Source organism: Bradyrhizobium sp. RD5-C2 (genome assembly GCF_019972155.1).
Lineage (GTDB): Bacteria > Pseudomonadota > Alphaproteobacteria > Rhizobiales > Xanthobacteraceae > Bradyrhizobium.
In genome coordinates this window covers 370,712-419,842 of the sequence record NZ_BOVL01000007.1, presented here as the reverse complement: position 1 = coordinate 419,842, position 49,131 = coordinate 370,712, and the positions used below count along the sequence as shown (strand labels likewise).

Here is a 49,131-nt window from a genome sequence, read left to right as displayed (position 1 = left end):
GTCAGGACATGCGCAGCCCGCGCGAAGTCATCGGTATCATGCAGCAGCCGCCCGAGATCAAGCTTCAGATCGACGCTGTCGGGGGCCAGCGCCAGGCCGGCCTCGACCGTGCTGATCGCCTCGTCGTATTGACCGGCCTTGGCAAGCTGCCCGGCGAGTTCCTGAAATGAAGGGAGATATGGCGGGCGGCGTGCAACCGTGCGCCGAAGCTGTGCGATCCCGTCCGTGCCGCGCCCTGCGCCGCACAGCAATGCGCCGAGCAAGGTCTCGACCTCTCCGTCCTCGCCGCGGCGTGCAATCCTTTCGAGCGATGCGATCGCCTCGTCTCCGCGGTTCTGCCCCCTCAACGCATGTGCGAGCAGAAGCGCTGCGTTCCTGTCCGTGCGGTTGGATTTCAGGATGTTGGCCGCAATCTGCTCCGCCTGAGCGAAACTGCTGCGTTCGGAGCGCCATTGCGCCCTGTTGCAGCGCCTGAGCGAGGAAATCGTTTTGCCTGCCACTCACGGGACAGTTTCCGGATGATACGAGAGAGAATGTCGTTGGGCCTTAGCCCGCGCCTCTCCGCGCGTCCATCAACAGTCTCGTGAAAAACACGGCGCGTTTCATTTTGTTTCCAGCCGATCAATGCCGGCTCTTCTCATGCGAGAGACGCGGCATTTCCGATTCGTCTCTGACAACAATCTTGGGCAATAAAACGTAACGTGCCGTTCGCCGGGAAGTGTTCCAGTATGGCCGAGCCCGATGCGGGCACCGAATAGCCCTTGCAGGCAAGAACCTTCTGATGTCTCGAACCTCGATCGTCATTTCCTACGTTGCGTTGCTCATCCTGTCGGTGTCGGCGACCGGCATGGCCAACGCGAGAGGAGGCTTCAACGCGAATTGCCGCGTCCCAAGGATCAGCCTCTGCCCGGACTGTACCGTCGCCGTCAAAATTATCGTGCTGCAAGATCACGTTTGCCGGATCAACTATGGTTCGATGGGGCCGATGCGCCCGCAGAAGATTCTCGTCAGCCCCAAGCGCGGAAAATATTGGGCCGACAATGAGACCAGCACCGCCTACAGCCCGAACAAGGGCTTTCTCGGCGGCGACTATTTTGAGACGCGATTTTCCTACGAGCTGATGAACGGCACACCGGCTTCAGCACTCCTGAAGGCGAACGTCGAAGTGGTGCCACATCTGTAGATGGCCTCATGTTGGCCCGATCTCCGAGTTCGACGACTCAAGCCCGCCTGCGATGATCGCCCGATCGCTTGGCCGGAGGTGAACGGACCACCCCACCCCTGGCGGCCGACTTCGTCTCTTCCCGTATCATGTCGACGAAAGCACGAAGCCCCGCCGTCATGTGCCGGTGTCTCGGATAGTAGAGGCGCAAGCCGGGAAAGGGCGGCGTCCAGTCGTCGAGCACGGCTCGCAGGGTGCCGGCGGCGAGATGCCCGGTCACCCAAAAATCGCTGACGAACGCCAGTCCCAGGCCGTCGAGTGCGGCTTCGACCATCAGGCTGTCACTGTCGAGGGTCAGCCTGCCCCGAACATCCACCACCATCTGCTCGCCGCCGCGCTTTTCGAACTCCCAGTGATAGAGCTTGCCGCTCGGCATTCGCCTGCGAATGCATTCATGGGCGAGCAGATCAAGCGGAGACCGCGGCACGGAAGCGCGGGCGAAATAATCCGGCGCGCCAACGACGATGAAGCGCGTGTCCGGGCCGCAGGGGATCGCGACCATGTCCTGCGGCACGGCTTCGGCCAACCGGATGCCGGCATCGAAACCTTCCGCGACAATATCTATGGGACGTCCCTCCAAGGTCAGTTCAACGTTCATGTCGGGATAGCGCCGTAGAAACTTTGCAACGACCGGACGGAGGATCTGGTGCGCGGCGCGCTCCTTCAGATTGATGCGCAGTGTTCCCGCGGGCGTGTCGCGAAACTCGTTCACATCCTCCATCGCGCCGGCAATCTCGCGCAACGCGGGGCTGACCCTGGCGAGGAAGCGCTCTCCGGCTTCCGACAGCGCGACGCTGCGCGTCGTCCGGTTGATGAGGCGCACACCAAGCCGCTTTTCCAGGGCGGCGATCGCATGGCTCAACGCCGAGGGCGAAATGCCGAGTTCAGTCGCGGCCGCGCGAAAGCTGCGATGCGTTGAAATCGCGACGACGGCGTTCAGCTCGAAAAGGCCAGCGTGCTGCATTGTTCGATTATCTGCATCAGGTCATGCCACTCTATGCTGATTATTGCACTAATCAAGTCGCCTATATCGAGCCTGCAATCTCGATCTGAAGGACATCTCCATGGCAAAGACTTTCCTCATCACGGGTGTTTCGTCCGGCTTCGGCCGCGCGTTGGCCGAGGCAGCATTGGCCGACGGCCATACCGTCGCCGGCACCGTGCGCAACGAGAACGACAAGCGGAAATTCGAAGCGCTCGGCGCAGGTGCGCGCCCAGTGGTTCTTGACGTCACCAACACCGAGGCCATCGCGCCCGCGGTCGCCGATGTCGAGCGCAGGATCGGCGCGATCGACGTTCTCGTGAACAATGCCGGCTATGGCCACGAGGGCATCTTGGAGGAATCATCGATCGACGATCTACGACGCCAGTTCGAGGTCAACGTCTTCGGCGCGGTCGCGATGATCCAGGCGGTGCTACCCTTCATGCGCAAGCGGCGCGCCGGGCACATCCTCAACATCACGTCGATGGGCGGGATCATCACGATGCCCGGCCTCAGCTACTACCATGGCAGCAAGTTCGCGCTGGAGGGGATATCGGAAACCCTCGGCAAGGAAGTCAAGGACCTCGGCATCAAGGTCACCGCCGTCGAGCCGGGCGGCTTTCGCACCGACTGGGCCGGACGATCGATGGTACGAGCCGAAAGGTCGATCGCAGACTATGACGCCGTCATCGACCCGATCCGCAAACGCCGCATGGAACTGAGCGGCTGGCAGGTCGGCGATCCCCAAAAGGCCGCGCAGGCGATGTTGAAACTCGCACTGTCGGCCGATCCGCCGGCGCATCTGCTGCTCGGCAGCGACGCCGTGCGGCTGGTCGAGGACAAAATGAAACTGCTGCAGGCCGAATTCGATGCATGGAAGAGCGTTTCGCTTTCCACCGACGTTGCCTGAGTCTCGTCGGTACCGCCAGCGGTACCGGTGCGGCCACGCGTGCTGCTCAAAGCGGCTACGGCAGCCCCTTCACCAGCAGTGACAGCACGGTCGCGCCGGCGATGCGATCCCTGGATATTTCCTGATAGGCCGGCGAGCCGAGAAAGCGGGTCGCCTCCGCCTCATCGGGAAATTCCATGATCACGACCTTGTCGCGGGTCCACTTGCCGTCGAGAACCTTCGGCCTCTCATCGGCCGCCAGCAAGCGGCCGTTGAAGGCCTTGAAGACGTCGGCAAAACGGGACTGATAGCGGCGGTAGTATTCCTCCTGCGTGAACTTCACCAGTGCGATCACATAGACGGTCATTCGCGGTCCTCAGCTTGAAATGGCGTGGCTTGGCGCAGTCGATACCGTCCGGAAGGCGGCGGCGCGCTGATGCGATGAAATCGGCCAGACGCACGGGCTGCTCGATCGTGATCCTGCTGCGCGGCTTGGAGATCAGCGACAGCTCGCGGGCTGGCGCATGCAGATCCCGCGGCCCCGCCAGCGAACTTTGCAGTCCATCAAACGGCGTCCAGCTGAGCTCGCGGCACAAGCTCCGCGACCCTTACCGGAGGCTTGGCATCCAGTTCGGCAATCCGGCGGTCAATCTCACCGATCACGTGCTTCGAGAACGGCCCGAAGTGCAGGTACAGCGCCATCAGCATCACAATGTAGCGCAGTGCGCCTGGGTTGGACTTGGCGACCTCGACGAAGGTCTTCCAGAACGGCTCGCGAACCTCCGGCAGGGTCCGCATGATCCTGTGTACGCCCTCGATGCCGCCAAGTTTCGTGCGCACGTCGCCATCGGGCAGATCACGGCGCCGATCGGACCGGTCGAGCATGACGGAAAGCCGCGACAGCCGCCCCGCATATGCCGCCGGGCTGAACACGTGCCCGAGCACAGACTTGTAGTCCACAAGGATGTCACGAAGCGGACGCTTGGTTTCGAAATTGCAGCCGAGCGTGCATTGGTCGCCCGCCTGTTCGACCTTCATGAGATCATGGCCTTCGTGCAGGCGGCCTTCCTGGGCCAGCCGCCGCGTCAGCTGTGTGCCAGGCAGCGCATAGAGCAGTCCAACCATGCAGACTGGAATGCTCGCCTCCTCGATGAAGTCGATCATCGCCTGCGCCATCGAGACCTTCTCGGTATCGAACCCGACGATGAAACCCGCGGTGACGAACATGCCATAGTCGTAAATCTTGTGAACGCTCTCGGCGATGTTGCGCCTGGTGTTCTGCTTTTTCTTCATCTGCACGAGGGTCTCCGGATCCGGGCTCTCGATGCCGACGAAAATTCCAAAGAAGTTCGCGTCCTTCATTGCCTGCAACAGCTCGCTGTCATCAGCGATATTGATCGAGGCTTCGGTCGAGAACTCGAACGGATAGTCTCTCTCTTCCAGCCAGGCTTTGAGCCGCGGCAGTAAGATGCGGAGGTTTTTCTTGTTGCCGATGAAATTGTCGTCGACGAAATCGACATGCCCACGATAACCATGATCGTAGAGCGCTTGCAGCTCAGCGAGAATCTGATCAGGGGTCTTGGTGCGCGGCACGCGCCCGTACAGCTCGATAATATCGCAGAACTCGCAGGTGAACGGGCAGCCACGCGAATATTGCACGCCAATAAAGAGATAATGATCGAACTTGATCAGATCGTAGCGGGGCATCGGGCTTAGCGTGACGTCGATCTTGAATTTCTCGGCGGTGAACACGCCCTTGCGCTCACCGCGTTCCCAGGCGGCGATGAATTCCTCGATGATGTGCTCGGCCTCGCCGATCACCTGGAAGTCCGCATCCGCGTAAAGGTGCGGGCTGGAGGAGACGTCAGGCCCACCGACACATACCGGCTTGCCGTGCCGGTGGGCGAGATCGATCAGGTGGAGAAAATCAGGCTGCTGGTTGAGCATACCGCCGATCATGACGAGATCGGCCCAGTCAAGGTCCGCTTCGGTCGAAGGCTCGGTGTTACGGTTGACGAGCCGAACCTCCCAATGCTTCGGCAGCATGGCGGCGACGGTGATCAGTCCGAGTGGCGCCGCCGGATACTTCGCGCCGACGAGTTCGCAAGCTTCCGTATAATTCCAGAACGAGTCTGGAACGAACTTCGGATAGATCATTAGAACGCGGCAGGGACTCGTCATGTTGCTCCGGTCCGTACCACGCAGCTTCGAGGCTAAGGGTACATTCGCTCGTCGATACAGGCATTAAGTGCTCAAATGGTGGCCGATTGCCAGATGATCTTTCGCCCCGCCGTGAGCCCCGTCCTGTTCCCCGGGTCCGGTTGGGGTCAGTCAATCCGATCAATATGTCATCCGCCGGCCCTGCCCGCCCAGAGATAGCGCACGTCCGGCTCCCTCTCCTCGTTGCGGCTGCCGTCGGTTTCCTCGACCGCGGCAAAGCCGCGCGCCTCGTAGAAGCGGCGCGCCCGCGCGTTGCGCTGGAAGGTCCAGAGTTGCAGCCGGTCCGCACCCTGCTCTGCGATCTCGAGCAGCGTGCCGCCGATGCCGCGGCCCTGCGCGGCCGGCAACACGTAGAGCTGCTCGATCCAGTCGTCGTGGAACGCGATCACGCCGCTCATCGCCCCGCCGTCGAATGCGCCCCACACCGTGCAGGTGGCAAACATCCGCTCGCGATAGAACCAGCGGTCTTCGTCGGGCGTATGCAGGCCCGCGAGCCAGGGCAGCGCATTGTCGAACGCCGCGCGGTGCACACGCGCGGCGGCGTCCATGTCGGCAAGCGTGAGCCGCTTAATACTCAATCCCGAACTCGTCATAGAGGCGGCGGAACACGGCCGGCAGCACCTCGGTCAGATCCTCGGCGATCAGGCCGGGCCCCGCCTCGCTGGCGCTCTCGCCGTGCAACCACACGCCGATGCTGGCGGCCTCGAATGCCGCGACGCCCTGCGCCAGGAAGCCCGCGATGATGCCTGCCAGCACGTCGCCGGCGCCGGCGGTGGCAAGCCAGGGCGGCGCGTTGCCGGCGATGGTGGCGCGGCCGTCCGGAGATGCGATCACCGTATCTGCGCCCTTCAGCAGCACCACGGCGCCGGAGCGCTCGGCCGCCGCGCGGACGCGTTCGAGCTTGGAGCGGCCGGGATGCTTGTTGGAGATATCGCTGAACAGGCGCGGGAACTCGCCCTCATGCGGAGTGAGCACCACCTGCTGTCCATCGAAGGACTTGATCGCCTCGAACAGCCGGTCCGGCGAACCGGCAAAACTGGTTAGCGCGTCAGCGTCGAGCACCAGGTGCCGCCGCGCCGACAGCGCGGTGTGAACGAAGTCGCGGGTGCGCGAGCTGACCCCGGCACCGGGCCCGATCACGCAGGCATTGAGGCGCTTGTCATCGAGCAGTTCGGCGAACTGGATCGGGTTATCGACCGCGCGCACCATCACCGCGGTCAGCGCCGCAGCGTTGACGGCAAGAGCATCGCGCGGCGAGGCCAGCGTCACGAGGCCGGCGCCGGCGCGCAGCGCCGCGCGCGCGGCGAGCCGCGCCGCTCCGGTCGAAGCGATGTCGCCGGAGACCACGACGGCGTGGCCCCTTGCGTATTTGTGGCCATCGATCCGGGGCACCGGAAACGACCAGCGCCAGGCCTGCGGCACGTTCTCCGCGGTCAGCGGCTTGATCTCGTTGAGCACCTGCGGATCGATGCCGATGTCGGCGACGCGCACCCGGCCGCAATACATCCGGCCCGGCAGCAACAGATGCGCCGGCTTCTTGCGGAAGAAGGTGACGGTCTCGGTCGCCTGCACGGCCGCGCCCATGACAGCGCCCGATGTGCCGTTGATACCGCTCGGCAGGTCGACCGCCAGCACCTGCGTACCGTTGGCGTTGATGGCCGCGATCATCTCCAGCGGGTCGCCCTTGACCGGGCGATTGAGCCCAGCGCCGAACAGCGCGTCGATGATCAGCGCCGGCTTGCCGATCGCCTGCGGGTTGAACGGCAGCACGGGATATTTCCAGCCCTTCGCTGCCAGCGCCGCGTCGCCCTGCAGGCTGTCGCGCTCGCAAAGCAGGATCACCGACACCTCGCGACCGCGCGCGGCGAGCTCGGCGGCGGCGACAAAGCCGTCGCCGCCATTGTTGCCGCGGCCGGCGACCACGACGATCGGCCCCTCCTCGACCAGGTCCATCGCGGCTTCGGCGACGGCCTGGCCGGCGCTCATCATCAGCGCAAAGCCCGGCGTGCCGGCTGCGATGGTCAGCCGATCGGCGCGCTCCATCTCGGTGGTGGTCAGAACGTCCATGCCGAATCCTCAATCGCTTCGCCTTTTCGAGAGGCAATTCCTGTGACGTTCGCGGGGTTTCTACTGGCCGACTGCATACGGATTGATCTATTTGCCTATTTGTTAGGCTTGGATATCATAGCCCATGTGGTTCGATATCAGCCGACTGCCTGTTAAAAGGCTGATAACATTCCGAAATCGGGGGCGTTAACAACTTGGCATAGACCCTGCTTTTGAGGAAGCCGCGCACAATGCCGCCCGATGCGACCATTGCGCGTGTTTCCGGCCACCCGCCGGAAGGCTTAAGACCAACCAGACTGCGCCCCACGCGCATCGAAATCGACCCTGCAATCTGCAATGCCCGGGAGGCGCTCAGTGAAGAAGATTGAAGCCATCATCAAGCCCTTCAAGCTCGACGAGGTGAAGGAAGCGCTCCAGGAAGTCGGACTGCAAGGCATCACCGTGACCGAGGCCAAGGGATTTGGCCGCCAGAAGGGCCATGCCGAGCTCTATCGCGGTGCGGAATACATCGTCGACTTCCTGCCCAAGGTGAAGATCGAGATCGTGATCGGTGACGACCTGGTCGAGAAGGCGATCGACGCGATCCGCCGCGCAGCCCAGACCGGGCGGATCGGCGACGGCAAGATCTTCGTCTCCAACATCGAGGAAGCCATCCGCATCCGGACCGGCGAATCCGGGCTGGACGCTATTTAAGGGCGGTGCTATCCGGATTTTCTGACGGCAAAAGAGAAAAAAGGCTGCTTCGGCAGCCTCATTTCGTTTCAGCAGTCACACGAACTCGCCAAAAGCGGGAATAACGTCGCTCTCCGCTGGAAACCACCCGCACATCCATAAGGGGTATTCATGAAGACCGCCAAAGACGTCCTGAAATCGATCAAGGACAACGACGTCAAATACGTCGACCTGCGCTTCACCGATCCGCGCGGCAAGTGGCAGCACGTCACCTTCGACGTCAGCATGATCGACGATGACATCTTCGCCGAGGGAACGATGTTCGACGGATCGTCGATCGCCGGCTGGAAGGCGATCAACGAATCCGACATGTGCCTGATGCCCGACCCGGTCACCGCGACGATCGACCCGTTCTTCGCCGAGACCACCATGGTCATCACCTGCGACGTGCTCGAGCCGACCACCGGCGAGCCCTACAACCGCGACCCCCGCGGCATCGCCAAGAAGGCCGAGGCCATGGTGAAATCGATGGGCGTGGGCGACACCGTGTTCGTCGGTCCCGAGGCCGAGTTCTTCGTGTTCGACGACGTGCGCTATTCGGCCGACCCCTACAACACCGGCTTCCGCCTCGATTCCTCCGAGCTGCCGATCAACTCGGCGACCGAGTATGAAGGCGGCAACCTCGGCCACCGCATCCGCACCAAGGCCGGCTACTTCCCCGTCCCGCCGCAGGACTCGGTGCAGGACATGCGCTCCGAGATGCTCGGCGCGATGGCCAAGATGGGCGTCAAGGTCGAGAAGCACCACCACGAGGTGGCGTCGGCCCAGCACGAGCTCGGCATGAAGTTCGACACGCTGACGCTGATGGCCGACCATATGCAGATCTACAAGTACTGCATCCACCAGGTCGCGCACATCTACGGCAAGACCGCCACCTTCATGCCGAAGCCGGTCTATGGCGACAACGGCTCGGGCATGCACGTCCATCAGTCGATCTGGAAGGACGGCAAGCCGACCTTCGCCGGCAACAAGTATGCCGATCTGTCGGAGACCTGCCTGCACTACATCGGCGGCATCATCAAGCACGCCAAGGCGATCAACGCCTTCACCAACCCGTCGACCAACTCCTACAAGCGTCTGGTCCCGGGCTATGAGGCGCCGGTGCTGCTCGCCTACTCCGCGCGCAACCGTTCGGCGTCCTGCCGCATCCCCTATACGGCGAACCCGAAGGCCAAGCGCGTCGAGGTGCGTTTCCCCGATCCGATGGCCAATCCCTATCTCGGCTTCGCCGCAATGCTGATGGCCGGCCTCGACGGCATCAAGAACAAGATCGATCCGGGTCCGGCGATGGACAAGGACCTTTACGATCTGCCGAAGGAAGAGCTGAAGCAGATCCCGACCGTGTGCGGCTCGCTGCGCGAGGCGCTCGAGAGCCTCGACAAGGATCGCGCGTTCCTCAAGAACGGCAGCGTGTTCGACGACGACTTCATCGACGCCTATATCGAGCTGAAGATGACCGAGGTCGCCCGTTTCGAAATGACCCCGCATCCGGTCGAGTTCGAGATGTACTACTCGCTGTAAGCTTTACGGCACCTCACGAATGCGAAAGGCGCTTCCACCGGAAGCGCCTTTTGTTTTGGCGCTGTAACCATTGCGCGCGATCCTACCGCCGAAAGAAATTTCGATGGATTCTGATAGTATTCCTACAGAGTCATGATCCACGGTATCAGTCCATGACCGAAGCCATCGTCCGATCTGCGGCAGAACATGAACTGCCCGAGCTGTTGAAGCTTTACCGACACCTTCACCCGCACGATCCCGAGCTGGAGACAGCCGCTGCCGAACGTGTCTGGTCGACATTGCTTGCATCCAGCTTCATGACCGTGATCGTGGCGCAAGCAGCAGGGCTGCTTGTCTCCTCGTGCACGCTCGCGATCGTGCCCAACCTGTCGCGAGGCGGCAGATCGTATGGCGTGATCGAGAATGTGGTCACTCACGCCGACTACCGTCGGCTGGGGCTTGGCCGACGGGTTCTTGCGCACGCGCTCGATGTTGCCTGGCAGGCCGACTGCTACAAGGTCTCATTGGCGACGGGTTCGAAGCGGGAGACCACCCTCCGCTTCTATGAGGAAGCGGGATTTGAGCGTGGCGGCAAGACCTACTTCGAGGTGCGCCGGCCGTAGCTACCGTCTCGAACAGATCGTGCCGCGTGCAAAAGGCGCCTCCACCGGAAGCGCCTTTTGCTTTTGGTACCGTATCTCTCCGTCATTGCGAGGAGCGAAGCGACGAAGCAATCCACACATCCGCGCACACGGAGAGATGGATTGCTTCGCTTCGCTCGCAATGACGATGTGGCGAAGACGCCTTTTCTTCGCTTAAGCTTTCGCCTTCGCGACCCGCCGTCCGCCGGCGTCAAGCGCCCCGAAATTGCCCGCGATCATGTCGGGCGTCGGGATCATGCCGCCGAGCGACCAACTCGCGGGCTCGCCCTCCTCGATCTTGACCCAGACGTTGCGGCGGAAATCGGGGTTACCCTGCCCCTCGACCTCGACCATGAGATCGGTGACGCGCTGCAGCAGCGCCTGCTTCTGCGCGACATCGAAGATGCCGCGGACGGTGGAAATGGTGACGTAAGGCATGGTCTCTCTCCATTGCTGAGGTTGTGACAACGCAACGAAGATGGACCGGCACACCGCGATCAGGCAGTGGCCGATCGGACAGAGATCGGGCAATATCTGCCACGGCCTGGCTGCGCCAATCGGGTAGGATGACGGCAAATTCCGGAGGTCCCATGAAGCTTGCAATCCTCGCGCTGGAAGGCTGCATGCAATCGGCAGTCGCCGGCATCGCCGACATCCTCACGCTCGGCAATCACGTGATGCAGTTGCGCGGCGGCAAGGCGCGCTTCACGTGGCAGACGCTCTCGCTCGACGGCAAGGCAGTGCGCGCCGGCGGCGGCAAGTTGCTTGCCGTCGACGGCGCCGTCAGCAAGCGGACGGCATTCGACGCGATCATCGTGCCGGGCAGCCTCGTGGACCATCTCACTGCCGAGCGCCTGCAACCGCAATATGACCGCGCCGGCGCCTGGCTGCGCCAGCAACATGCAAGCGGTCGCCTGATCGGCGCCTTCTGCAGCGGCGTGCTGCTGCTTGCCAATGCCGGCCTGCTCGACGGCCGCCGCGCCACCATCACCTGGTGGCTGCAAAGTGAACTCCGCCGTCGCCATCCCAAGATCGATCTTGCGAGCGATGCCGTGCTCACCCAGGCTGATCGCCTGGTCTGTGCCGCCGGGCCGATGTCGTGGGTCGATCTGTTGCTGCGGCTGATCGAGCTCGTCGAGGGCACGGAGGTCGCAAAGGTCTGCGCCGACTATGCGGTGATCGACACCGCGCAGCGCACGCAAGCGATCTTCATGCCGCTCGGCTACATGCTCGCCCAGGACCCGCTGCTGATGAAGGCGGACATGCTGGTGCGCCGCACCGGCAAGGCGCCGATCACGGTGCGCAGCCTTGCGCAGGCGCTGGGCCTGAGCGAGCGGACGCTGAACCGCCGCTTCCGCGAACTGACCCACGAGCCGCCGCAGGCCTTCATCATGCGCCGCCGCGTCGAGCACGCGCGCACGCTGCTGGAGACGACGGCGCAACCGATCAAGGCCATCGCCCGCGCCACCGGCTACGAGGACGAGAGGAGCTTTCGCAAGGCCTTCCGCAAGCTGACGCTGCTGTCGCCGCAGGCTTATCGCGCACAGCGGACGATGCGTGCGGCCTGAGATTACTGTTCAGTTCAAGCTTTGCAGCGCGGCTGCGGTTGCCCGTCTCTGCCCATTCTCCGTGGTCAGGACAGCAGCGGCAGCGCGCCCTTCAGGACATCCTCACCCCATTCCTGCACGAAGTGTCCGGCTGCGGTGAGCGTGACCGGCTCGGGGCAATTGCGGACGGTTTGCCGCATCTCCGCCATCACGGCCGGCCCGAGCACCGGGTCGGTCATGCCGATCACCATCGCGGTCTTGCCGCCGTATTCGCTTCGCCACCATTCGCGCGCCTTGCGCGAGATGGCCGCGCCGCCGGCATCGGGCTGGTCCGGCACGAGATTCGGGAAGCGGCGCACACCGGATTTGTAGCTGGCATCAGGGAAAGGCGCGTCATAGGCCGCAGCCTCCGCCGATGAGAGCTGCGGGCAGGCGCGCGCCATCAGCTTGCCGACGGCCATGTCGGGATTTGCGTTGCTCCACGCGCGCCAATCCATGAAGCCCTTCGTCAGCGGGCGGTCCCCGGTCGCGAGCATGGTGTTCATGACCAGCAGCGCTTCGAAGCGATCGGCCATGTCCATCGGGATGGTAAGGCCAAGCAAACCGCCCCAGTCCTGGCAAACCAGCGTCATGCGACCGAGATCGAGCGCACGGATCAAGGCGATCAGGCTCTCGCGATGGAAGTCGAAGGTGTAGACGGCCTCCTCGACAGGCTTGTCGGAGCGACCGAACCCGAACATATCGGGCGCGATCACCCGATAGCCGGAGGCGACGAGGCCCGGAATCATCTTGCGGTAAAGGTAGCTCCAGGTCGGCTGGCCATGAAGGCACAGCGCAACACGGGCATTGCCCCGTCCCTCGTCGAGATAGTGCATGCGCAAACCGGCATAGCCGGGAAGATCGTCACGATAGTTGGGCGCGAACGCATAGCCGGGCAGGCCATCAAAGCATACATCCGCGGTCCGCAAAGCTCCGATCGCCATTGTCCAATGCTCCTCGTCGTTGACCTCGCTCGCAGGATGGGAGGCGAGGACCGGCTGTCACACCCGAAACAGCTTCGCGTAGCGCGCCTTGATCTCCTCGCTCTGCGCCTGCACCTGGGCCGGATCGGCCTTGAGCATCTTCAGCTTGTCGAGCGGCACGTGGCCGGCCTTTTCCTTCACCTTGGCGTGAAAGGAGCGGTGCGCAAATTCGTCGGCCAGCATCTGCTGGGTTTCGGCACTGAAGAAATAGCTTTGGAACAGCCGTGCCGCGTTCGGGTTCGGCGCGCTCTTGAAGATGCCGCTGGGCACGATGATCAGCGGCGCGCCCTCAGTCGGGTAGACCACCTCGACCGGCTTGCCCTGATCCTTGGCCAGCACGAGGTTGTAGTCGTTGCCGTCGGCCATGACCGCGCGCTCGCCGAGCAGGATCTTCTTCGGCGGATCGGCCGCCGACTGCACCTGCATCACCCGTTGCTGCGAAAGCTTCTCCAGATACGGCCAGCCGAGATCGCGCGCCAGCACGAAGGTCGCGGTCATGATCGCGCCGGAGTAGCCCGGGTGCCCCTTGACGATCTTGCCGCGCCATTTCGGGTCGAGCAGATCGGCGTAGCTCTTCGGCGCCTCCTCGCGCTTCACCTGCTCGGTGTTGTAGCCGATCACCTCGAACCAGGCGCAGGATGTCGCCGACGTGCCGTCGGGATCGATCTGATCGGCCGGAAAATGCCTGGCGACGTCTTCCGGCAGATAGGCCGCGAGCCAGTCGTTCTTCTTCCAATCGAGGTAATGCGCGGGATCGGTCGAGTTGGCGACGTCGACGGCGTGGATGCCGCTACCCTGCTCCTGGGCGATGCGCTGGAAGATGCGCTCGGCGCCGGAGCGCTCGACGCGGACGCTGATGCCGGGATATTTCTGCTCGAAGTCGCGCGCGAGACGCTCCGCCGTGTTCAATTCGAGCGCACTGTAGAACGAGATCTTGCCTTCCTTCTTGGCGGCTGCGATCAGTTCCGGCGTCACGGCCTCAGCCGGCGGCGCCGCCGCCCGCAACGGTTCGGCGAACACCATGCCCGCAGCCGTCGCCGCCGTCACCTTGAGCCAGTCGCGTCTCGACCATTTGCGGTCCTGCATTTCGCGCTCCCTGAATCGGGCCGTTGACCGGCCGCGCCGTTGTTGTGCAGCTACAATAGATCACGATCGATCGAAAGCGTGCAGCTGTTTTCACCGCCAGCTTTGACGGAACACCCGCATCCAATTGTCGAATGCGATCTTGCGCAACGTGGCCTCATCGAAGCCGTGCGCGCGCAGGCCCTGGATCAGGTTCGGGAGGTGGCTTGCGTCCTTCAACGGAGCGGGCATCAGCGCGCCGTCGAAATCGGACCCCAGCGCAACGTGGTCGTCACCCATCCGTTCGATCAGGTAGCTGAGGTGGTCGGCGACGGTCTCGATCGGGATGTCCGGATCGCGGTGCCCGTCCGGGCGGACCTCGGACACACTGAAATTGAAGCCGACGACGCCGCCCGTTGCTCTGACCGCGTCGAACTGCCGGTCGGTCAGGTTGCGGGTCGCGGGGCAGACCGCATGCGCACAGGCGTGGGTCGCCACGATGGGAGCGGTGCTGATCGCCACCAGATCCCAGAAGCCGCGCTCGTTGAGGTGAGCCGCGTCCAGCATGATGCCCAGCTCGTTGCAGGCCTTCACCAGCGCCTTCCCCGCGTCAGTCAGACCGGGGCCGGTATCCGGGGAGCGCGGATAGGCGAACGGCACGCCATGGCCGAAGATGTTGGGCCGGCTCCAGACCAGGCCGAGCGAACGCAGGCCACGGGAATAAAGCTGGGCCAGCCCGTCCAGATCGGCGTCGATCGCTTCGGCGCCCTCGAGGTGCAGCACGATTGAAAACGCTGCGTCCCTGCGTGCCGCCTCGATTTCATCCACGGTCGTCGCGCAGCGGATTTTTCCGCCGGCGCGGGCAACCATGGCCTCGAGTGCTCTCAGCTGGGCATCGATGGTACGGCGCGCATAGGCAGCATCGAGCGGCTCCGCGAGGCGCACCTCGTACCCGTCGGCGGTTCGGGTGAAATCGCCTTGGCGCGGATGTTCTGCCCTGGCGTACATCGCAAACAGGCCACCGACCATGCCGCCTTCCCGGGCACGCGGCAGATCGAGATGACCATCCTCGGAGCGCACGAGAAAATCTCGCCCGCCTTCCCGGTATTCAGCCAGGTGCTGAGCCGCGTCATTGTGGCCGTCGAAGATCGCGATCTTGCTGTGATCCTGCACCGCACTGTTCTCCTGCGCCTAGCCTGCGTCGAGCAGCGTAGCGCGCAGGATGGCTTGAGCCAACGGGTCCGCCCAACGAGCGGCCCGATGATCAACTCCGCGATATCCATCGCGTATCGGGGCTTGTGCAAGTGATCAGTCCGCGCTGCGGACTAATTCTTCTCGGGCGGGTTCTCGCGCAGGAAGCGTTCGAGATCGGGCTGCACGGAGTAAGGCTGCGGAACCGGATCGCCCTGAAAATCGACCTGAAGATCGAGGCAACGCCGCAGCATCCGCGCCAGCTCGCTGCGCCGGTAGGGCTTGGTCAGCAGCGGAATGCCGTGGCCGCCGCGGCCCTGTTGCGCCGGCAGCGCGCCGTCGCTGTAGCCCGAGGTGAACAGCACCCGCAGCGCCGGTCGCCCGGCCATCAGCGTCTCCGCCAATTGCCGGCCGTTCATGCTGCCGGGCATCACGATGTCGGTGAACAAAAGATCGAACGCGGTGCCGCGGCTGACGATCTCGAGCGCGGCATCTGCGTTAGCCGCAACCAGCACGCTGTAGCCGAGGCTTTCGAGCTGGCCCGTGACGTAGTCACGGATCGTGGGGTCGTCCTCGACGCACAGAATGGTCTCGTTGCCGCCCCTGACCGGCAGCTCTTCCTCCTCGACCGCGCGCTGCGCGGTGCCGTCCGCCTTGGGCAGATAGATCCTGAAGATGGTGCCGCGCCCCTGCTCGCTCTTGACCTCGATCCCGCCGCCGCTCTGCTTGACGAAACCGAACACCATGCTGAGCCCGAGCCCGGTGCCCTGCCCGACCTCCTTGGTGGAGAAGAACGGATCGAAGATCTTCTCCAGATGCGACGGCGAAATTCCGGTACCGGTATCGCTCACCTCGATCACCAGATGATCGCCGGCGCGCTCGACGCCGTGCGCCACGGCATCGGGAATCCCGAGCTGCATGTTGCGGGTCGCAAAGGTCAGCGTACCGCCCTCAGGCATCGCATCGCGCGCATTGATGGCGAGATTGACCAGCGCCGCGCCGAGCTGGCTGCGGTCGACGAAGGCGAACCAGGCGTCGCGGCCGAGCTCTGTCCTGATCTCGGTCTGCGAGCCCAGCGTCTGCGATAGCAGCCGGACCACTTCGCCGATCAGGTCGTTGACATTGGTCTCGGCGGGCTGCAACGGCTGCTTGCGCGCGAATGCCAGCAGGCTCGAGGTGAGTTGCGCGCCGCGATCGGCGGCGTCGCTGATCAGCTTGGCGATCGCGGCGAGCTGCGGGTTATCCCTGACGCCGTCGGCGAGGATCTCGATCGTGCCGGTGATCACGGTCAGCATGTTGTTGAAGTCGTGCGCAATGCCGCCGGTCAACCGCCCGAGCGATTCCGTCTTCTGCGCCTGGATCAACTGCTCTTCGGCGCGCCGCCGCTGGGTGACGTCCCTGACAAAGGAATTGATGATCCAGCCATCGCCACGGCGCAGCGCATTGAGCGACACCTCGACATAGAACCGGTGGCCGTCGCGGTGCACGGATGCGGTTTCATAGCGCATGCCCATGCCGCCGGTCGCGGTCTCCTGCAGGAAGCGGGTGATGCGCTGCCGGTGTGCAACCCGCAGCTCTTCCGGAAACACCAGTTCGACCACGCGCCGGCCGACCGCCTCGGAGCGCGTCCAGCCGGTCAGCGCCTCGGACTGCGGGCTCCAGTCGAGCACGATGCCGTCCTGGTCGGTCTGGACGAAGGCGTCGAGCGCGGTCCTGACGATGGCCTGCGCCATCTGCTCGCTCTCCACCAGCGCCCGATGCGCCTGACGCTCTGCGGTGACATCGCGCAGCACGATGACCGCGCCGCGCAAATTGCCGGCATCGTCGCGCAGCGGCCTGGCGTTGGCGACAAGACAGACAGCGGGTTCCGGCCGCAGCGGTTTGACGATCAGTTCGCAATCGTCGATATCCTCGCCGCGCAGCGCACGCGCCATCGGCGTCTCTGCGATCGGCATCACGGTCGTGCCATCGGCATAATAGTTCTGGAAGGTGCGAACGCCGGTCAGGGTGTCAAAACCGGGTTCGACACGGTACAGCCGCCGCGCCGCGGCGTTGACGATCACGATCATCGCATGCTCGTCGGCGACGACCACCGGATCGCGGATGCTCTCGACGGTCTTCTCCAGCAGATGCTGCCGGCTGCCCAATTGCGCGGACAGTTCGGCAAGCGTCGCAGCGAGCTGAGCGGCCTCGTCGTCGCCACTCGGGCGTATCGAGAACTGCTCGCCGCGCGACAGCGCCTCCGCCGCCCGCACCAACTGGGCGGGCGTTCTGGACTGCGACCTCGCAATCATCTCAGCCGTCATCAACACCACCGAAACCACACCACCGGCGAGCAGAATGCCCGGCCAGGTGATGCCATGGATGAAACCCAGCGCCAGCAGGAGTGTGACGACGGGAAGCATCATCCCGGCCGCCAGTCGGCCCGACAAATTCATCCCGACCAACTCATCGCGAGCAGCTGCACCGGAAAATGGAAAAGCAAAATAATATCGGAAAGGATCGTCGGCGCCGGGGCAATATCGGGTGGCTTGCGCCTTCTTGCTTAGCCGAGTCCGGCCCTGCAATCCGCCACTTTCGTATCCGTATAAGTACGGAGAAGACCCGCGCCGGCACCCGCCGATGCCGGTTGAACCACCTCCAGCGCCGGGGAGTCCAAGCCGGCGGTTGCGATTCGGGGCATCTTCGCGCGGCCGCAGGCGTGCACGAGCCGCCGGCGCTCCGCAAAGTCGCTCGCCGTCTCCCGGGAGGCATCGGTGCAGATCAACGTCATCTACGACCCGAGCGTCGCATCCGCGCCGTCAGGCTTCAAGACCGCGATCGCCTATGTCGTCAACCTGCTCGACACCGCCTTCACCAACAACGTCAGCCTCAACATCCATGTCGGCTGGGGCGAGGTCGGCGGCTCGGCAATCTCGTCCGGTTTTCTTGGTGAAAGCGAGGAGGCAAAGGCGCCGGCCTATGACTACACCACGATCAGGGATGCCTTGATCGCGCACGGCACCTCCAGCGCCCAACTCGCGGCCTTCGCGACCTTGCCCGCATCGGATCCGACCGGCGGTGGAACGTTCGATATCGGGCGCGCGGAAGCCAAGGCGCTCGGTCTGATCGGCGCCAACGATCCGGCCAATGACGGCTGGGTCGGCTTCGACGCCACGGCAAACTGGTCGTACGGACCGACCGCGACGCCGGGAAGCAATCAATACTATCTGGTCGGCTCGATCGAGCACGAGATCACCGAGGTGATGGGCCGCGACTCGCTGCTCGGCGTCAATGGCGAGCACTATTCCAATGGTTGGGGCGTCCCCGACCTGTTCCGCTTCTCGGCGCCCGGCGTCCGCGAGCTTGCGCCCGGCGCCGTCCACTCCACCGGCTATTTCTCGATCGACAATGGCGCGACCAGCCTCGCAAGCTGGAACAACCATGTCGCCAAGGGCGATCTCGGCGACTGGGATTCCGGCTTCGGCTCCGGCGGGGGTCCGGGCCCGTTCGGCGACGACGCCTTCAACAATGAAAGCAATTCCAGCGTCATCAACGGCTTTACCCAGACCGATTTCATCCAGATGCAGACGCTCGGGTGGAATCCGTCGGTGCCGGACAATTTCGTATTCAACGGCGAGATCTACTTCGTCGCGGCGAGCCATACCGCCAGCAACCTCGTCGTGCAGGCCAGCGGCACGCTCGACGTCGCGGGTACCGCAACCGCCGTTGCGCTTGATGGCGGCACTACCGAGATTGACAGCAGCGGTGCGATCCACGGCATCATCGTCGATGCCGGCAGCACGCTCACCGTCGATTCCGGAGGCACCGCCGACGGCATAACCATCGCAGGCGGGCTGGTCGATGTCGCGAGCGCCGCCTTGACCGGCGGCACGCCGATCGTGTTCCAGGGCACCGGCGGCACACTCGAGATCGACGGACACACGCCGCCGGCCAACATCATCAGCGGCTTTGCAATCGGCGACACCATCGATTTCTATGGCGTCAGCATCGGAAGCAATGCCACGGTCACGCTGCTGCCCGGCAATTTGCTCGAGCTCACCGAGCACAACAAGACCTTCGACTTCCAGCTCGATCCGAACGACAATTTCGCCGGCCAGACCTTTGGTGTCGGCGGCGACGGCTTTGGCGGCACCGCGCTCTTCCTGCTGCCGTCGGTGCTGTCGGTTGCGACCAGCAGTGCCGGCATCTCGAATGGCAATGGCGACCTCAACGTCGGCCACGCCGTCACCTTCACGCTCAACATGAGCGACGCCGTCACCGTGGACACCACCCACGGCGCGCCGACCTTGCTGCTCAACGACGGTGGTGTCGCGACGTTTACGGGCGGCAGCGGCAGCGATGCCCTGACCTTCAGCTTCACGGTCGCTGACGGCGACAACACAGCCGACCTCGCGGTATCAGCTTTCCTGCTGCATGGCGCGTCGCTGACGGACGGCTACGGCCATCATGCGAGCCTCGTCGGTGCGGTGACCAATCCCGGCGGCATCCTGCAGATCGACACCACCGCGCCGGCGTCCTCCGGGTTCCGCGCGGCGCCGACGACCGGCATCGAGACCGCCGGCGCGTCCGTCACCTTGACGCTGGCTTTCAACGAAGCCGTCACGGTGTCCGGCGGCACGCCGACGCTCGCGCTCAACAACGGCGCGAACGCGATCTTTGATGCGGCAGCGACCGCCGCGCTGCACGATCCAACCAAGCTCGCCTTCGACTATCTCGTCTCGGGGACCGACGATCCCACCGCGACGCTTGGGGTGACGCGCCTTAACGCGAACGGCGCTGCGATCTCCGATCTCGCCGGCAACGCCGCGGACCTCTCACATCTGAATGCGAGCTTCAACGGCCTTTCCGTCAACGACGCGCCGGCCTTCTCGGCCGACGGCTTGAGCCGTCCCGAGCTGCATTTCGGCACCGCAGGCAGCATCGTCCTCGACGCCGATGCGTCCAGCTTCGCGGCGACCTACGGCCTCGAATATCTCTATCTCGGCCTGCCCGCCGGCACGCCCTACCCGCCGGTGCCCGACACAAGCAGCGGGTTTCATCTGGTCTAGGCTCGCTTGAAACGTTTGCGGCTGACGATACCGCTACCCAAGCTGTGCGGTGAGCGGGCCAGCTACGCCGCCCGCCGCCGCTCGCGCAGGGCGTCGCCGAAGGCCTCGAACAGCGCGCGGTTGATCGGGTTGCGCTGCGGATCGTATTCGGCGTGCCATTGCACGCCGAGCGCAAAGCCGGGCGCATCGGCGATGCGGATCGCCTCGATGGTGCCGTCCTCGGCGATGCCCTCGATCACGACGCGCTTGCCGGGCTGGAGGATGCCCTGGCCGTGCAGCGAATTGACCCGAATGGTCTCGCAGCCGAGGATCCTTGCAAAGGCGCCACCCGGCGTCAGCGCGACGTCGTGACGGTCGGCGAACACCACGGTGGGATCGGGATGAATCTCGCCGTTCTCCAGCCGAGGCATCCGGTGGTTCATGCGGCCCGGGATCTCGCGGATCTCCGGATGCAGCGAGCCGCCGAAGGCGACGTTCATCTCCTGCAGGCCGCGGCAGATGCCGAAGATCGGCACGCCGCGCGCGACGCAGGCCTCCGACAGCGCCAGCGCGACGTCGTCGCGGTGGATATCGTAGGGCTCGTGAGCAGCGCAGGGTTCGGTGTTGAAGCGGGTCGGATGAACGTTGGCGCGGGCCCCCGTCAGCACCACGCCGTCGACCACGTCGAGCAAGGCGGCGACCTCGGTGATTTCGGGGCTGCCAGCGAACATCAAGGGCACGGCGCCCGACACCTCGGCAACCGCGCGAAGGTTGCGCTCTCCGACCATCTGGACTGTGAAACGATTTTCGATGCGATGGGCGTTTCCGATCACGCCGACCACGGGCCGTCTCATTATTGAAGTCTCGCGCAATGATTCTTCTAAGTTTGCGACTTTGCGGAGACGATCATGCCTTCGAGTTCCCGCCGGATCAACTGTCTATATCTGCACAGGGGGGCTTGCGATCCTGCACAGATTCGCAGCCCTCGGGGGCCCAAACCCGGCCTGGCGCCCAACGGTCGCGGCAGGACCACGGCACGTCAGCGGCAAACCGGCACGGTCCGCCCAGCTTGATCCCGGCGGGATTTTCGCCAAAGACTGCTCCAGACACCGTCGCGAAGGGGGAATCACCCGTGACTGACCCGGCTGACAATCGCCTGCAGGCCCGCAACGACATGGCGTGGGCGATCGCCGTCGGCGGCATCGGCATCGTGCTGTTCGCCGCCCTGCTGACGTTCGCCTGGCAGTTCGCCGCGACCCTGTTCCTGCTGTTCGCGGGTATGCTGCTCGGGGTCGCCCTCAATGCCATGGCTACCCTGCTCGGCCGGCTGACCGGGCTGCCTCACGCGTTGCGGCTTGCGATCGTCTGCCTGGCGATGGCTGGGCTATTGTCCGGCATCGTGTTCCTCGGCGGCACCACGATCGCGCAGCAGGCCACGGTGCTGAGCAACACGATCAAATCGCAGCTCGGCAACGTCAAGGAGTTCCTCGAGCAGCGCGGCGTCGATACCAGCTATCTCGACTTCACCAATGCCGCTGGTGAGGCGAAAGGCGAAGGCTCCGCCGTGACGACGACGACATCAACGCCCACAACGTCGTCGCAGTCGCACGGCATCCCCGGCGCCGGCGCGCTGGCCTCCAGTGGCGGCGCCATCATCAGTCAGACGCTGAAGGTGCTGCTCGGCACTGTCAGCGTCGTCGGCAACTTCTTCATCGTGCTGTTCCTGGGCCTCGCCTTCGCGGCCCAGCCGAGCATTTACCGCGCCGGATTGCTGTTCATCGCGCCGGCCAAATACCGCGCCCAGGCGACCGTCATCGTCGACCGCATCGGCGAGACGCTGGAACGCTGGCTGATCGCGCAGATCATCACCATGACCGCGGTGTTCCTCGTCACCTGGATCGGGCTCGCCATCATCGGCATTCCGAGCTCGTTCATCCTTGGCATCCAGGCCGGCCTGCTCGCCTTCATCCCGACGGTCGGCGCGATCTTGGGCGGGCTGATCGTGGTGCTGGCGAGCCTGGCGAGCGGATGGATCGCGGCGCTGTCGGCCTTCATCCTGTTCCTCGGCGTGCACGCGCTGGAAAGCTACGTGCTGACGCCGATCATCCAGCGCCAGGCGCTCGATATCCCGCCGGCAACACTGTTCGCGTTCCAGATCCTGCTCGGCGTCGTGTTCGGCATCTGGGGGCTGGCGCTGGCGCTGCCGCTGATGGCGATTGCCAAGGTGATGATCGACCACTTCAAGGCGGAGGATCAAGCGCCGGCGCAGGCAGCGTAAATCCCTCCTTAGGTGGTCAAGACGGTCTCGGTGTGCTCGACCTCGGGCGCGGCGGCAAAATAGGGACCGACCAGCGCGCGCCAGGCGGTGAAATCCTCGGAGCCGCGGAAATCGACGGTGTGGTTCTCCAGCGTCTCCCATTTGGCCACGAGGCGATAGCGCGACGGCTTCTCGATCGAACGGTGCAGTTCGAACCCCTTGCCGCCCTTGGCACGCAGGAACAGCGGGCGCGCCTTGGCCACCGCCGCCTCGAAATCCTTCTCGCTACCGGGCTTGACGTCGATCTGTGCGATTTCCGTGATCATCGAGCTCTGGCCTCCCTTGTTGGTTTCCCTTGAGGCCCGTCTCTAGCCCAGCCCGCCCAAAAGCAAAAGGCGCCCGCGTTGGGCGCCCGATCCGGCAATCACGCGGCGGTTCAGTTGAACAGCAGCACCGTGCCGACGACCATCAGCATCGCGCCGAGAAGCATCACGATCGGCCAGCGGCTCCTCGGTGGCTGGTATCGTCCCTGCGCGCGGCGTTCGGCGATCAGCGCGGTCTCGTATTCACCGGAGTCCGAGAACAGGCAAGCGAAGCCCCTGCGCGCCGAAGCCGCGTCGGCTTCGAGCGACATCAGGGCTGAATGGGGGTTGCGTGTTCGGATCGATTCCATGCCCGAAAGCATGGGATCGAATGGCTAACCAGTCGTTACCGCGCACTCACGCGCGGGCGGGCGTGGGCTTTTGCCGCGCCGATGCCGGCAGGCCCGCGGTCTTGCGCCGCCAATTCTCCAGCGACAGCGGCAATTCCTCCGCCGCCTCGACACGGTTGCGGCCGCTGCGCTTGGCCTGGTAGAGCGCCGTGTCGGCCGAGGCCAGCAGCACCTCGAGCTCGGTCCCGGCAGGTCCACCGGCCACGCCGATGCTGACCGTGGTATCGACCGAACCTTCCTCGCAGCTGATGTTGCTGTTCTCGAAGGCTTCGCGCACGCGCTCGGCGACCAGGACGCCCTCCTCCAGCGAGCACGGCAGCAGTGCCGCGAACTCCTCGCCGCCGATCCGGCCCGACAGATCGCTGATCCTGAGGCTGTTGACCACCACGGCGGAGAACAGTTTCAGGATCTCGTCGCCCGCGGGATGGCCGAACCGGTCGTTGATCGACTTGAAGTGATCAAGGTCGAAGATCATCACGGTGACCGGCCGGCCGGCCGTGGCCTCCCGCTCGATCACCCGCGCGCAGGCTTCGGTAAATCCGCGGCGGTTGAGCATGCCGCTCAAGGGATCGACCGACGCAGCGGTCTTGTGCACGGCCACCGCGCGGTCAGACACCATCATGAAGATCACGAACACCGTGCCGATCGCGTACAGCACGAGCTCGATCGAGAATAGCGTGACCCAGAAGCTGCTGATGAAGTTCTGGCCGTTCAGCCGCAGCAGGTCGCCGACCAGGATCGGCAGCATCAGGACGCAGCCATGTGCGACCGGGATCGCGATCGCAATCCAGCGACGTTGCATCGCGCGGCGGCGCTCGCTCCATAGTTCGGAGGCGGTCAGCGCGGCGTAGATCGCGACGATCCCGGCGCCGATGGTCAGGCGCATCGCCGGATCCTGCATGGTCGTCACGGTGCCGATCCAAGCGAGCGGACCGAGCACAAGGCCCAGCAGGTTGGCCTTGCGGCCGTGGAAGATACGCGCAGCATTCCAGACCATGCCGCAGGCGGCGAAGCCGATCGCATTGAGGCCCAGCAGGACCATCGGATCGAGCGTCGAGCTGCCGACCGTCCACAGCGCGACGGAGGCCGCACCGAGCAGATAGGCGGTGCCCCACCATTTCAGCGCGGGAATGTTCTCCTGCCTGCCGAACAACCAGAGCATGGCGCCGAGCATGCCCGCGACCATGGTGGCGAACAGATAAAGCGTCGATGGATCGAACGACATAGTGTCACCCCAGCCCGGTGATGCAACGTTCGCAGGCGCAAATAATACGGTGATGCAGCGCCAGTGCGAGCCCGCAAGCTAGAAGGCCCGAGTTCCAATTTCGTTTGCACGCACACGCAAGTTTTCATGAAAAACTGCGCTAATTCGCGTCGAAGCACGCGCTGTTGGGTGCAGCAAAAAGGGCGCCTCGCGGCGCCCTCTGCAACTCGATGCACACGGCAATTGCCGCGAATTTGAGAACTCGAATTAGCGCTTCGAGAACTGGAAGGACTTGCGGGCCTTGGCCTTGCCGTACTTCTTGCGCTCGACCGTGCGGCTATCGCGGGTCAGGAAGCCGCCCTTCTTGAGGACGCCGCGCAGCTCGGGCTCGAAGTTGGTCAGCGCCTTCGAGATACCGTGGCGGACAGCACCGGCCTGGCCGGACAGACCGCCACCGGCGACGGTGCAGATCACGTCGTACTGGCCGTTACGGGCGGCAGCGACCAGCGGCTGCTGGATCATCATGCGCAGCACCGGGCGGGCGAAGTAGACTTCGATGTCGCGGGTGTTGACCGAGATCTTGCCGGCGCCCGGCTTGATCCAGACGCGGGCGACCGCGTCCTTGCGCTTGCCGGTGGCGTAGGCGCGGTTGAACTTGTCGATCTTCTTGACGTACTTCGGCGCGTCGGGAGCCGCCGGCTTGACCTGCGAGAGCTGGTCGAGGGACTGCAAAGTATCGGACATTATGCGGCCCTCGTGTTCTTGCGATTCAGGGAGGCGATATCAACCTTCTCGGGGCTCTGGGCCTCATGCGGATGCTCGGCACCCGGATAGACGCGCAGATTGCCCATCTGCATACGGCCGAGCGGACCGCGCGGGATCATGCGCTCGATCGCCTTCTCGACGACGCGCTCGGGGAAGCGACCCTCGAGGATCTGCTTCGCGGTGCGCTCCTTGATGCCACCGATGAAGCCGGTGTGCTTGTAGTAGACCTTCTGGTCGCGCTTGCGACCAGTCAGCACCACATGCGCGGCGTTAACGATGATGACGTTGTCGCCGCAATCGACATGCGGGGTGTAGGTGGGCAGGTGTTTGCCGCGCAGGCGCATCGCGACGAGCGTGGCGAGACGACCGACGACCAGACCCTTGGCGTCGATCACAACCCACTTCTTCGTCACTTCGGCGGGCTTGGCCGAGAACGTGCTCATGTGTGAAATCCGTGAAAAGGAAATCGGCGCCGAATGCGCCGAACTGCGTGGGTTTCTAGAGAAGCCGCGGGCGCGCGTCAACGTCGATACGCGCAATTTATATCAGCAAAAACAATCGCTTGCAAATATGGTGTAATAATACCGCAGAAAAGACTATTGATTTGGAATGGAATAGGTCGCCGTGACATGGGCAATCGGATCCGGAGAGGTGCCGGACAGCAGGTTCACCTCGCCGACCGCAAGCCGTTTGCCGAGCTTCAGCAGCTTGGCCACCGCAAGCACATCCTGCCCCGGCTGGCCCTTGCGCAGGAAGTTGATGTTGAGGTTGGTGGTGACGGCAAGGCCGATCGGCCCGATCGCGGACAGCAGCACCACATACATCGCGAAATCCGCCAGCCCCATCAGGGTCGGTCCGGACACCGTGCCGCCCGGACGCAGCATGCGCTCGCTGAAGCGCTGGCGCAGCAGGGCCGTCTCGCCGTCGGCGCTTTCGATCCGGATGTCGTCGTGGGTGAACGCCTGCGGAAATTCCTTGCGCAGGAACTCCTCCAGATCAGCCACGCTCATTTTCGCAATCGCCATGCGGTCCCTGCCCTCGCTTCAGCCTGCCTGTTACATTAAGTTGTCATAGAGACCAAAGTGGAATTTTTGCCATGTCCGCCCAAGCCGCCCGCGCCGAAGCGCCGCAACACCAGCCAATCCTGCTGCGCGAGACCGTGGGCAGTATCGCGCGACTGACGCTCAACCGCGTCGCGGCGCGCAACAGCCTTTCCGAGGGCCTGATCGGCGAGTTGCACGCTGCGCTGAACGATATCGGCGCTGACAAGAGCATCCGTGCGGTCGTGCTCGCCGCCAACGGCCCGGCCTTCTGCGCGGGCCACGACCTCAAGGAGCTCACCGCGCGCCGCACCGACGCCGACCGCGGCCGCGCCTATTTCGCAGAGATCATGAACGCCTGCAGCGCGATGATGCAGGCGATCGTGCATCTGCCGAAGCCGGTCGTGGCATCCGTCCAGGGCATCGCGACCGCGGCGGGCTGCCAGCTCGTCGCGAGCTGCGACCTCGCGGTTGCCTCCGAGGCCGCGGCGTTTGCGACGCCAGGCGTCGACATCGGGCTGTTCTGCTCGACGCCGATGGTGGCGCTGTCGCGCAACGTGCCGCGCAAGCAGGCGATGGAGATGTTGCTGACCGGTGAACCAGTCTCCGCGGCAACGGCGCAGAGCATTGGCCTCGTCAACCGCGTAGTGCCGGCAGGCACCGAACGCGACGCCGCGATCGCGCTGGCCGAGAAGGTCGCGCTGAAATCGGCCTACACCGTCAAGCTCGGCAAAGAGGCGTTCTATCGCCAGGCCGAGATGAGCCTCACTGAGGCCTATCGCTTCGCGGCCGAGGTGATGACTGAGAACATGATGGCGCGCGATGCCGAGGAAGGCATCGGCGCCTTCATCGAGAAGCGCGACCCGAAGTGGCAGGATAAATGACGGCGCAATTTTGCTTCGTCATTCCGGGGCGATGCGCAGCATCGAACCCGGAATTTCGAGATTCCGGGTTCTCGCTTCGCGAGCCCCGGAATGACAAACCCGGAAGACAGATGAACCACGACGCCTACGACGACAACTACATCCGCAGCATCCTGAACAACGTGAAATCGATCGCGATGGTCGGTGCCTCGCCGGTCAATGTGCGGCCGAGCTATTTCGCGTTCAAGTATCTGGCGCAGCGCGGCTACGACATGATCCCGGTCAACCCCGGCCATGTCGGCAAGGCGCTGATGGGCAAGCCGTTCGTCGCATCGCTCGCGGATATCGATCGCCCGATCGACATGATCGACATCTTCCGCAATTCGAGCCACATCATGCCCGTCGTCGAGGAGGCGCTGAAATTGTCGCCGCTGCCGAAGGTGATCTGGATGCAGCTCGGCGCACGCGACGATGCCGCCGCCGAGAAGGCGGAGGCCGCAGGCCTCAAGGTTGTGATGAACCGCTGCCCGAAGATCGAGTACGGCCGGCTGTCGTCGGAGATCTCCTGGATGGGCGTCAACTCGCGCACGCTGAGTTCCAAGCGCGCGCCGATCCCGACTCAGGGCATGCGGCTGTCGCTCAACCGCACGAGTTTTGGCGGCGGCCAGACTGCGGCATCCGACCGCGCGGCAAAAAACAAGACCGAGACGACCTGACATCGCAGCGGAATAATCGCTCCGATCATCCGGTATAGCCCGGGATGCCCCTCCCAAAACCGGCGGCGTGCCCAACTCGCTTGACGGCGGACGCCGCCGCCATCAGCATGCCGCGCGTTTCGACCAGGCCACAACAGGACACAAAGAATGACCGATCGCCTTCCGGGATTTTCCACCCTCGCCGTGCACGCCGGCGCGCAGCCTGATCCCACCACCGGCGCGCGGGCGACGCCGATCTACCAGACCACGTCATTCGTCTTCAACGACGCCGACCATGCGGCGTCGCTGTTCGGCCTGCAGGCCTTCGGCAACATCTATACCCGCATCGGCAACCCGACCAACGCGGTGCTCGAGGAACGCGTCGCAGCGCTCGAGGGCGGCACGGCAGCGCTCGCGGTTGCCTCCGGCCACGCCGCGCAGCTCGTGGTGTTGCAACAACTGCTCCGGCCCGGCGACGAAATCATCGCCGCGCGAAAACTCTATGGCGGCTCGATCAACCAGTTCACCCACGCCTTCAAGGCGTTCGGCTGGAACGTCGCCTGGGCCGATCCCGACGACGTCGCAAGCTTCGAACAGGCGGTGACGCCGCATACCAAGGCGATCTTCATCGAGTCGATCGCCAACCCCGCCGGCAGCATCACCGATATCGAGGCGATCGCGGCCGTCGCGCGCAAGGCCGGCGTGCCGCTGATCGTCGACAACACGCTGGCCTCGCCGTATCTGATCAAGCCGATCGACCATGGCGCCGACATCGTCGTGCACTCCCTGACCAAGTTTCTCGGCGGTCACGGCAACTCGCTTGGCGGCATCATCGTCGACGCCGGCACCTTCGACTGGTCGAAGGACAACAAATATCCGATGCTGAGCGAGCCGCGCCCGGAATATCACGGCATCCGGATCCAGGAGACCTTTGGCAATTTCGCCTTCGCAATCGCCTGCCGCGTGCTCGGCCTGCGCGACCTCGGCCCCGCGCTGTCGCCGTTCAACGCCTTCATGATCCTGACTGGCATCGAGACGCTGCCGCTGCGCATGCAGAAGCACTGCGACAATGCCAAGGCGGTGGCGGAATTCCTCTCCACCCACCCGGCCGTGTCGGCGGTGAACTACGCCGGTCTGCCCGGCGACAGGTACAACGCCCTGCAGCGCAAATACGCGCCGAGGGGCGCCGGCGCGGTGTTCACCTTCAGCCTCAAGGGCGGCTACGACGCAGGCGTCAATCTGGTGTCGAACCTGAGGCTGTTCTCTCACCTCGCCAATGTCGGCGACACCCGCTCGCTGGTGATCCACCCGGCCTCGACCACCCACAGCCAGCTCGACGACGCCGCCAAGGTGAAATCGGGCGCCGCGCCCGAGGTGGTGCGGCTGTCGATCGGGATCGAGGACAAGGAAGACCTGATCGCGGACCTCGACCAGGCCCTGCGCGCCTGATCCCGACGTTGGTTCCGGGAGCGGTGCACCCGCATCGCTCCGGCAACCTTGCCCGAACCGACCGTCTCGTTAACGCTTAATACCGACGGGTCTCTCGTTAACGCTCAATCCGGCATAAAGTGGCAGTGATAGGCTCCGGATGATTCGGGAGACCATTGATGCTGCGCTGGATATTGCCGCTCGCGATCGCGCTGTTTGCGATTTCGCCTGCTGACGCCGCCGACGGCCCTGTCGTCACCAAACGCGCCACCGTCAAGGCCGCGCGCCAGCTGCCGGCGGGTCTGCCGCGCCGACAATACGCCTACCGCACCACCATCACGTCACCGACCTATGTGCGGCGCGGACGCCAGCTCGTGGTCGTCGAGCCCAAGGTGATCCCGCTCAACTCAGAGCCGTACATCCCGTACATGCAGGGTGAACCGCTGCTGCCTGGATCGTCGTCATTGCCCGGCTATTACGGCAACTGGCACTCCTACAATTATTACGGCCCCTATTACGGCGGCGCCTATGTGACCTACTGGGACCGCCTGCCCTACGCCTGCGGCGTCTACGGCTACTGCTAGCCCGGGACACGCGCGTGGCCAGATCGCCGCAGAAGAAAACCAGCGCACCGGCTTCGGGCAACGCTGTGACCGCCGACCTCGTCGCGGTGCTGGTCGCCGTCACCGACGGCACGCCGAGGATCATGACCATCGCCGGCGGCTCCGCGCTGCCGAGCGGCCCGTTCGAGTTCACCCATCGCTCGCTGCAGACCGCGCTGCGCGCCTGGGTCGAGGCGCAGACTGGCCATCCGCTCGGCTATGTCGAGCAGCTCTACACCTTTGCCGACCGCGGCCGGTCCGGCGACGCCAGGACGCCGCACAGCGTCTCGATCAGCTATCTCGGCCTGACCCGCGAGGACCAGGTCGGCGAAGGTTTTGAGGCACATTGGTCCGGCTGGTACGACTATTTCCCCTGGGAGGATCATCGCGCCGGCACGCCGGTCTGCCTTGCGAAGATGATCGCGCCGAAGCTGAAGACATGGGCGAAGGCAGCACCATCACCAACACTGCAGCGCGAGCGCTGGCAGCGCTGCGCGATCACCTTCGGCCTCGACGATCGCGACTGGAACGAAGAACTCGTGCTGCAGCGCTACGAGCTGCTCTACGAGGCGTTGCTGATCCCGGAAGCCGGGCGCGCGCATGACCGCGAGGCGCCGATCGTGCCGGGCAAGCCGATGTCGGCGGATCATCGCCGCATCCTCGCGACCGGAATCGCGCGGCTGCGCGCCAAGATCAAATACCGTCCGGTGGTATTCGAATTGATGCCGGCCGAGTTCACCCTGCTGCAACTGCAACGCAGTGTTGAGGCACTCGCAGGCCGGCTGGTCCACAAGCAGAACTTCCGCCGGCTCATCGAGCAGCAGGAACTCGTTGAAGAGACTGGCGCAATGGCCGCCGATACCGTCGGACGGCCGGCCAAGCTGTTCCGCTTCCGCCACGCCGTCTTGGCCGAACGGGCCGTCGCCGGCACCAAGCTCCCGCTTTCGCGCACTTGACATGCCTTATGCTCAGGATAAGTATAAACCATCTTATGCTCAAGGAGAGTATAAATGGTTGCACTCGATACCGATCTGCTCACCCGCACCGCGCCGCTCTATGAGCGCGTCAAGCGCGTCATCCCGCCATTCGAATGGGCCACGTTCGCCGAGGACGTCGACGCGATCCTCGAACTGAAACGCCGCCGCAATGCGGTGGTGCTGGCACACAACTACCAGACGCCGGAGATCTTCCACGGCGTCGCCGATATCGTCGGCGACAGTCTCTTGCTCGCGCGTGAAGCAACCAAGGTCGACGCCGATGTCATCGTGCTCGCGGGCGTGCACTTCATGGCCGAGACGGCGAAGCTCTTGAACCCGGCCAAGACCGTGCTGATCCCGGACCTCAAGGCCGGCTGCTCGCTGGCGGACTCCATCACGCCAGCCGACGTGCGGCTGATGCGCGCGCGCTACCCGGACGCGCCCGTGGTTGCCTATGTCAACACGTCGACCGCGGTGAAGGCGGAGTCCGACATCTGCTGCACGTCAGGCAATGCGCTCAGGATCGTGGAATCGCTCGACGCCGAGCGCGTCATCATGCTGCCGGATGAATATCTGGCGCAGAACATCGCCAAGCAGACCAGCAAGAAGATCATCGCCTGGAAGGGCCATTGCGAGGTGCATGAGCTGTTCACCGCCGACGACGTGCGTCAGCTGCGTGAGAATTATCCCGATGTCACCGTTCTGGCGCATCCGGAATGCCTGCCCGAGGTGGTCGCCGAAGCGGACTTTTCCGGCTCGACGGCTGCGATGCAGTCGTTCGTCGAGACCAAGCGTCCGCCGCGTGTGGTGCTGCTGACGGAATGCTCGATGAGCGACAACATCGCGGCCCGCAATCCCGATGTCGACTTCGTCCGGCCCTGCAATCTCTGTCCGCACATGAAGCGGATCACGCTGAAGAACATCCGCCACGCGCTGGAGACCAATCAGCACGAGGTCATGATCGATCCCGCGATCGCCGATCGCGCGCGCAGGAGTGTCGAAAGGATGCTGGCGATATGAGTACCGATATCTCCGATCTCAACGGCCGCCCGGTGATCATCGGCGGCGGCGCCGCGGGGCTGATGACCGCGCTGCAGCTCGCGCCCGAGCCGGTCGTGCTGCTGTCGAAATCGCCGCTCGGCGCGGAAGCCTCCAGCATGTGGGCTCAAGGTGGTCTCGCCGCGCCGGTCGGCGCGGATGACACCCCTGCCCTCCATCTCGCCGATACTCTTGCTGCGGGTGCCGGCCTCTGTGATGCGGCCGCAGCATCCCGGATCGTCCACGCCGCGCCTGCCGCCGTGGAGCATCTCGCTGAGCTCGGCGTCGCCTTCGACCGACGCGCCGACGGCAGCTGGCGTCTCGGGCTCGAGGCCGCGCACGGCCGCAACCGCATCGTGCACGCCACCGGTGACGGCACCGGCCGCGAGATCATGCGCGCGCTGATATCCGCGGTCCGCCAGACGCCGTCGATCACCTTGCTGGAAGGCGTCGAGGCGCGGCGGCTGCTGGTCGAGGACAATGCGGTCAAGGGCGTGCTCGCAGCCAGCGACCGCGGTGCTCTGACGATCGCGACCAATCGTGTGGTGATCGCGACCGGCGGCATCGGCGGGCTGTTTTCAGACAGCACCAATCCCGGCGGATGTTTCGGCCAGGGGCTCGCGCTCGCGGCCCATGCCGGCGCAAAGCTGTCGGATCTCGAATTCGTCCAGTTTCATCCGACCGCATTCGACGGGCCGTCACGCCCGATGCCACTGCTGACCGAGGCGATCCGCGGCGACGGCGCGACCCTGATCGACGAGACCGGGCAGCGCTTCATGGCCGATCAGCCCGGCGCCGAGCTTGCGCCACGCGACATCGTCGCGCGCGCCGTCTGGCGCCACCGCGCCGCGGGGCACCGCACCTTCCTCGATGCGCGCCAGCATCCAGGCGCCGACTTCGCGCAGCGCTATCCCGTGATCAGCGCGTTCTGCAAGATGGCGGGCATCGATCCCGCCACAGATCCGATCCCGATCCGGCCGGCGGTCCACTACCACATGGGCGGCATCGCGGTTGACGGCCATGGCCGCAGCACGGTGCAGGGCCTATGGGCCTGCGGCGAGGCCGCGCGCACCGGGCTGCACGGTGCAAACCGGCTCGCCAGCAACTCGCTGATGGAAGCGATCGTCTGCGCGCGTTGGGTCGCCGAGAGCATCGAAGGCGTCTGCGCAGGTCCACGCGCGATGCTGAGCGAACACACGATGCCGCCCGCCTCCGATCCCTCTGCCGTACGTCCGATCCTGACCCAGGGGCTCGGCGTGCTGCGCGATCACGACGGTATCGCACGCGCGATCCGGAGCCTCTATCCGCTCGCACGCAGTCCCAGTGCGGCATCCGACGCCGCTTTGGTCGGATTGATGATCGCGATTGCCGCCATCAGGCGCGAGGAAAGCCGCGGCGGTCATTTCCGCACCGATTTCCCCCACACCGCTTTGTCGGCAGCGCCATCTTCCCTCACCCGTGCGGAAGCGCTCGCCGCCGCGCACGACATCGTTGAATCCAAGCTATCAGCCAGGAGTGCCCGCTCATGACCCTTAATCCCCTGTTGCCGCTGCTGTATGAGCCGATCGTGCAAACCGCCTTGCGCGAGGATCTCGGCCGCGCCGGCGATATCACGGCAGACGCCATCGTACCTGCCAGCCAGCAGGCCCGCCTCGTGATGCGGGCGCGGCAGCCCGGCGTGATCGCCGGGCTCGACATCGCGCGCACCGTCTTCCAGACGGTGTCGCCGGCGGTCGAGCTGCGCGCCGAGCGGCCCGACGGCAGCACGGTCGAGCCCGACCAGGTCATCGCGATCATCGACGGCCCGGCCCGCAGCTTGCTCACGGCAGAACGCACCGCGCTCAACTTCCTCTGCCATCTGAGCGGCGTCGCGACCGCAACCGCCACACTCGTCAAGGCCGTCTCAGGTACTCGCGCGCAGATCGTCTGCACCCGCAAGACCACGCCGGGGCTGCGTGCGCTGGAGAAGTACGCGGTGCGCGCCGGCGGCGGCGGCAATCACCGCTTCGGTCTCGACGATGCCGTGCTGATCAAGGACAACCATGTCGCGCTCGCCGGCGGTGTCCGTCCTGCGATCGAGCGCGCCAAGGCCAATACCGGTCATCTCGTGAAGATCGAGGTCGAGGTCGACACGCTGGCGCAGCTTGAAGAGGTGCTGGCACTCGGTGTCGACGCGGTCCTGCTCGACAACATGACGACAGAGCAGCTCGGCCAGGCGGTAGCAATGGCACGCGGCAAGGCGCTCACCGAAGCCTCCGGCCGCATCACGGCTACGACCGCCGCGGCGATCGCCGCCACCGGCGTCGATTTGATCTCGGCCGGCTGGATAACCCACAGCTCGGCCACGCTCGATATCGGGCTCGACTATCTGTCCTGATGGATCAAAGCGACTGGCCGACCGGAACCAGATTCGGCTGGTCCCGTTCGGTCCGCCGCGCCGCGAAGCGCTCGGCCTGCAGCACCGCGAGCGTCAGCACGACGATCGCGACCGCCTGGTGCGTCAGCGCCAGATCGATTGGCACCTGACGCAGCAGCGTCAGGATGCCGAGCGTCGCCTGCAGCGTGATTGCGGCCACCAACCACCAGGCGCCCGCTATCACCGCACCGCCGGCGCGGGAGCGCACGGCATCGATCGCATGCGCGATCGCTAGCGCGAACAGCAAATAGGCGGTCATGCGGTGCTCGAACTGCACCGTCAGCGTGTTGTCGAACAAATTGCGCCACCACGGCGTCTCGAACCACAGCCGGTCGGCCGACGGGATCAAGCCGCCGTCGATCTCGGGCCAGGTGTTGTAGACCCGGCCCGCGCGCAGCCCCGCGACCAGCGCGCCGAAATAGAGCTGCACGAAGGTAAGCACGAGCAGCACCGCGCTCGTGATCTTCAGCCTGAGCGGCGCGATCACGGATGGATGGTCCGTCAAGCGCCGCAGCGTCCAGACGATCGCGGCGAAGATCAGAAGCGCCAGCACCAGATGCGTCGCCAACCGATATTGCGACACCTCGACGCGCTCCGAGAGGCCGGACGCCACCATCCACCAACCGACGCCACCCTGCAGCGCGCCGAGACCGAAGATCACCCACAGCCGCCGGCCGAGTTCGCCGCTCACCGCGCCACGCCACAGGAAATACAGGAACGGCAGCAGGTAGGCGGCGCCGATCACCCGGCCGAGCAGCCGGTGGCTCCACTCCCACCAGAAGATCGTCTTGAACTGCTCAAGCGTCATCCCCGCATTGAGCTCGCGATATTGCGGGATGGTCTTGTAGCCCTCGAAGGCCTTCGTCCACTGCGCCTCGGTCAGCGGCGGCAGCGCGCCGGTCACCGGCTTCCATTCGACGATCGACAGGCCGGACTCGGTGAGCCGCGTGGCGCCGCCGACCAGGACCATCAGCGCGATCAGGGCGGCGACCGCGATCAGCCAGACCCTGACGGCGCGGAGCTGCGATGGTTGTGCGGAAATACCGGCCATTTCGCCCTGACTTGATTGGATTTTCGGGCCCCTTATAGTCCGCCGCGCCGGTCGCGCAAGCGCCGCCCGGAGCCGCGTTCCGATCGATCCGGAACGAGCTCCAGAACCTTGTTTTGACGCGTTTTCTAGCGCGAACCGGTACCCACTTCGCGCGAAAACACTCTGGATCACGAGTTTACATCTCCGCCATGGCCATACGCACCCGCAAACTGCTCGGAACCATCTTCCTGCTGATCCTGGTCGTGGTGTGGTCGCTGCTTGGCATGACGATCGCCCAGACCCCGTGGCTCGCCAATTCAGGACTGCTCCAGGCGATTTTCTATGTCGTCGCGGGACTTGGCTGGGTGCTGCCGGCGATGCCGATCGTCTCCTGGATGTCGCGGCCCGACCGCGCCTAGATCGCGCCCTCGTCGCGCCCGTGCCGGGTCGGCCGCACCGGTGCGAACATCACGCCCGAGAGCAGCACGCGCATCATCCGCAGCGACCGCACGCGGCCGTCCCATGCGACGCGCGGCAGCGCGTAGAGATTGGTGCGCCCCTGCGCCTCGACCACCCCTGATATGGTCGACACCGCACTGGCAAAGCCGGCCTCCTCGGCCATCACGACATGCGGACGGCGGAATGCGTCGCGGTCCCCGAAGGGGAATGCGAAATGCTTGATCGGGCGCCGAAGCGCGCTCTCGGCAACCGCCTTCCCCATCGCCATCTCGCGCTGCGCGTCGCTATCCCTGAGATTGGACAGGACGGAATAGTTCACGGTCGCGCTGCCGAACGTCACGTTCGGATCAGCCGCGAGCTTCGCGAGATCCTGCCAGTCGAGCGACGCGCTGCGTGACAATTGCGCCGCATCGGCCGAATAGCGTCGGCCAAGATCGTTTACCGCATAGGACAGATCAGGCGGCGACAGCTTGCGCAGCCAGCCGGACAGGAAATCGAACAGCTCGTATTTGTCCGACAGGCTCGAGACCACGAAGTGCCGCTCCCTGCCATCGATGACAAGGCTGATGCGGCTCTCGCGCGCGATGATGTCCTCGAGCACCAGCCACCACGCCGTGCCCACGCCATCCGGGAAAGCCGTCGGCAGGTAGAGGGTAAAGGGGACGCCGTGCCTTGCGAGCACGGGATAGCCATGCGTGACGAAGTCCTTGCTGGCGCCGTCGAAGGTCAGGCAGACAATGCGCCGGCGCTCCGGCATGGTCACCGCGCGGCGGCAAGCCTCGTCGATCCCGACGATGTCGTACTTCCAGCGCTTCAGCGCGCGAATGGTGCGATCGAGGAAGGCAGGCGTGATCTCCTCGAACTTCAGCGGCTGGAACCGGGCCCGGCGCGCGGGACGGACGCGCGCGAAGCGCAGGATCGCCCCGGCGCTCCCGGCCTCGTGCTCCCGCAGACGGAAGGCGCCGCTGAAATAGGCGAGCTCCATCCGGGCCCGCCGCAAAATCCTGTTGTCCGGCGCCAAAATCCCCGCCTCTGCCCGGCGGTTCCCACACATGCCGCCAAGCCCCCTGCCGAGCTATTCTTATTACTCTTTGTTGACATTTCCCTGCGAAGGTCGGCCCCAGCCGAGACCTGTAAATTAATACCTTAAAAAATTTGGGTTCCGAGATGATCATGGCGGCGGCAGTTGAAGGCCAGACGGCGGGGACGCGACCATGGCCGAACGCAATTCGCGTCGCCGGCGTCGACATCTTTCATGATCTCGCTGCCGCCGAGGCGACCTGGCGCAGTCTCGAGACACCGCAACACAGCTACACGCCCTATCAGCGCTTCGATTTCCTCGCCAACTGGCAACGCCAGGTCGGCGAGCGCGAGGGACTGCGGCCCTTCATCGTCGTGGCCCATGACAGCGAACGCCGTCCGCTGCTGCTGCTGCCGCTTGCAATCGAGTCTCGCCTGGGCGCGAACTGCGCGAGCTTCATGGGCGGCAAGCATGCGACCTTCAACATGGCGCTGTACGACAAGGACTTCGCCGCCAACGCAACCGAAGCCGACATCACGGCTCTGATGAACTCGATTGCCGAGCGGTCCCGCGTCGACGCGCTCGTGTTGTGCCAGCAGCCGTTGCGCTGGCAGGACCAGCCTAATCCACTGGCGTTGCTGCCGCACCAGGCTTCGGTGAACGACTGTCCGCTGCTTGTGATCGAGCCCAGCGCCGCGCCCGCAGCGCTGATCAGCAATTCGTTCCGCCGTCGCCTCAAGGGTAAGGAGCGCAAGCTGCAGCCGCTGCCCGGCTACCGCTATCACGTCGCGGCCGACAGCGCCGACGTCTGCCGCCTGCTCGACTGGTTCTTCCGCGTCAAGCCGCAGCGCATGGCCGAGCAGAAGCTGCCGGACGTGTTCGCCGAGCCCGGCGTCGAGCAGTTCATCCGCAGCGCCTGCCTTGCGCCGCGCCCCGACGGCAAGGGCTACGCGATCGACATTCACGCGCTGGAGTGCGACGAGGAAGTGATTGCGATCTACGCCGGTGTCTCCGACGGTCATCGGTTCTCGATGATGTTCAACACCTACACGATGTCGGCCAACTCCAAGTTCAGCCCCGGCCTGATCCTGATGCGCGACATCATCGATCGCCATGCCGGCATGAACTACCGCGCCTTCGACCTCGGCATCGGCTCGGACGAATACAAGCGGCTGTTCTGCAAGGACGACGAAGCGATCGTCGACAGCTTCGTTCCGCTCAGCCTGCGCGGCAAGCCGGCGGCAAGCGCGCTGGCGGCCATCAGCCGCGCCAAGCGCGTCGTGAAGCAAAATCCGGCGCTGTTCGAAATCGCGCAGAACCTGCGCAGCATGTTCCGCTGAGGACGCCCACAGGGCGACGTTAGATAGAGCTGTCGGACGCCTGCCGTCCGCTCTCGACGCCAAGCCGCATCATCGCATCGAACACCAGCATCGCGGCCGGCGAGAGCGCTCGCCTGCGCAGCTTGATCAGCCCGTAACTCTCGAGCATCAGCTGGTCGCGGATGCGCAGCATCTTGAAGCGCTGCGGATCGAGCAGATCGAAGATCAAGAGGGGCACCGGCACGATCGCATCGATCCCTGCGGCAATTCCGATCGAGGCGGAGAAGGATTCGGTGTTGATCATGCGCTGCGGCGGCGCAATGCCCCGGCTGTAGAACAACCGCTCGAGCGCCTGGCGCATGAAGGATTCCCGCGGCTGGGAAATCCATTGCAGGTCGACCGTGTCTTCCAGATTGACGCTGTCGAGCGCGGCCAGCGGATGCTCGGCGCGAACCAGCAGGCCGGCCTGCTCGGCGCCGATCTCGTGATAGTCGAACTGCCCGGAATCGACGCCGACGGGTATCCGCGCAACGATGAAGTCGAGCTCAAGCGCGAGCAGGCGCGCAACCAGCGGCGGGCTGGTGCTGACATCGAGTGAAATGTTCACCCGGTGCAGCTTCTCGCCGAGATACTGCATCACATCGACGACGAGGTCGATGCTGGGCTTGGCAACCGTTCCGACCGATACGGTGCCGAGTTCGCCGGACCGGTAACCGGCGAATTCATTGGTGACCCGGTCAAGGTCGGCCAGCACGCTCCTGCCGCCCCGGATCAGGATCGAGCCATAGGCCGTCGGCTCGACGCCGCGCGCCGTCCGCTCGAACAACGGAACCCGTGCCACGGCCTCGATCTCGGCCAGCATCTTGGATGCCGCCGACTGGGTGATGTTGAGGCGCTCGGCGGCCAGCTGCAGCTTACGCTCGCTGTCGAGCGCGACCAGCAGGCGCAACTGGCGCAATTTCAGATTGTTGATCACGGCCCGCCACCATCCTGGCTCTTGAGTCTATCTTGACGCGCTTTCCTGCCGCGAACCGGCATCCATTTCGCTGGAAAACGCTCCAGGGTTCCCGCGTTCATACCGCGGTGCATCATGACAGTTTCGCCGTGGCTCCATTCCCAAATGCCATTAGTCACGCGGCGGTCGATTACACAACAATGAATGCAATACTTGCAAGGGCAAGGCGACGAACCGCTGCGGCTGCACGGAGGTGCCGCCCGGACAGCGCGATCACCGGCGCCGAATCGAAAAACCGGAAGGGATGGGAACGATGAGCGACGATGTCGAGAAGCGCGCAATCGGAAAGATGATGCGGCGGCTGATTCCGTTCCTCATCCTGTGTTACTTCGTGGCCTATCTCGATCGCGTCAATGTCGGCTTTGCCAAGCTGCACATGAACACGGCGCTTGGGCTCAGCGAAGCCGCCTACGGGCTCGGCGCGGGCCTGTTCTTCATCGGCTACTTCTTCTTCGAAGTGCCCTCCAACATCCTTCTGGAACGGTTTGGCGCGCGGCGCTGGATCGCCCGCATCATGATCAGCTGGGGCATCGTCTCGGCGGCGTTCGCGTTCATCCCGCAGATGTCCGCGGCGAGCGGCCTCTCGAGCGAATGGATCTTCTACTTCCTTCGCCTGCTGCTCGGTGCCTGCGAGGCCGGCTTCTTCCCCGGCATCATCTTCTATCTGACCCTCTGGTTCCCGACGATCTATCGGGCCCGCGTCATCAGCCTGTTCATGCTCGCGATCCCGATCTCAAGCATCATCGGGGCGCCGATCTCGGGCCTGCTGCTCAACCTGTCCGGAGGCGGTCTGACCGGGTGGCAGTGGCTGTTCATCTGCGAAGCACTGCCGTCGGTGCTGGTCGGCTTCGCCGTCCTGGCGATGCTGCCGGACTTCCCGCGTCAGGCGAGCTGGCTGCAGCCCGACGAGATCAAATGGGTGCAGAACACGCTTGAGATCGAGCGGCAGAAGAAGGAAGCCGTGGAGCACATCTCGGTCATGCAATCGCTCACCGACTCGCGGGTGCTCTCCTGCGCCCTCGTCTACTTCTGCCTCAACGCCGCCAGCTACGGCGTCGCATTCTTCCTGCCCACCATCATCAAGGCGTTTGGCGTCACCGACACCCAGACAGGCTTCATCGCCGCCCTGCCCTTCGTGTTCGGCGCGGTCGGCATGGTGCTGCTGGGCCGCCATTCCGACAAGACCGGTGAACGGCGCTACCATGTCGCCGGCGCACTCGTGCTCGCCGCCGTCGGCATTGGCCTCGCCGGACTGGTCTCCAGTCCCGTGCTGATCATCGGCCTGCTCTGCATCGCGCAGATCGGCGTTTCGGCGGTGCCGCCGATGTTCTGGCCGATGCCGGCCAGCATCCTGAACGGCGCCTCGGCCGCGGCGGGCATTGCCGCGATCAACTCGCTCGGCAATCTGTCGGGCTTCGCGGGCCCGTTCGCGATGGGCTATCTCAAGGACCTGACCGGTGGATTCACCGCGGGCCTGCTGCTGCTCGCGGTCGTCGGCTTGATCGGCGCGCTGGTCACGATCAGGCTGCGGATCGATCCCGTCCTCGAGCGGGCCGCGCGTGAGCCCATGCTCGCGCACTGAGGCGCCATCTAGAGGCGAGAGGCGCCCTCCGAAGAGAAGCGCGATGACGACTCAACCTGAGCTCATCGCGCTTTGAAGGTTTCGTCAGGCCGCCACCACGCGCGGACCGGTCACGACCGTTTCCGACGGCGCACAGGGCTTGGTCAGCATCGTGACTTCGGAGAAGCCGACGGCCCTGAGCTGATCGACCATCGAGCGCCGGGCATCCTGCGCCATCCCGGCATCGGGCACGACGACAGCTTGCGCCTTTGCGGTCAGCAGCTCGGCCGGCAGGTCGACGGCCGTGCCGGCGTCGAGCAGCACGTGGTCGTAGACCCGGAGCAGCGCATCGATCGCCAGCGCCAGCCGCGGCGATTGCAGATGCGAGCGATCGAAGCCCGGACGACCGGCGCTGACGATCTGAACCCGCGACTGCCGATCCTTGGTGATGATCTGTGCGAACGTCGCCTCACCCTGCATAAGTTCGGCAAGGCCGGGCGCGCCGGGATCGACGGTTGCCGCCGTCAGCGCGGGTGAAGACGCGACGAGATCGACCACCACGACCTTGGCCTGACGCGCCATCAGACGGGCCAGCGTCAGCGCAGTCAGCGTGACGCTCTCGCCGGCGGCCGGGCCGAGCACCGTGACCTTGTGGGCGGCGGGACCGGCCGCGACCAAACGCTCGGCCAGCTCATCGATCTCGTTGGCCGTCCGAGCGGGCATAGGCTGCGGATCGTTGATGACGGGCTCATATGCAACGGCGGGTTCGGGCCTCAGATCAGGCTCGGGCGACAGGCTGGGCGCGAGCGGCGACGCGAGCTCAGGTTCAGGCGGCAGCGTCAGTGCCAGCTCGTCGACAGTTGCGGTCTCCATGACCGGCTCGCGGCGCCGGATCACTGCGGCGGCCGGTGCGAAGGCACGGCCCACCGCGCCCGGCGCGGAGATGCGCAGCAGCTCGCCAGTGATGATGATGCCCGACGACAGCAACAGCGTCGCCAGCGTGGCGATCAGCACGATCGGCAGCTTCTTCGGATAGGCCGGCGTGTTCGAGACTGTGGCGCGCGAGATAATGCGGCCATCGGTCGGTGCGGCCTCGATGTTCTCGCGTGCGGTCGCCTCGCGATACTTCGCGAGATAGGCTTCCAGCAGATCGCGCTGCGCCTTGGCTTCACGCTCGAATCCGCGCAGCTGCACGTCCTGGCTGTTGCTCGACGACGCCTGCTTCTTCGATTGATCCAGGCCCGCCTGCTGCGCCTGGACGCGGGCATCGGCCACGCGGGCATCGTTGTCCAGCGAGCGCGAAATTTTGCCGGCTTCCTCGCGCAATTGGCGGTCGAGGTCGGCAATCTGCGCCTTCAATTCCTTGATGCGCGGATGGTTGTCGAGCAGCGTCGACGACTGCTCGGCGAGCTGCGCGCGCAGCGTGCCGCGCTGTTCGGCGAGCCGGCGGATCAGCTCGGAATTGAGCACTTCGGAGGCCTCGATCGGCTTGCCGCCCTGAAGCATTTCGCGGATCAGCCGCGCCTTGGTCTCGGCATCCGCCTTCAGCGCACGGGCATTGTTGAGCTGCGTGTTCAGCTCGCCCATCTGCTGGTTCGACAATGGGATGTTGTTGGTGCCGACGAACAGGCTCGACTTCGAGCGGAATTCCTCGACCCGCGAATCCGCTTCCGCGACCTTGCTGCGCAGCTTGTCGATCTCGCCCAGCAGCCAGGTGCTGGCGGATTTGGCCTGGTCCTGCCGCGCCGCCTGCTGCAACACCAGATAACCGTCGGCAATCGAGTTGGCGACGCGCGCCGCAAGCTCGGGATCCTCGGACTGGAATTCGATCACCATGACGCGCGACTTGTCGACCGCATAGGCCTGGAAGCGCTCGTAATAGGAATCGAGCACCCGCTCTTCCGGGGTCAGACTGAACGGGTCACGGCCGATGCCGAACAGCGCCAGCAGCGACTTCAGCGGGGAAAAGCCCCGCAGCACCGGATCGAACTCCGGGCGCTCGGCGAGCTTGTTCTTCTTGATGATGTCACGTGCGAGATCGCGCGACAGCAAAAGCTGGACCTGGCTCGTCACGGCTTCGGCGTCGAGCGAGCTGCGCTCCAGGTCGCGCTCGCCGTTCGGGCGCAGGAAGGCGTTCTCGCGATTGTCGATCAGGATTCGCGCTTCCGACTTGTAGCGCGGCGTCACGACGTTGACGGCGGCAAGCGACACCGCAAACACGAGCACGGTCGGCACGATGATCCAGCTTCGCTTGCGCGCCAGCGCGCGTCCGAGCACATGCAGATCGAGATCCGTCGTCTCCGCCGGACGCGTCGGCTGGTCAGGAGCTGATATCGGCGCAGCCGGCCTCGCAACGGCTTCGGCGGCAACCGGCGCAGACTTCGGCAACGCCCGTTGCACCGCGGCCTTTTCCTTGCCTCTACGCCAGAATGCAAAACGCATAACGAACTCCCGCGGACGCCGCGATTCCATCTCAATGGCGGCGATTACAGTCCATTAAGGTTGCTGCTGGGTTAATCGGCGGAGTTGGCGGATGCGGCGGCCACCACCGGCCGTCATCGTTTGTTAACCATGGGTGCGGTTAATCGACGCCAATATTGTTGCGGGATTCCTCACATGCGCGACCTGCGCGCTCCCCTCGTTTGTCTGATTGCTGCGCTCGCGCTGTCGGGCTGCATGGGCCGGACGTCGCCGGTTGCTGGTGACCCGGCCCTCGATTCGATGGCGTATGGGCAGCCAGCCTTTGCTGCGCCCGTGCCGATGGCCGTGGCCTATGCCGATCCCGCGCCGACGCGCGAGACCTATAATCTCGGCCCCGGCGACAGGCTTCGCGTCGTGGTCTATGGCCAGGAAGGCCTGACCAATTCCTATGCGATCGATGCGGCCGGCGCGATCACCATGCCGCTGATCGGCTCGGTGCCAGCACGCGGCCGGACGCCTGCCGGGCTTGCCGCCGAGATCACCGCACGGCTGCGCAACGGCTTCATCCGCGAGCCTTCGGTGGCGGTCGAGATCGAATCCTACCGCCCGTTCTTCATCCTCGGCGAAGTTCAGGCCCCCGGCCAATATCCCTATGTACCCAACATGACGGTCGAGAGCGCAGTGGCGATCGCCGGCGGCTTCTCGCCGCGCGCCAGGCGCGACCAGGTCACCCTCACCCATACCGATGCATCGGGCGCCGGCCGCTTCGTCGTTCCCCTGGGCACGCCGATCGGGCCCGGCGACACCGTCTTCGTCGGCGAACGCTGGTTCTGATCGATGGCACAGCATCAAAATCAGGAACGGCCGCTCCGCATCCTGCACGTCGTCCGCGCCCCGGTCGGCGGCATCATTCGTCACATCCTCGATGTCGCCAACGGCCAGATCGAACGCGGCCACCACGTCGGCATCGTCGCCGACAGCCTGACCGGCGGCACGCGGGCCGACGCGGTCCTCGCCGAGATCGAGCCACGCCTCAAGCTCGGCGTCCACCGGGTGGCTATTCGCCGCGAGCCGCGCTTCGCCGACTTCATGGTCTGGGCGCATATCGCCGGCCTGACCCGGAAGCTGAAACCCGATGTCGTGCATGGTCATGGCGCCAAGGCCGGCGCCTATGTCCGGCTGCGGCGGCGATCGGACAAGGTGATCCGGGTCTACACGCCGCACGGCGGCTCGCTGCACTATCCGCTCGACACCTGGAAGGGCCGCTTCTACAGCCAGCTCGAGCGTACGCTGATGAACAGCACCGACCTGTTCCTGTTCGAGAGCGCGTTCGCCCGCGACACCTATCAGCGCACGGTGGGCAAGCCCTCAGGCCTCGTCCGCTGTGTCTTCAACGGCGTCACGTCGGAGGAATTCGAACCGGTTCCCAAGGCCGACGACGCCTCCGACGTGGCCTATGTCGGCGAATTCCGGCGCATCAAGGGCGCCGACCTCCTGATCGATGCGGTGGCGAAACTGCGCGCCGAGGGCAAGCCAGTGACGCTGACGCTCGGCGGCGACGGCGAAGAGTTCGAGCGGCTCAAGGAGCAGGTGAAGCGGCTGTCGCTCGGCGATGCCGTTCGCTTCATCGGCCACGTCAAGGCGCGATACGGCTTCTCGAAGGGCAGCGTTCTGGTGGTTCCCTCGCGTGGCGATTCGATGCCCTATGTGGTGATCGAGGCCGGAGCGGCCGGTGTTCCGATGATCGCAGCCAATGTCGGCGGCATCCCGGAGATCTTCGATACCCACACCGACGCGCTGTTCGCGCCCAGCAATGCCGGCGCGATGGCCGACGCCATCAAGGCCGCACTCGACAATCCCACGGCGACCGCGGCGCGCGCGCAGAAACTCCGCGAACGGATTTCCGAACATTTCTCGCAGAGCGCCATGGTCGAGGGCGTACTGGCCGGCTATCGCGACGCATTTGCCAAACGTTAACCATTTCTTACACACGTAACCGTTTCTTCCGATTTGTCCCCTTAACTCACGTCCAGGGGAATTTCGGTGCTGCGCGCGGATGCCCATCTGCACGCGCAGAAATGGACGTGGACTCGTGGAACCGTTTAACGCACGCTCGATGCTGGATGCCGCTGCGTCTGCGACGGCCGCTCAGCCGCAGGTCGAACGCCGCCGCCGCCTGTCGCCGGCCGCGCTCGCTATTACCAATCAGAAAGTCCACAGCGCTTACTCGCCGGTCGTGATCGCCGGCGTGGTTCGCCTCGCCGACTTCGTGCTGCTCAGCCTGGTCGGCGTCGGGCTCTATTTTGCCTATGTCAGGCCGATCGCCATCCATTGGGGATATATCGCATCGATCCTCGGCATGTCGGCTGCGGCGGTGGTCTGCTTCCAGGCCGCGGATATCTACCAGGTACAGATCTTTCGCGGCCAGCTCCGCCAGATGACGCGGATGATCTCGTCCTGGGCGTTTGTGTTCCTTCTGTTCATCGGGGTCTCCTTCCTGGTCAAGCTCGGCGGCGAGGTCTCGCGGTTCTGGCTGTCGTCGTTCTTCTGCGTTGGCCTTGCGGTGCTGATCGCCGAACGGCTCGCGCTGCGCTCGATGGTGCGTGCCTGGGCGCATGATGGCCGGCTCGACCGCCGCACCATCATCGTCGGCGCCGACCAGAACGGCGAGAAACTGATCGAGGCGCTCAATGCCGACGATGATTCCGACATCCACGTGCTCGGCGTGTTCGACGACCGCAATGACACCCGCGCGATGGAGACTTGCGCCGGCTCACCGAAGCTCGGCAAGGTCGACGACATCGTCGAATTCGCCCGCCGCACCCGCGTCGACCTCGTGCTGTTCGCGCTGCCGATCTCGGCCGAGACCCGCATCCTGGCGATGCTGAAGAAGCTCTGGGTCCTGCCAGTCGACATCCGCCTGTCGGCTCATACCAACAAGCTGCGCTTCCGCCCCCGCTCCTATTCCTATGTCGGCAAGGTGCCGACGCTCGACGTGTTCGAGGCGCCGATCACCGACTGGGATCTGGTGCTGAAATGGCTGTTTGACCGCGTGGTCGGCGGTCTGGCCCTGCTTGCGGCGCTGCCGGTGCTCGGACTGGTGGCGCTTGCGGTGAAGCTCGACAGCCCCGGCCCGGTGCTGTTCCGCCAGAAGCGCTTCGGCTTCAACAACGAGCGGATCGACGTCTACAAGTTCCGCTCGCTCTATCATCACCAGGCCGATCCGACCGCTTCCAAGGTGGTGACCAAGAACGATCCGCGCGTCACCCGCGTTGGCCGCTTCATCCGCAAGTCCTCGCTCGACGAACTGCCGCAGCTGTTCAACGTCGTGCTCAAGGGCAATCTCTCGCTGGTGGGCCCGCGTCCGCACGCGGTGCAGAGCAAGCTGCAAAACCGCCTGTTCGACGAGGCCGTCGACGGCTACTTCGCCCGCCACCGCGTCAAGCCCGGCATCACCGGCTGGGCGCAGATCAACGGCTGGCGCGGCGAGGTCGACACCGATGAGAAGATCCAGAAGCGCGTCGAATTCGACCTCTATTACATCGAGAACTGGTCGGTGCTGTTCGACCTCTACATCCTGCTCAAGACCCCGTTCTCGCTGCTGACCAAGAACGAGAACGCGTACTGAGGCCTAGACTTACTGCCGTCATTGCGAGCGTAGCGAAGCAATCCATATCGCAGCTCGGGGATAGGTGGATTGCTTCGTCGCTTCGCTCCTCGCAATGACGAAGCATCCGTTGTGTGTTTTGTATCAAGTTGCGTGAGTATCCGATGGCCTATGCGGCGACAGCCGGGACGTCCCATTCGCCGGCATCGGCGCCGTCAGGCGTGCTGGCGCTGCAGCGGGCACTGGTGTGGCTCGCCGGCGCCTCGATCGCCATCGTGTTCATCGAACCGAGCCCGTACGAACTCGTCACGCTGACCGCCTGCGTGCTGTTCTTTGCCACGGGCCTGCGCATGCAGCTCGTGTTCATGCCGCTGTTGTTCGCGCTGATCGTGCTCAATGTCGGCTACAGCATCGGCGCGGTGCCGTTCCTCGACAAGCCGGAGGTGGTGAACTGGGTCCTCACCTCCTGGTACATGGCCGTCACCGTCATCTTCTTCGCGATGGTGATGTCGGAAGATACCGAAGCGCGGCTCGACATGCTGCGCCGCGGCCTGATCGTCGGCGCGATGATCGCCTCACTTGCGGGCATCGCCGGCTACTTCCATCTGGTGCCCGGCGGCTATGATCTGCTGACGCTGTATGATCGCGCCCGCGGCACTTTCAAGGATCCGAACGTGCTCGGCGCCTTCCTGATCCTGCCGGCGCTGTTCACGCTGCAAAGCGTGGTCACCGACCGCTTCGGCAAGGCGTTCCGCAACGCCATCGCCTTCGGCATCATCTCGCTTGCGATCCTGCTGTCGTTCTCCCGCGCCGCCTGGGGCGGCTTGATCGTCACCGCGGCCTTCATGCTGGCGCTGATGGTGTTCACCAGCCGCTCGCAGGCGCAGCGCTCGCGCATCATCGTGATGACCCTGATCGCCGCGATCCTGGCCGTCGCACTGGTCGCGGTGCTGCTGTCGATCGGCTCGGTCGCCGACATGTTCAAGCAGCGCGCGAGCTTCGACCAGAGTTACGACGAAGGCCGCTTCGGCCGGTTCGGCCGCCACATCCTCGGTGCCCAGATGGCGCTCGAGTTGCCGTTCGGCATCGGCCCGCTGCAATTCCACACCTACTTCCCCGAGGACACCCACAACTCGTTCCTCAACGCCTTCATGTCGGGCGGCTGGATCTCGGGCATCTGCTATCCGGCGCTGGTGTTCGTCAGCGCGATCATCGGCTTCCGCTACATCTACAAGCGGGTGCCGTGGCAACGCGACTATCTCGCGATCTTCTCGGCGTTCCTCGGCATCGCCGGCGAGAGCTTCATCATCGATACCGACCATTGGCGGCATTTCTGGATGATGCTGGGCACAATGTGGGGCATGTACGCGGCCACCGAGCGCACCCGCGCGACACCAGCCGAGGTCAGCGACGAGACTTCGGCGGCAGCTTGAGCTCGGCGCGCTGCTCCGGCGGCATGTCGATCACCGTCTTCAGCGCGCCGGTCGCTTCCAGCACACCCTTGTAGCCGTCATTGGCGAAGCGCAGCAGCAGGCGCAGTTCGTCGTCGGTGTAACGGCTCCAGAGCTTGAGCATCGCCTCCTGCATCGGCACGTAGAACTTGCCGATCTCGGCCGCCTTTTCCTCCACCACCGAGATGAAGACCTTGCGGCGGTCGCTCTCGTCCCGCTCGCGGCGCACGTAACCCGCCTTCTCCAGTCGATCGACCACGCCGGTGATCGCGCCGGTGGTCAGCCCGGTGACTTCGGCGAGACGGCCCGCGGTCACCCGCCCTTCGAGGTGCAGGATATCCATGCATTCCATGTCGGAATTGGAGATTCCGGCCATGTTTGCAACGGCTTGGCCGTACATCACGCCCTGCGCGGATGACCGGCGCATCGCCTCTTCAAGTTCCTGCATCAGCGCCGCGCGCGACTTCCCGCTTGACAAAGCTGCTCCCATATCTTAATCGCCAAATATCTTATCTTCTAAGATAATTAGACACTGACCTTTCGTACCCCACACGGATGCATGGAGCAAGGCATGACCTCACGTCCCCGTAAAGCTCTGATCATCGGCGCCGGCATCGCAGGTCCGGTGACCGCGATGTTCCTGACCCGCGCCGGCATCGAGGCCGAGCTCTATGAAGCATGGCCCTACTCCACCGGGATCGGCGGCGGCTTGCAGATCGCACCGAACGGCATGCATGTGCTGGCGGAGCTCGGCCTCGCGGACGAGCTGATCCGCAGCGGCTCGATCGCGGAGTCGTTCGATTTCTATTCGCAGGCCGGCAAGAAGCTCGGCTCGCTCAATCAGAACATGCAGCAGCGCTTCGGCCAGCCCGCGGTGAACATGTGCCGTGCGACCTTGAACGAGACGCTGATCGACAAGGCCTGGGCCTCCAGCGTCTCGGTGTTCTTCGAGAAGAAGCTGGTGAAGATCGAGGATCGCGGCGACCAGCCGGTCATCGCCTATTTCAACGACGGCACCACCGCCGAGGGCGATTTCGTGATCGGCGCCGACGGCGTGCATTCGGCGGTGCGTCGGCACGTGATCCCGGACGGTCCGACGCCGTTCGATACCGGGTTGATCGGTTTCGGCGGATTCGTGCCGCGGG

The 49,131-nt window shown here is 64.7% G+C and carries 48 protein-coding genes (1 of these 48 running past the window's edge); 25 read left to right on the top strand and 23 right to left on the bottom strand.

Translation table 11 applies throughout. From position 1 onward, the window contains the following. On the bottom strand, nucleotides 1-500 hold a 500-nt coding region (locus BraRD5C2_RS07610; RefSeq protein WP_223967655.1), incomplete at its 3' end, for a tetratricopeptide repeat protein. Between the two features lie 281 nt (nucleotides 501-781). Here BraRD5C2_RS07610 and BraRD5C2_RS07605 point away from each other — a divergent pair. Beyond that, nucleotides 782-1,183, top strand: a complete 402-nt coding sequence (locus tag BraRD5C2_RS07605) for a hypothetical protein (RefSeq protein WP_223967654.1) — start codon at nucleotides 782-784, stop codon at nucleotides 1,181-1,183. Between the two features lie 37 nt (nucleotides 1,184-1,220). On the opposite strand, the gene BraRD5C2_RS07600 is transcribed toward BraRD5C2_RS07605, so the two are convergent. Next, a complete protein-coding gene (locus tag BraRD5C2_RS07600; protein WP_223967653.1) occupies nucleotides 1,221-2,186 on the bottom strand; it encodes a LysR family transcriptional regulator in 966 nt (321 codons plus the stop codon). A gap of 100 nt (nucleotides 2,187-2,286) precedes the next feature. On the opposite strand from BraRD5C2_RS07600, the gene BraRD5C2_RS07595 reads away from it, so the two are divergent. Further along, nucleotides 2,287-3,114: an oxidoreductase gene (locus BraRD5C2_RS07595; RefSeq protein WP_223967652.1), complete on the top strand. Its 828-nt coding sequence runs from the start codon at nucleotides 2,287-2,289 to the stop codon at nucleotides 3,112-3,114. A gap of 55 nt (nucleotides 3,115-3,169) precedes the next feature. Here BraRD5C2_RS07595 and BraRD5C2_RS07590 read toward each other — a convergent pair whose 3' ends face one another. The 4 genes from BraRD5C2_RS07590 to BraRD5C2_RS07575 form a co-directional block, all read right to left on the bottom strand. Further along, entirely contained in the window at nucleotides 3,170-3,460 is a 291-nt protein-coding gene (locus BraRD5C2_RS07590; protein WP_223967651.1) for a DUF1330 domain-containing protein, read from the bottom strand. Between the two features lie 197 nt (nucleotides 3,461-3,657). Further along, nucleotides 3,658-5,274: a B12-binding domain-containing radical SAM protein gene (locus BraRD5C2_RS07585; protein ID WP_223967650.1), complete on the bottom strand. Its 1,617-nt coding sequence runs from the start codon at nucleotides 5,272-5,274 to the stop codon at nucleotides 3,658-3,660. A 167-nt stretch (nucleotides 5,275-5,441) separates the two neighbouring features. Further along, a complete protein-coding gene (locus BraRD5C2_RS07580) occupies nucleotides 5,442-5,861 on the bottom strand; it encodes a GNAT family N-acetyltransferase (RefSeq protein ID WP_374707968.1) in 420 nt (139 codons plus the stop codon). 19 nt (nucleotides 5,862-5,880) lie between these two features. Further along, nucleotides 5,881-7,380, bottom strand: a complete 1,500-nt coding sequence (locus tag BraRD5C2_RS07575; RefSeq protein ID WP_223967648.1) for an NAD(P)H-hydrate dehydratase — start codon at nucleotides 7,378-7,380, stop codon at nucleotides 5,881-5,883. A 354-nt stretch (nucleotides 7,381-7,734) separates the two neighbouring features. On the opposite strand from BraRD5C2_RS07575, the gene BraRD5C2_RS07570 reads away from it, so the two are divergent. The 3 genes from BraRD5C2_RS07570 to BraRD5C2_RS07560 all read left to right on the top strand — a co-directional run bounded on the left by BraRD5C2_RS07570 (nucleotide 7,735) and on the right by BraRD5C2_RS07560 (nucleotide 10,235). Then, nucleotides 7,735-8,073, top strand: coding sequence for a P-II family nitrogen regulator (locus BraRD5C2_RS07570; protein WP_011441447.1), 339 nt, complete (start codon nucleotides 7,735-7,737; stop codon nucleotides 8,071-8,073). Nucleotides 8,074-8,223: 150 nt separating this feature from the next. Then, entirely contained in the window at nucleotides 8,224-9,633 is a 1,410-nt protein-coding gene (gene glnA, locus BraRD5C2_RS07565; protein ID WP_223967647.1) for a type I glutamate--ammonia ligase, read from the top strand. Between the two features lie 152 nt (nucleotides 9,634-9,785). After that, nucleotides 9,786-10,235 (top strand): GNAT family N-acetyltransferase, encoded by a 450-nt coding sequence (locus tag BraRD5C2_RS07560; protein WP_223967646.1) that lies wholly within the window; start codon nucleotides 9,786-9,788, stop codon nucleotides 10,233-10,235. A 192-nt stretch (nucleotides 10,236-10,427) separates the two neighbouring features. Here BraRD5C2_RS07560 and BraRD5C2_RS07555 read toward each other — a convergent pair whose 3' ends face one another. Continuing rightward, nucleotides 10,428-10,691 (bottom strand): tautomerase family protein, encoded by a 264-nt coding sequence (locus tag BraRD5C2_RS07555; RefSeq protein ID WP_223967645.1) that lies wholly within the window; start codon nucleotides 10,689-10,691, stop codon nucleotides 10,428-10,430. Between the two features lie 152 nt (nucleotides 10,692-10,843). Here BraRD5C2_RS07555 and BraRD5C2_RS07550 point away from each other — a divergent pair, with 152 nt between their 5' ends. Further along, complete coding sequence (locus tag BraRD5C2_RS07550) at nucleotides 10,844-11,821, top strand: GlxA family transcriptional regulator (RefSeq protein WP_223967644.1); 978 nt, start codon at nucleotides 10,844-10,846, stop codon at nucleotides 11,819-11,821. Nucleotides 11,822-11,886: 65 nt separating this feature from the next. On the opposite strand, the gene BraRD5C2_RS07545 is transcribed toward BraRD5C2_RS07550, so the two are convergent. The 4 genes from BraRD5C2_RS07545 to BraRD5C2_RS07530 all read right to left on the bottom strand — a co-directional run bounded on the left by BraRD5C2_RS07545 (nucleotide 11,887) and on the right by BraRD5C2_RS07530 (nucleotide 17,483). Then, a complete protein-coding gene (locus tag BraRD5C2_RS07545) occupies nucleotides 11,887-12,783 on the bottom strand; it encodes a haloalkane dehalogenase (RefSeq protein WP_223967643.1) in 897 nt (298 codons plus the stop codon). A gap of 57 nt (nucleotides 12,784-12,840) precedes the next feature. Beyond that, entirely contained in the window at nucleotides 12,841-13,908 is a 1,068-nt protein-coding gene (locus BraRD5C2_RS07540) for an ABC transporter substrate-binding protein (RefSeq protein WP_223967642.1), read from the bottom strand. A gap of 90 nt (nucleotides 13,909-13,998) precedes the next feature. Next, nucleotides 13,999-15,057 carry a dipeptidase gene (locus BraRD5C2_RS07535; RefSeq protein ID WP_223967641.1) on the bottom strand — a complete coding sequence of 353 codons (1,059 nt, stop codon included), beginning with the start codon at nucleotides 15,055-15,057 and terminating at the stop codon, nucleotides 13,999-14,001. Between the two features lie 152 nt (nucleotides 15,058-15,209). Next, nucleotides 15,210-17,483 (bottom strand): hybrid sensor histidine kinase/response regulator, encoded by a 2,274-nt coding sequence (locus tag BraRD5C2_RS07530; protein ID WP_223967640.1) that lies wholly within the window; start codon nucleotides 17,481-17,483, stop codon nucleotides 15,210-15,212. Between the two features lie 348 nt (nucleotides 17,484-17,831). Here BraRD5C2_RS07530 and BraRD5C2_RS07525 point away from each other — a divergent pair, with 348 nt between their 5' ends. After that, nucleotides 17,832-20,126, top strand: coding sequence for an NF038122 family metalloprotease (locus tag BraRD5C2_RS07525; protein WP_223967639.1), 2,295 nt, complete (start codon nucleotides 17,832-17,834; stop codon nucleotides 20,124-20,126). Between the two features lie 62 nt (nucleotides 20,127-20,188). On the opposite strand, the gene BraRD5C2_RS07520 is transcribed toward BraRD5C2_RS07525, so the two are convergent. Beyond that, complete coding sequence (locus tag BraRD5C2_RS07520; RefSeq protein WP_223967638.1) at nucleotides 20,189-20,959, bottom strand: gamma-glutamyl-gamma-aminobutyrate hydrolase family protein; 771 nt, start codon at nucleotides 20,957-20,959, stop codon at nucleotides 20,189-20,191. A 278-nt stretch (nucleotides 20,960-21,237) separates the two neighbouring features. On the opposite strand from BraRD5C2_RS07520, the gene BraRD5C2_RS07515 reads away from it, so the two are divergent. After that, nucleotides 21,238-22,383: an AI-2E family transporter gene (locus tag BraRD5C2_RS07515; RefSeq protein ID WP_223967637.1), complete on the top strand. Its 1,146-nt coding sequence runs from the start codon at nucleotides 21,238-21,240 to the stop codon at nucleotides 22,381-22,383. 8 nt (nucleotides 22,384-22,391) lie between these two features. Here the strand turns inward: BraRD5C2_RS07515 and BraRD5C2_RS07510 are convergent, their stop codons facing one another. From BraRD5C2_RS07510 to rplM, 5 genes are all read right to left on the bottom strand, one after another. After that, entirely contained in the window at nucleotides 22,392-22,688 is a 297-nt protein-coding gene (locus BraRD5C2_RS07510; RefSeq protein ID WP_076857811.1) for an antibiotic biosynthesis monooxygenase family protein, read from the bottom strand. A gap of 110 nt (nucleotides 22,689-22,798) precedes the next feature. Further along, complete coding sequence (locus BraRD5C2_RS07505; RefSeq protein ID WP_223967636.1) at nucleotides 22,799-23,035, bottom strand: hypothetical protein; 237 nt, start codon at nucleotides 23,033-23,035, stop codon at nucleotides 22,799-22,801. A gap of 46 nt (nucleotides 23,036-23,081) precedes the next feature. Beyond that, nucleotides 23,082-24,299 (bottom strand): GGDEF domain-containing protein, encoded by a 1,218-nt coding sequence (locus tag BraRD5C2_RS07500; RefSeq protein WP_223967635.1) that lies wholly within the window; start codon nucleotides 24,297-24,299, stop codon nucleotides 23,082-23,084. 246 nt (nucleotides 24,300-24,545) lie between these two features. Beyond that, nucleotides 24,546-25,022 (bottom strand): 30S ribosomal protein S9, encoded by a 477-nt coding sequence (rpsI, locus tag BraRD5C2_RS07495; protein ID WP_223967634.1) that lies wholly within the window; start codon nucleotides 25,020-25,022, stop codon nucleotides 24,546-24,548. Next, nucleotides 25,022-25,486: a 50S ribosomal protein L13 gene (gene rplM, locus BraRD5C2_RS07490; protein WP_050405657.1), complete on the bottom strand. Its 465-nt coding sequence runs from the start codon at nucleotides 25,484-25,486 to the stop codon at nucleotides 25,022-25,024. The genes rpsI and rplM overlap by 1 nt, the downstream gene beginning before the upstream one ends. On the opposite strand from rplM, the gene BraRD5C2_RS07485 reads away from it, so the two are divergent. Continuing rightward, nucleotides 25,425-25,622, top strand: a complete 198-nt coding sequence (locus BraRD5C2_RS07485) for a hypothetical protein (protein WP_223967672.1) — start codon at nucleotides 25,425-25,427, stop codon at nucleotides 25,620-25,622. The genes rplM and BraRD5C2_RS07485 overlap by 62 nt on opposite strands. A 17-nt stretch (nucleotides 25,623-25,639) precedes the next feature. Here the strand turns inward: BraRD5C2_RS07485 and BraRD5C2_RS07480 are convergent, their stop codons facing one another. Further along, complete coding sequence (locus BraRD5C2_RS07480; RefSeq protein ID WP_097673498.1) at nucleotides 25,640-26,068, bottom strand: PaaI family thioesterase; 429 nt, start codon at nucleotides 26,066-26,068, stop codon at nucleotides 25,640-25,642. Between the two features lie 71 nt (nucleotides 26,069-26,139). Here BraRD5C2_RS07480 and BraRD5C2_RS07475 point away from each other — a divergent pair, with 71 nt between their 5' ends. The 8 genes from BraRD5C2_RS07475 (at nucleotide 26,140) to nadC (ending at nucleotide 34,063) form a co-directional block, all read left to right on the top strand. Continuing rightward, the gene (locus tag BraRD5C2_RS07475; protein WP_223967633.1) at nucleotides 26,140-26,967 is read left to right on the top strand and encodes an enoyl-CoA hydratase; all 828 of its coding nucleotides are present in this window, start codon (nucleotides 26,140-26,142) and stop codon (nucleotides 26,965-26,967) included. A gap of 110 nt (nucleotides 26,968-27,077) precedes the next feature. Continuing rightward, nucleotides 27,078-27,662, top strand: a complete 585-nt coding sequence (locus tag BraRD5C2_RS07470) for a CoA-binding protein (protein ID WP_050405660.1) — start codon at nucleotides 27,078-27,080, stop codon at nucleotides 27,660-27,662. 147 nt (nucleotides 27,663-27,809) lie between these two features. Then, on the top strand, nucleotides 27,810-29,090 hold the full coding sequence (locus BraRD5C2_RS07465) for an O-acetylhomoserine aminocarboxypropyltransferase (protein WP_223967632.1): 1,281 nt from the start codon (nucleotides 27,810-27,812) through the stop codon (nucleotides 29,088-29,090). Between the two features lie 158 nt (nucleotides 29,091-29,248). Next, nucleotides 29,249-29,653: a hypothetical protein gene (locus tag BraRD5C2_RS07460; protein ID WP_223967631.1), complete on the top strand. Its 405-nt coding sequence runs from the start codon at nucleotides 29,249-29,251 to the stop codon at nucleotides 29,651-29,653. Nucleotides 29,654-29,667: 14 nt separating this feature from the next. Next, entirely contained in the window at nucleotides 29,668-30,627 is a 960-nt protein-coding gene (locus BraRD5C2_RS07455) for an NUDIX hydrolase (protein ID WP_223967630.1), read from the top strand. 54 nt (nucleotides 30,628-30,681) lie between these two features. After that, a complete protein-coding gene (gene nadA / locus BraRD5C2_RS07450; protein WP_223967629.1) occupies nucleotides 30,682-31,668 on the top strand; it encodes a quinolinate synthase NadA in 987 nt (328 codons plus the stop codon). Beyond that, nucleotides 31,665-33,215 (top strand): L-aspartate oxidase, encoded by a 1,551-nt coding sequence (locus BraRD5C2_RS07445; RefSeq protein ID WP_223967628.1) that lies wholly within the window; start codon nucleotides 31,665-31,667, stop codon nucleotides 33,213-33,215. Before nadA ends, BraRD5C2_RS07445 begins: the two co-directional genes overlap by 4 nt. Further along, entirely contained in the window at nucleotides 33,212-34,063 is an 852-nt protein-coding gene (gene nadC / locus BraRD5C2_RS07440) for a carboxylating nicotinate-nucleotide diphosphorylase (RefSeq protein ID WP_223967627.1), read from the top strand. The genes BraRD5C2_RS07445 and nadC overlap by 4 nt, the downstream gene beginning before the upstream one ends. A gap of 4 nt (nucleotides 34,064-34,067) precedes the next feature. Here nadC and BraRD5C2_RS07435 read toward each other — a convergent pair whose 3' ends face one another. Further along, complete coding sequence (locus BraRD5C2_RS07435) at nucleotides 34,068-35,153, bottom strand: COX15/CtaA family protein (protein ID WP_223967626.1); 1,086 nt, start codon at nucleotides 35,151-35,153, stop codon at nucleotides 34,068-34,070. 188 nt (nucleotides 35,154-35,341) lie between these two features. Here BraRD5C2_RS07435 and BraRD5C2_RS07430 point away from each other — a divergent pair, with 188 nt between their 5' ends. Then, nucleotides 35,342-35,551: a DUF2842 domain-containing protein gene (locus BraRD5C2_RS07430; RefSeq protein WP_050422561.1), complete on the top strand. Its 210-nt coding sequence runs from the start codon at nucleotides 35,342-35,344 to the stop codon at nucleotides 35,549-35,551. On the opposite strand, the gene BraRD5C2_RS07425 is transcribed toward BraRD5C2_RS07430, so the two are convergent. Beyond that, nucleotides 35,548-36,576 carry a polysaccharide deacetylase family protein gene (locus BraRD5C2_RS07425; protein ID WP_223967625.1) on the bottom strand — a complete coding sequence of 343 codons (1,029 nt, stop codon included), beginning with the start codon at nucleotides 36,574-36,576 and terminating at the stop codon, nucleotides 35,548-35,550. The genes BraRD5C2_RS07430 and BraRD5C2_RS07425 overlap by 4 nt on opposite strands. Nucleotides 36,577-36,758: 182 nt before the next feature. Between BraRD5C2_RS07425 and BraRD5C2_RS07420 the strand changes: the two genes are divergently transcribed. Continuing rightward, nucleotides 36,759-37,952 (top strand): GNAT family N-acetyltransferase, encoded by a 1,194-nt coding sequence (locus BraRD5C2_RS07420; protein ID WP_223967624.1) that lies wholly within the window; start codon nucleotides 36,759-36,761, stop codon nucleotides 37,950-37,952. Nucleotides 37,953-37,971: 19 nt separating this feature from the next. Here the strand turns inward: BraRD5C2_RS07420 and BraRD5C2_RS07415 are convergent, their stop codons facing one another. After that, nucleotides 37,972-38,907: a LysR family transcriptional regulator gene (locus tag BraRD5C2_RS07415; RefSeq protein ID WP_223967623.1), complete on the bottom strand. Its 936-nt coding sequence runs from the start codon at nucleotides 38,905-38,907 to the stop codon at nucleotides 37,972-37,974. A 283-nt stretch (nucleotides 38,908-39,190) separates the two neighbouring features. On the opposite strand from BraRD5C2_RS07415, the gene BraRD5C2_RS07410 reads away from it, so the two are divergent. Continuing rightward, nucleotides 39,191-40,528, top strand: a complete 1,338-nt coding sequence (locus BraRD5C2_RS07410) for an MFS transporter (RefSeq protein ID WP_374707966.1) — start codon at nucleotides 39,191-39,193, stop codon at nucleotides 40,526-40,528. A gap of 84 nt (nucleotides 40,529-40,612) precedes the next feature. On the opposite strand, the gene BraRD5C2_RS07405 is transcribed toward BraRD5C2_RS07410, so the two are convergent. Further along, on the bottom strand, nucleotides 40,613-42,949 hold the full coding sequence (locus BraRD5C2_RS07405) for a GumC family protein (RefSeq protein ID WP_223967621.1): 2,337 nt from the start codon (nucleotides 42,947-42,949) through the stop codon (nucleotides 40,613-40,615). Nucleotides 42,950-43,123: 174 nt separating this feature from the next. Here BraRD5C2_RS07405 and BraRD5C2_RS07400 point away from each other — a divergent pair, with 174 nt between their 5' ends. The 4 genes from BraRD5C2_RS07400 (at nucleotide 43,124) to BraRD5C2_RS07385 (ending at nucleotide 47,968) form a co-directional block, all read left to right on the top strand. Beyond that, the gene (locus BraRD5C2_RS07400) at nucleotides 43,124-43,762 is read left to right on the top strand and encodes a polysaccharide biosynthesis/export family protein (protein WP_223967620.1); all 639 of its coding nucleotides are present in this window, start codon (nucleotides 43,124-43,126) and stop codon (nucleotides 43,760-43,762) included. A 3-nt stretch (nucleotides 43,763-43,765) separates the two neighbouring features. Continuing rightward, entirely contained in the window at nucleotides 43,766-44,905 is a 1,140-nt protein-coding gene (locus tag BraRD5C2_RS07395) for a glycosyltransferase family 4 protein (protein WP_223967619.1), read from the top strand. 115 nt (nucleotides 44,906-45,020) lie between these two features. After that, nucleotides 45,021-46,556 (top strand): undecaprenyl-phosphate glucose phosphotransferase, encoded by a 1,536-nt coding sequence (locus BraRD5C2_RS07390; protein WP_223967618.1) that lies wholly within the window; start codon nucleotides 45,021-45,023, stop codon nucleotides 46,554-46,556. Nucleotides 46,557-46,699: 143 nt separating this feature from the next. Continuing rightward, nucleotides 46,700-47,968 carry an O-antigen ligase family protein gene (locus BraRD5C2_RS07385; protein ID WP_223967617.1) on the top strand — a complete coding sequence of 423 codons (1,269 nt, stop codon included), beginning with the start codon at nucleotides 46,700-46,702 and terminating at the stop codon, nucleotides 47,966-47,968. Here BraRD5C2_RS07385 and BraRD5C2_RS07380 read toward each other — a convergent pair. Beyond that, the gene (locus BraRD5C2_RS07380; protein WP_171948162.1) at nucleotides 47,940-48,434 is read right to left on the bottom strand and encodes a MarR family transcriptional regulator; all 495 of its coding nucleotides are present in this window, start codon (nucleotides 48,432-48,434) and stop codon (nucleotides 47,940-47,942) included. The two genes, BraRD5C2_RS07385 and BraRD5C2_RS07380, sit on opposite strands and share 29 nt — an antisense overlap. Nucleotides 48,435-48,557: 123 nt before the next feature. On the opposite strand from BraRD5C2_RS07380, the gene BraRD5C2_RS07375 reads away from it, so the two are divergent. Continuing rightward, nucleotides 48,558-49,131, top strand: the 5' end (the start) of a protein-coding gene (locus BraRD5C2_RS07375) for an FAD-dependent monooxygenase (protein WP_223967616.1). The gene runs 626 nt beyond the window's last position; only the first 574 of its 1,200 coding nucleotides appear in the window; its start codon is at nucleotides 48,558-48,560; the stop codon falls past the right edge of the window.

Excerpts from the sequence above, each read along its gene's own strand:
- BraRD5C2_RS07605 (WP_223967654.1), top strand. The coding sequence starts at position 782 with ATGTCTCGAACCTCGATCGTCATTTCCTACGTTGCGTTGCTCATCCTG.
- BraRD5C2_RS07600 (WP_223967653.1), bottom strand. The coding sequence starts at position 2,186 with ATGCAGCACGCTGGCCTTTTCGAGCTGAACGCCGTCGTCGCGATTTCA.
- BraRD5C2_RS07595 (WP_223967652.1), top strand. The coding sequence starts at position 2,287 with ATGGCAAAGACTTTCCTCATCACGGGTGTTTCGTCCGGCTTCGGCCGC.
- BraRD5C2_RS07590 (WP_223967651.1), bottom strand. The coding sequence starts at position 3,460 with ATGACCGTCTATGTGATCGCACTGGTGAAGTTCACGCAGGAGGAATAC.
- BraRD5C2_RS07585 (WP_223967650.1), bottom strand. The coding sequence starts at position 5,274 with ATGACGAGTCCCTGCCGCGTTCTAATGATCTATCCGAAGTTCGTTCCA.
- BraRD5C2_RS07580 (WP_374707968.1), bottom strand. The coding sequence starts at position 5,861 with ATGGACGCCGCCGCGCGTGTGCACCGCGCGGCGTTCGACAATGCGCTG.
- BraRD5C2_RS07575 (WP_223967648.1), bottom strand. The coding sequence starts at position 7,380 with ATGGACGTTCTGACCACCACCGAGATGGAGCGCGCCGATCGGCTGACC.
- glnA (WP_223967647.1), top strand. The coding sequence starts at position 8,224 with ATGAAGACCGCCAAAGACGTCCTGAAATCGATCAAGGACAACGACGTC.
- BraRD5C2_RS07560 (WP_223967646.1), top strand. The coding sequence starts at position 9,786 with ATGACCGAAGCCATCGTCCGATCTGCGGCAGAACATGAACTGCCCGAG.
- BraRD5C2_RS07555 (WP_223967645.1), bottom strand. The coding sequence starts at position 10,691 with ATGCCTTACGTCACCATTTCCACCGTCCGCGGCATCTTCGATGTCGCG.
- BraRD5C2_RS07550 (WP_223967644.1), top strand. The coding sequence starts at position 10,844 with ATGAAGCTTGCAATCCTCGCGCTGGAAGGCTGCATGCAATCGGCAGTC.
- BraRD5C2_RS07545 (WP_223967643.1), bottom strand. The coding sequence starts at position 12,783 with ATGGCGATCGGAGCTTTGCGGACCGCGGATGTATGCTTTGATGGCCTG.
- BraRD5C2_RS07540 (WP_223967642.1), bottom strand. The coding sequence starts at position 13,908 with ATGCAGGACCGCAAATGGTCGAGACGCGACTGGCTCAAGGTGACGGCG.
- BraRD5C2_RS07530 (WP_223967640.1), bottom strand. The coding sequence starts at position 17,483 with ATGATGCTTCCCGTCGTCACACTCCTGCTGGCGCTGGGTTTCATCCAT.
- BraRD5C2_RS07520 (WP_223967638.1), bottom strand. The coding sequence starts at position 20,959 with ATGAGACGGCCCGTGGTCGGCGTGATCGGAAACGCCCATCGCATCGAA.
- BraRD5C2_RS07510 (WP_076857811.1), bottom strand. The coding sequence starts at position 22,688 with ATGATCACGGAAATCGCACAGATCGACGTCAAGCCCGGTAGCGAGAAG.
- BraRD5C2_RS07505 (WP_223967636.1), bottom strand. The coding sequence starts at position 23,035 with ATGGAATCGATCCGAACACGCAACCCCCATTCAGCCCTGATGTCGCTC.
- BraRD5C2_RS07500 (WP_223967635.1), bottom strand. The coding sequence starts at position 24,299 with ATGTCGTTCGATCCATCGACGCTTTATCTGTTCGCCACCATGGTCGCG.
- rpsI (WP_223967634.1), bottom strand. The coding sequence starts at position 25,022 with ATGTCCGATACTTTGCAGTCCCTCGACCAGCTCTCGCAGGTCAAGCCG.
- rplM (WP_050405657.1), bottom strand. The coding sequence starts at position 25,486 with ATGAGCACGTTCTCGGCCAAGCCCGCCGAAGTGACGAAGAAGTGGGTT.
- BraRD5C2_RS07480 (WP_097673498.1), bottom strand. The coding sequence starts at position 26,068 with ATGGCGATTGCGAAAATGAGCGTGGCTGATCTGGAGGAGTTCCTGCGC.
- BraRD5C2_RS07475 (WP_223967633.1), top strand. The coding sequence starts at position 26,140 with ATGTCCGCCCAAGCCGCCCGCGCCGAAGCGCCGCAACACCAGCCAATC.
- BraRD5C2_RS07470 (WP_050405660.1), top strand. The coding sequence starts at position 27,078 with ATGAACCACGACGCCTACGACGACAACTACATCCGCAGCATCCTGAAC.
- BraRD5C2_RS07465 (WP_223967632.1), top strand. The coding sequence starts at position 27,810 with ATGACCGATCGCCTTCCGGGATTTTCCACCCTCGCCGTGCACGCCGGC.
- BraRD5C2_RS07460 (WP_223967631.1), top strand. The coding sequence starts at position 29,249 with ATGCTGCGCTGGATATTGCCGCTCGCGATCGCGCTGTTTGCGATTTCG.
- nadA (WP_223967629.1), top strand. The coding sequence starts at position 30,682 with ATGGTTGCACTCGATACCGATCTGCTCACCCGCACCGCGCCGCTCTAT.
- BraRD5C2_RS07445 (WP_223967628.1), top strand. The coding sequence starts at position 31,665 with ATGAGTACCGATATCTCCGATCTCAACGGCCGCCCGGTGATCATCGGC.
- nadC (WP_223967627.1), top strand. The coding sequence starts at position 33,212 with ATGACCCTTAATCCCCTGTTGCCGCTGCTGTATGAGCCGATCGTGCAA.
- BraRD5C2_RS07435 (WP_223967626.1), bottom strand. The coding sequence starts at position 35,153 with ATGGCCGGTATTTCCGCACAACCATCGCAGCTCCGCGCCGTCAGGGTC.
- BraRD5C2_RS07430 (WP_050422561.1), top strand. The coding sequence starts at position 35,342 with ATGGCCATACGCACCCGCAAACTGCTCGGAACCATCTTCCTGCTGATC.
- BraRD5C2_RS07425 (WP_223967625.1), bottom strand. The coding sequence starts at position 36,576 with ATGGAGCTCGCCTATTTCAGCGGCGCCTTCCGTCTGCGGGAGCACGAG.
- BraRD5C2_RS07420 (WP_223967624.1), top strand. The coding sequence starts at position 36,759 with ATGATCATGGCGGCGGCAGTTGAAGGCCAGACGGCGGGGACGCGACCA.
- BraRD5C2_RS07410 (WP_374707966.1), top strand. The coding sequence starts at position 39,191 with ATGGGAACGATGAGCGACGATGTCGAGAAGCGCGCAATCGGAAAGATG.
- BraRD5C2_RS07405 (WP_223967621.1), bottom strand. The coding sequence starts at position 42,949 with ATGCGTTTTGCATTCTGGCGTAGAGGCAAGGAAAAGGCCGCGGTGCAA.
- BraRD5C2_RS07400 (WP_223967620.1), top strand. The coding sequence starts at position 43,124 with ATGCGCGACCTGCGCGCTCCCCTCGTTTGTCTGATTGCTGCGCTCGCG.
- BraRD5C2_RS07395 (WP_223967619.1), top strand. The coding sequence starts at position 43,766 with ATGGCACAGCATCAAAATCAGGAACGGCCGCTCCGCATCCTGCACGTC.
- BraRD5C2_RS07385 (WP_223967617.1), top strand. The coding sequence starts at position 46,700 with ATGGCCTATGCGGCGACAGCCGGGACGTCCCATTCGCCGGCATCGGCG.
- BraRD5C2_RS07380 (WP_171948162.1), bottom strand. The coding sequence starts at position 48,434 with ATGCAGGAACTTGAAGAGGCGATGCGCCGGTCATCCGCGCAGGGCGTG.